The organism is Azospirillum oryzae (assembly GCF_008364795.1).
GTDB lineage: Bacteria > Pseudomonadota > Alphaproteobacteria > Azospirillales > Azospirillaceae > Azospirillum > Azospirillum oryzae.
In genome coordinates, this window is record NZ_VTTM01000017.1 from 54,607 (window position 1) to 108,206 (window position 53,600).

49 protein-coding genes and 2 pseudogenes (1 of these 51 running past the window's edge) are annotated in these 53,600 nt (G+C 62.6%); 6 read left to right on the top strand and 45 right to left on the bottom strand.

Annotation, left to right across the window (positions count from 1 at the left end; genetic code table 11):
* Positions 1-387, bottom strand: the 5' portion of a protein-coding gene (locus FZ938_RS28585) for a hypothetical protein (protein WP_109154760.1). The gene continues 183 nt to the left of window position 1, outside the view; only the first 387 of its 570 coding nucleotides appear in the window; its start codon is at positions 385-387; the stop codon falls past the left edge of the window.
* A gap of 157 nt (positions 388-544) precedes the next feature.
* Between FZ938_RS28585 and FZ938_RS28590 the strand changes: the two genes are divergently transcribed.
* Together FZ938_RS28590 and FZ938_RS28595 are read left to right on the top strand one after the other, a co-directional pair.
* Positions 545-1,486, top strand: coding sequence for a DsbA family protein (locus tag FZ938_RS28590; RefSeq protein ID WP_109154761.1), 942 nt, complete (start codon positions 545-547; stop codon positions 1,484-1,486).
* A gap of 5 nt (positions 1,487-1,491) precedes the next feature.
* Positions 1,492-2,022 (top strand): hypothetical protein, encoded by a 531-nt coding sequence (locus tag FZ938_RS28595; protein WP_109154762.1) that lies wholly within the window; start codon positions 1,492-1,494, stop codon positions 2,020-2,022.
* 58 nt (positions 2,023-2,080) lie between these two features.
* Here the strand turns inward: FZ938_RS28595 and FZ938_RS28600 are convergent, their stop codons facing one another.
* A complete protein-coding gene (locus FZ938_RS28600) occupies positions 2,081-2,347 on the bottom strand; it encodes a hypothetical protein (RefSeq protein ID WP_109154763.1) in 267 nt (88 codons plus the stop codon).
* Positions 2,348-2,608: 261 nt separating this feature from the next.
* On the opposite strand from FZ938_RS28600, the gene FZ938_RS28605 reads away from it, so the two are divergent.
* Positions 2,609-3,547, top strand: a complete 939-nt coding sequence (locus FZ938_RS28605; protein ID WP_158282500.1) for a M48 family metalloprotease — start codon at positions 2,609-2,611, stop codon at positions 3,545-3,547.
* Positions 3,548-3,874: 327 nt separating this feature from the next.
* On the opposite strand, the gene FZ938_RS28610 is transcribed toward FZ938_RS28605, so the two are convergent.
* The 18 genes from FZ938_RS28610 to FZ938_RS28680 form a co-directional block, all read right to left on the bottom strand.
* A complete protein-coding gene (locus FZ938_RS28610) occupies positions 3,875-5,233 on the bottom strand; it encodes a DUF7146 domain-containing protein (protein ID WP_109154765.1) in 1,359 nt (452 codons plus the stop codon).
* Between the two features lie 77 nt (positions 5,234-5,310).
* The gene (locus FZ938_RS28615; RefSeq protein WP_109154766.1) at positions 5,311-5,613 is read right to left on the bottom strand and encodes a hypothetical protein; all 303 of its coding nucleotides are present in this window, start codon (positions 5,611-5,613) and stop codon (positions 5,311-5,313) included.
* 374 nt (positions 5,614-5,987) lie between these two features.
* Complete coding sequence (locus FZ938_RS28620; RefSeq protein ID WP_109154767.1) at positions 5,988-6,383, bottom strand: hypothetical protein; 396 nt, start codon at positions 6,381-6,383, stop codon at positions 5,988-5,990.
* 106 nt (positions 6,384-6,489) lie between these two features.
* Entirely contained in the window at positions 6,490-6,618 is a 129-nt protein-coding gene (locus tag FZ938_RS31440; RefSeq protein WP_281497595.1) for a hypothetical protein, read from the bottom strand.
* Between the two features lie 368 nt (positions 6,619-6,986).
* Positions 6,987-7,697, bottom strand: coding sequence for a ribonuclease HI (locus FZ938_RS31600; protein WP_425529387.1), 711 nt, complete (start codon positions 7,695-7,697; stop codon positions 6,987-6,989).
* The gene (locus FZ938_RS30755) at positions 7,591-7,899 is read right to left on the bottom strand and encodes a hypothetical protein (RefSeq protein ID WP_158282501.1); all 309 of its coding nucleotides are present in this window, start codon (positions 7,897-7,899) and stop codon (positions 7,591-7,593) included. Before FZ938_RS30755 ends, FZ938_RS31600 begins: the two co-directional genes overlap by 107 nt.
* Before the next feature lie 100 nt (positions 7,900-7,999).
* The gene (locus tag FZ938_RS28630) at positions 8,000-8,695 is read right to left on the bottom strand and encodes a hypothetical protein (RefSeq protein ID WP_109154769.1); all 696 of its coding nucleotides are present in this window, start codon (positions 8,693-8,695) and stop codon (positions 8,000-8,002) included.
* Positions 8,696-8,787: 92 nt separating this feature from the next.
* Positions 8,788-10,932, bottom strand: a complete 2,145-nt coding sequence (locus FZ938_RS28635) for a VWA domain-containing protein (protein ID WP_109154770.1) — start codon at positions 10,930-10,932, stop codon at positions 8,788-8,790.
* Positions 10,933-11,005: 73 nt separating this feature from the next.
* Entirely contained in the window at positions 11,006-12,448 is a 1,443-nt protein-coding gene (locus FZ938_RS28640) for a DUF3150 domain-containing protein (protein ID WP_109154771.1), read from the bottom strand.
* A gap of 113 nt (positions 12,449-12,561) precedes the next feature.
* On the bottom strand, positions 12,562-13,359 hold the full coding sequence (locus FZ938_RS28645; protein WP_109154772.1) for a hypothetical protein: 798 nt from the start codon (positions 13,357-13,359) through the stop codon (positions 12,562-12,564).
* Positions 13,359-14,309, bottom strand: a complete 951-nt coding sequence (locus FZ938_RS28650; RefSeq protein ID WP_109154773.1) for a CbbQ/NirQ/NorQ domain-containing protein — start codon at positions 14,307-14,309, stop codon at positions 13,359-13,361. The genes FZ938_RS28645 and FZ938_RS28650 overlap by 1 nt, the downstream gene beginning before the upstream one ends.
* A gap of 90 nt (positions 14,310-14,399) precedes the next feature.
* The gene (locus FZ938_RS28655) at positions 14,400-15,407 is read right to left on the bottom strand and encodes a YqaJ viral recombinase family nuclease (RefSeq protein WP_109154774.1); all 1,008 of its coding nucleotides are present in this window, start codon (positions 15,405-15,407) and stop codon (positions 14,400-14,402) included.
* An 80-nt stretch (positions 15,408-15,487) separates the two neighbouring features.
* A complete protein-coding gene (locus tag FZ938_RS28660) occupies positions 15,488-15,706 on the bottom strand; it encodes a hypothetical protein (RefSeq protein ID WP_136705943.1) in 219 nt (72 codons plus the stop codon).
* Between the two features lie 94 nt (positions 15,707-15,800).
* Positions 15,801-16,955 (bottom strand): phage recombination protein Bet, encoded by a 1,155-nt coding sequence (gene bet, locus FZ938_RS28665; protein WP_109154776.1) that lies wholly within the window; start codon positions 16,953-16,955, stop codon positions 15,801-15,803.
* A gap of 111 nt (positions 16,956-17,066) precedes the next feature.
* Positions 17,067-17,330, bottom strand: a complete 264-nt coding sequence (locus FZ938_RS28670) for a hypothetical protein (RefSeq protein WP_109154777.1) — start codon at positions 17,328-17,330, stop codon at positions 17,067-17,069.
* A gap of 94 nt (positions 17,331-17,424) precedes the next feature.
* Complete coding sequence (locus FZ938_RS30760; RefSeq protein WP_158282502.1) at positions 17,425-17,568, bottom strand: hypothetical protein; 144 nt, start codon at positions 17,566-17,568, stop codon at positions 17,425-17,427.
* 79 nt (positions 17,569-17,647) lie between these two features.
* The gene (locus FZ938_RS28675; RefSeq protein ID WP_109154790.1) at positions 17,648-18,193 is read right to left on the bottom strand and encodes a single-stranded DNA-binding protein; all 546 of its coding nucleotides are present in this window, start codon (positions 18,191-18,193) and stop codon (positions 17,648-17,650) included.
* Positions 18,194-18,278: 85 nt separating this feature from the next.
* The gene (locus FZ938_RS28680) at positions 18,279-18,503 is read right to left on the bottom strand and encodes a hypothetical protein (RefSeq protein ID WP_136705942.1); all 225 of its coding nucleotides are present in this window, start codon (positions 18,501-18,503) and stop codon (positions 18,279-18,281) included.
* Positions 18,504-18,838: 335 nt separating this feature from the next.
* On the opposite strand from FZ938_RS28680, the gene FZ938_RS28685 reads away from it, so the two are divergent.
* Complete coding sequence (locus FZ938_RS28685; protein WP_109154778.1) at positions 18,839-19,759, top strand: DUF1845 domain-containing protein; 921 nt, start codon at positions 18,839-18,841, stop codon at positions 19,757-19,759.
* Positions 19,760-20,200: 441 nt separating this feature from the next.
* On the opposite strand, the gene FZ938_RS28690 is transcribed toward FZ938_RS28685, so the two are convergent.
* The 19 genes and pseudogenes from FZ938_RS28690 to istB (FZ938_RS28780) all read right to left on the bottom strand — a co-directional run.
* Entirely contained in the window at positions 20,201-20,389 is a 189-nt protein-coding gene (locus FZ938_RS28690; protein WP_109154779.1) for a YlcI/YnfO family protein, read from the bottom strand.
* 515 nt (positions 20,390-20,904) lie between these two features.
* Positions 20,905-23,592, bottom strand: coding sequence for a conjugal transfer mating pair stabilization protein TraN (gene traN, locus FZ938_RS28695; RefSeq protein ID WP_109154780.1), 2,688 nt, complete (start codon positions 23,590-23,592; stop codon positions 20,905-20,907).
* A gap of 299 nt (positions 23,593-23,891) precedes the next feature.
* Positions 23,892-24,914: a TraU family protein gene (locus tag FZ938_RS28700; protein ID WP_109154781.1), complete on the bottom strand. Its 1,023-nt coding sequence runs from the start codon at positions 24,912-24,914 to the stop codon at positions 23,892-23,894.
* Complete coding sequence (locus tag FZ938_RS28705; RefSeq protein ID WP_109154782.1) at positions 24,914-26,044, bottom strand: TrbC family F-type conjugative pilus assembly protein; 1,131 nt, start codon at positions 26,042-26,044, stop codon at positions 24,914-24,916. Before FZ938_RS28705 ends, FZ938_RS28700 begins: the two co-directional genes overlap by 1 nt.
* 69 nt (positions 26,045-26,113) lie before the next feature.
* Positions 26,114-26,365, bottom strand: coding sequence for a hypothetical protein (locus FZ938_RS28710; protein ID WP_109154783.1), 252 nt, complete (start codon positions 26,363-26,365; stop codon positions 26,114-26,116).
* A gap of 118 nt (positions 26,366-26,483) precedes the next feature.
* The gene (locus FZ938_RS28715) at positions 26,484-27,071 is read right to left on the bottom strand and encodes a PP2C family serine/threonine-protein phosphatase (protein ID WP_109154784.1); all 588 of its coding nucleotides are present in this window, start codon (positions 27,069-27,071) and stop codon (positions 26,484-26,486) included.
* Between the two features lie 185 nt (positions 27,072-27,256).
* Positions 27,257-27,706 (bottom strand): S26 family signal peptidase, encoded by a 450-nt coding sequence (locus FZ938_RS28720; RefSeq protein ID WP_136705941.1) that lies wholly within the window; start codon positions 27,704-27,706, stop codon positions 27,257-27,259.
* A 65-nt stretch (positions 27,707-27,771) separates the two neighbouring features.
* A complete protein-coding gene (locus FZ938_RS28725) occupies positions 27,772-28,242 on the bottom strand; it encodes a hypothetical protein (protein WP_136705940.1) in 471 nt (156 codons plus the stop codon).
* Positions 28,214-30,664: a type IV secretion system protein TraC gene (gene traC, locus FZ938_RS28730; protein ID WP_109154787.1), complete on the bottom strand. Its 2,451-nt coding sequence runs from the start codon at positions 30,662-30,664 to the stop codon at positions 28,214-28,216. Before traC ends, FZ938_RS28725 begins: the two co-directional genes overlap by 29 nt.
* Positions 30,664-31,389 carry a DsbC family protein gene (locus tag FZ938_RS28735; protein ID WP_136705939.1) on the bottom strand — a complete coding sequence of 242 codons (726 nt, stop codon included), beginning with the start codon at positions 31,387-31,389 and terminating at the stop codon, positions 30,664-30,666. Before FZ938_RS28735 ends, traC begins: the two co-directional genes overlap by 1 nt.
* Before the next feature lie 206 nt (positions 31,390-31,595).
* Positions 31,596-35,174, bottom strand: a complete 3,579-nt coding sequence (locus FZ938_RS28740) for a hypothetical protein (protein ID WP_136705938.1) — start codon at positions 35,172-35,174, stop codon at positions 31,596-31,598.
* 445 nt (positions 35,175-35,619) lie between these two features.
* A complete protein-coding gene (locus FZ938_RS28745; RefSeq protein ID WP_136705937.1) occupies positions 35,620-37,224 on the bottom strand; it encodes a thrombospondin type-1 domain-containing protein in 1,605 nt (534 codons plus the stop codon).
* Between the two features lie 244 nt (positions 37,225-37,468).
* Positions 37,469-37,819: a TraA family conjugative transfer protein gene (traA, locus tag FZ938_RS28750; RefSeq protein WP_246458214.1), complete on the bottom strand. Its 351-nt coding sequence runs from the start codon at positions 37,817-37,819 to the stop codon at positions 37,469-37,471.
* Positions 37,820-37,826: 7 nt separating this feature from the next.
* The gene (gene traV / locus FZ938_RS28755; protein WP_109154407.1) at positions 37,827-38,450 is read right to left on the bottom strand and encodes a type IV conjugative transfer system lipoprotein TraV; all 624 of its coding nucleotides are present in this window, start codon (positions 38,448-38,450) and stop codon (positions 37,827-37,829) included.
* Between the two features lie 91 nt (positions 38,451-38,541).
* On the bottom strand, positions 38,542-40,026 hold the full coding sequence (locus FZ938_RS28760) for a TrbI/VirB10 family protein (protein WP_199231027.1): 1,485 nt from the start codon (positions 40,024-40,026) through the stop codon (positions 38,542-38,544).
* A complete protein-coding gene (locus FZ938_RS28765; protein WP_109154408.1) occupies positions 40,023-41,228 on the bottom strand; it encodes a TraK domain-containing protein in 1,206 nt (401 codons plus the stop codon). The genes FZ938_RS28760 and FZ938_RS28765 overlap by 4 nt, the downstream gene beginning before the upstream one ends.
* Complete coding sequence (locus FZ938_RS28770; RefSeq protein WP_109154409.1) at positions 41,225-41,878, bottom strand: TraE/TraK family type IV conjugative transfer system protein; 654 nt, start codon at positions 41,876-41,878, stop codon at positions 41,225-41,227. Before FZ938_RS28770 ends, FZ938_RS28765 begins: the two co-directional genes overlap by 4 nt.
* A gap of 16 nt (positions 41,879-41,894) precedes the next feature.
* Positions 41,895-42,299 (bottom strand): type IV conjugative transfer system protein TraL, encoded by a 405-nt coding sequence (traL, locus tag FZ938_RS28775; RefSeq protein WP_246799126.1) that lies wholly within the window; start codon positions 42,297-42,299, stop codon positions 41,895-41,897.
* Between the two features lie 104 nt (positions 42,300-42,403).
* Positions 42,404-42,925: pseudogene (gene istB / locus FZ938_RS28780) on the bottom strand (IS21-like element ISAzs30 family helper ATPase IstB); the annotation flags it as partial.
* 303 nt (positions 42,926-43,228) lie between these two features.
* Between istB (FZ938_RS28780) and FZ938_RS30765 the strand changes: the two are divergent.
* Positions 43,229-43,405 (top strand): hypothetical protein, encoded by a 177-nt coding sequence (locus FZ938_RS30765; protein WP_158282483.1) that lies wholly within the window; start codon positions 43,229-43,231, stop codon positions 43,403-43,405.
* A complete protein-coding gene (locus FZ938_RS28785; protein WP_109154411.1) occupies positions 43,386-45,446 on the top strand; it encodes a recombinase family protein in 2,061 nt (686 codons plus the stop codon). Before FZ938_RS30765 ends, FZ938_RS28785 begins: the two co-directional genes overlap by 20 nt.
* 31 nt (positions 45,447-45,477) lie before the next feature.
* Here the strand turns inward: FZ938_RS28785 and istB (FZ938_RS28790) are convergent.
* The 6 genes and pseudogenes from istB (FZ938_RS28790) to mobH all read right to left on the bottom strand — a co-directional run.
* Positions 45,478-45,831: pseudogene (gene istB / locus FZ938_RS28790) on the bottom strand (IS21-like element ISAzs30 family helper ATPase IstB); the annotation flags it as partial.
* A complete protein-coding gene (gene istA / locus FZ938_RS28795) occupies positions 45,831-47,114 on the bottom strand; it encodes an IS21 family transposase (protein WP_149201617.1) in 1,284 nt (427 codons plus the stop codon). The gene istA and the pseudogene istB (FZ938_RS28790), both read right to left, overlap by 1 nt.
* Positions 47,115-47,347: 233 nt before the next feature.
* Positions 47,348-48,007: an IncC plasmid conjugative DNA transfer DtrJ family protein gene (locus FZ938_RS28800; RefSeq protein WP_109154413.1), complete on the bottom strand. Its 660-nt coding sequence runs from the start codon at positions 48,005-48,007 to the stop codon at positions 47,348-47,350.
* On the bottom strand, positions 47,997-48,566 hold the full coding sequence (locus tag FZ938_RS28805; RefSeq protein WP_109154414.1) for a hypothetical protein: 570 nt from the start codon (positions 48,564-48,566) through the stop codon (positions 47,997-47,999). The genes FZ938_RS28800 and FZ938_RS28805 overlap by 11 nt, the downstream gene beginning before the upstream one ends.
* Positions 48,567-48,574: 8 nt before the next feature.
* The gene (traD, locus tag FZ938_RS28810; protein WP_199231028.1) at positions 48,575-50,371 is read right to left on the bottom strand and encodes a conjugative transfer system coupling protein TraD; all 1,797 of its coding nucleotides are present in this window, start codon (positions 50,369-50,371) and stop codon (positions 48,575-48,577) included.
* Positions 50,364-53,216, bottom strand: coding sequence for a MobH family relaxase (gene mobH / locus FZ938_RS28815; RefSeq protein ID WP_149201618.1), 2,853 nt, complete (start codon positions 53,214-53,216; stop codon positions 50,364-50,366). The genes traD and mobH overlap by 8 nt, the downstream gene beginning before the upstream one ends.
* Positions 53,217-53,600: the final 384 nt, after the last annotated feature.

Here is a 53,600-nt window from a genome sequence, read left to right on the forward strand (position 1 = left end):
CTCAACCACCAACTCGACAGAGACCTCCTGAGAGGTATGTGGCGTTACCCGCACAGCAGTGACATGGCCGGTACAGATGATCGCTGGCGGTGCGCCATCCTTCCCGGCCAGCGCAAGTTTCACCTTCTCAATGGAGTGCGCAGACACCTCCGCGTTCGGCCGCGTGACGAATGGCACCTGTTCAATCAAGCGGTTCGCACTGTCGAACAGCGTCACTTCGACGACGAGCGAGGCCGCGGGGTCTGATGCATAATCCTGAATGCCCCCGCCGCTCTCCTCGCCGCACCGGCTCGACAGAGAACCATTCAGAGGAGCCGTACCTGCCGCCTCCGCGAAATGAAGGGTGGCGAGAAGGGCAACGGCCGCGACCGCAAGGGTGCGTATCATCTCGTAAGCTCCCAAGGCAATTCCAATTTCCCCGCCTAGCAGCTTCAGACGCTGTTTCTCTACAGAGAAAGGCGACGGTTTTCGTTGTCTTTCGGTGGCGCGCCGAATTGCCCGATGGCGATAGTCTTCCGGCAGCGTGATTATCCGGAGATGAAGAGTGAAGCGCCCCCTATTGACCCTACCCGTCCTTTTGGCACTCTCCGTCGCCACTCCTGCGGCTGCAGCGGACGTTGACAGCATCGTCGACGCTCTGATGAATCGCGTCGAGCGGCTTACCCAGCAGAATGCAAAGCTCACCATCGAGAATGAGCAACTGCGGCAAACCACTCAGGTCCGAGACCGCAGCGACGCCATGCCCGAGAATATGGGGCAGGCTCTTCGGAAAGCCGCAGAGGCTGTCACGATCTCCCCGCCGGCAGCGGTCTCACCAAACACAGCGCTCGACGCGAAGCAGCTGGACGAGGTGCTGCGCCAGTGGGTGAAAGACAATGCGGGTTATGTGTTCGAGAGCGTCAACAAGCACTTGGCCGAGCAGCAACAGGCCCGCGCTCCCAAATCCGAGAACTTCGCGGCCCGCGCTTCTGACCTGTTCGAGAAGGACGCGATCAAGGCTGGCGCCGTGAGCAGTCCCAAGGTGCGGCTGGTGATGTTTGCGGACTACAACTGCACTTACTGCAAGAAGGCCCAGCCGGTCGTCGAAGAGCTTCTTGCCAACAACCCGGACCTCCAGGTGGTCTATCGCGAACTTCCCATTCTGTCACCGACCTCCCGGCTCGCCGCCCAGGCGGCACGTGCAGCCGCGATGCAGGGCAAGCACGATGCCTTTCATCGTGAACTCTACAAGCTGACCGAGATCAGCGAAGCGAGCATTCTGCAACTGGCCGCCCGTCCGGACGTCGGATTGGACGTGGATCAGCTGCGGAAGGACATGACCTCGGAGAGGGTAGCCTCACTGGTTACCAACGATTTCAACCTCGGCCAGAGCCTGGGGATCCAGGGCACACCGTTCTTCTACTTGGACGGCGGAGCGACCATGCCGGGGTACGCTCCGACCTCCCAGATGCAGGTGATGATCGACCAGGCCCGCAAGAAGAGCTGAGCCAGATGCCCTTCCCCCGCATGCTTGCCATCGGCTTGTTGCTGATGGCGGCTGCGGGCTCCGCCACTGCGGCGCCCCAGCAGAACATATGGAAGAACACTGAGGCGGCGACGCAGGCGGTGGCCGTCGCCAAACGTGATCTGACCATCATCCTCCGCGTCCTCGCCAGCAGCGTCAGTTCCACCGAGTTTGCCGTGGCGATGTCGCCACTCACGTCAGAGGTTCGGTCCCGCTACCGGGGGCAAGAGTGCCTCTTCTACGAAGAGGTGACCAACTCACCGTTCGCCGATAATCCCTACTTCGCGCCGATTGCGGGGCAGATCGTTCAGGCCGCCTTGCCGGCCGAGTTCCACAACAACAAGGTTGTGGGAAAATTGGCCTCCTATCTGGCGTACATGGCGGCCACCAACGACCCGCCTGCCTGTGTCTGCGAGCCGATGCCGGTGGAAGAGGTGATCGACCTCTGCCGAAAGCGGTTCTATCCGGCGTCCCCACAGGATCAAGCCCGCTACGACAAGGCTATGCTGCCCCCGTGAGGCGGGCAGAGTTGAGACATGACGAACGGCCGGGGTGTACTCCCCGGCCGTTCGCATTTCAACGCAGCTTGTAAGCCCCGGTATCCCATCCCGACGCTTGCACGGGCTGCGGAGCGGTGCCCAGCCACCCGGCCAACGGGTTCACGGCATCAAGAGCCCCGCCTAACTCGCCGGTGGCCCAGTGAAGTGCGACGGCGGTCGTGCCCGGCCGCGTGTGTTCGATGTACATGCCGACACCGACACCGATCACCATCATAACCAACGGTGAACGCACGACCTGCAGGAAGAAGGCAAACAAGAAGGTTCGCAGGATCATGTTGACCATCGGGGTAAACTCCAGTGCGTATTGCCGGCATCCTACCGGGACGCGCAGCCGCTTCGCGCCGGGGAAAGGCGACGAATTTCCACGTCTTTCAGTGGCGCGGTTGAACCAGCCGACGCAATACGATCGGCGTAGTTGCCGCAGCTCTGCGACGATTCCCACGGAGTGATCATGCCCCCCCGGATCCCTGGTCGGACCCGATCGACTACAACAGCTCTGGCCCTGCTTGCGCTCACAACCGTCGCCGCAGGTCCCTTCGGCTGGGTGACGATCAACAGCGCCTGCATCATCGTGGAAGAAGGCGCCGCTACGCCCTTTGCATGGGTCGCGTTGGTGCTCATTGGCCTGCCCTTCGCGGGCTGGTGCCAGCGCTTTCTGCGCTGCCTCCTCTTCGCACGCCAGCGCGCCGCGAATGCGCTGGGAGCCAAGGTCATCACCTTGCGTATGGTCGAGCGGAACAAGAGCGTTTCTCCGGCCGAAGTGGCGCTTTACCACTTGGTCAGGAGCATTGCCGAACAAGCGGGCCTCCGGGCCGCGCCCATGGTCGGCGTCGTACCCAGCAACGCCATTAACGCGTTTGCGATTGGCCGGCGCGGCAAGTATTTCATTGCGGTCAACGTCGGCACGGTTAACCGGCTGTCAGTTGACGAGCTGGCGGCAGTCCTAGGGCACGAGGTCGGGCACGTCGCCCACGGGGATTCGTTCGTAAAGACGCTCGCTTTGGCGGTCCAGGACAGCATCGCTACGTTCCTGATCTCGCCTTTGGCCTTCGCCCACAGCCTGGTCCGCGCCTCGCCTGCCCTGCTGCTGCTATTGGGCGCCGGGTTGCTGTTCGGCATCTGGCATGGGCAACGAGACCTTGCCATGGCGTGCGCGGTCGCCCTCTTCCTTCCGCAGTTGGCGTGGCTCGTCCTGCTTGCGTGCCGCGCGCTGATTGCCCAGCTCGACCGCTGGCGCGAGTTTCACGCGGACGCTGCTGGCGCGGCCCTCACCTCACCCCGGAGTATGGCGGCGGCCCTCGCAAAGATCGCCGAAGACGGGTATGGCAAGCGGGTCGTGACCAACCCTCTACACTCCCCCGCCTTGGCTAGTTTCGGGATCAAGGACACGATCCTGTTCACGGGTCTGGCCGGTAAATTGTTCGCCACGCATCCCCCTGTCCAAGATCGCGTGGACGCTCTCATCAGCGGCCGGTTTCTCTAAAGGCTGGAGTTGGGTGCGAGGTCATAAGGCGAAAACAAAAAAAGCCCGTCCGACGTCCGCGATGGACGACAGACGGGCTTTTGGGTTTTAGAATCCCGGCCGAAGAGTGAGCCGGAGAACGCCGGTGGTGGGGACGCGGTAAACCGCGCCACCAACACTCTGCGCTACCAGTGCGGGGAAGACGCACCTTCGAACCACTGGCGCACCAGGGCCAGGTGATCCTCCGATTGACCTTCGGAACCAGCCAGCTGGGCGAAGGGATGTGCATCCCCCCGCCCCCGGCCTGATGCGGACCAAGCTGACGTCTAGGATCATGCTGCCGCCGCGTCAAAATTTGACGAAGTTGCGCAGCCGACCCAAGAGCCCGGTCCGTGGCGCCGCCGATCGCATCGACGGTTCCGCGATGAGGCCACGAATGCCCTCGCTCTGGGGTGTCGAACACGGACCCTGGACATGGATCGGTTGGAGATTTCGCTCAACCCGATCCGTGTACCGCGGCCCCGCGTCGCCGACAGCCATTGGCATGACCGCCCGCTGCTCCGTGCGGAACCGAGGGAAGCCAGCCTGACCGTGCATGACCCAGACATCGTGCCAATCGATTCCCTTCGCATTGTCGGGGATCGATAATGACGGCATGAAAACCAGAGCCTTTCGACCCATGTCCCACGCGCTCGCCTTGAGCCGTTGCGCGGCCTCACGGCCACGGCCGCTGCGATCCAGGTCACCCCAGACCACAATCTGCTCCACACCTTCAGGCGGAATGAACCGCTCCATGAGGTCGGCACAGACGCACGGCCACACTGTCATGCCGGTCGCCAGATGCACTGCAAGGGCCGTTTCAAAGCCCTCGGCAACACCGAGTACGCCGGCTTGCGGTTCACCCATGCGGATGAAGCCACCACCGTCCACCATCATGCCGTCAAAACGCGGATGCTCGACGGGCATGACCAGAGAGCGGTCGTTCGGCAGCGGAAAGACCTTCTTCGGTTCCTCCACCGGAGCCTTCTCGCCGTTCTCGGTGAGATAGGTTCGGTGAATGGTGGCGGGCCGCCCAAGGGCGTCCGACACGCCCATCAGCAAAGCTGGGAACTGACCGACCACGACACCGTCATCGTCGACGTAATCGAGCGACGGATGGAAGCGGAAGTTCTTCAGACCTGCGATGGGTTCGATGGAAAGCTTGCGCCGCATTAGGTAGCGCATCAGTGGCGCCGCCAATGGATCGGTCACCGGAACAGCCTCCGCCCACGCCCGCCGCAACAGGTTGCGGATGAAGGTGTCGTTCGGGGGCTTGGCCTCGACCTTCGGCCGGACACGAGGCGGCGGAGCGTCCTTCCGGACACGACCGCTGCCCACGTCAAGACCGACGACCTTCGCGACCTCCTCCAGCGTCTGCGGGAATGTCCAGCCTTCGATCGCCATCAGCAACCGGAAGCCGTCCGCAAACTTGCCGCAGGTGTTGCATACGCCACCGCCCGAGGTTTCAGCGTCCTTGAAGAACCGGAAACCGTCACCCCTGCCATTGCTCTTGCTGGTGCCGTGGATCGGGCAGACGGACCGCCCTCTTCCCGGCGCCTTCTGAAAGATCCGGCCGTCAAGCCTATTGCCGATCAGTCGCTCGTGAATATCCATCCAGCCATGCTTTTGCGCAGCGTTCCGGACGTCATCAGCTTTCAGCGTGTTCACGATTGTTCTCCTACGACACTCGGCAAAGACGCACCTATCCCCTGGCGGGGAGCAGAGCGTCCCCGCCGGGGTTTCTTTCAGTTGTGGGACGCGATCAGGCCGAGCCTGGTCGCCTGTTCACGGAACATAGCCCGGAGTTCATCCGGGTCCGCACCCAGCGCCTTCGCGCAAATGCGAAAGCCAAAGGCGTTCTCGCCGTCGCTGTCGATCCACTCCCAGGCTTCGGCCCGAGTGCGTTGACAACTACGACCATCCACTGCCGCGGCCATTGTTTCGAGCAGGATCGTCTCGCAAAGCGCGACGAGGTCCTGATCGGTCCAGGCGGTGTCGAGCAGCCAGTCGGCCGGCGCCACAGGTGGCGCACGCTCGTTGGTCAGCATGAGGTCTCTCCTTGCGGTGATCGGGAGAGACCTGTTCCCCTCCGGGGTCAGTCTCCCCGGGTGGGTTGGATCTTATCAGGCACGCCTACTGCAGACGCGGGTAGGACGTGCTGTTCAGGAAAGCTGCCCAGGCATCTGGCCACCTTTCGAAGGTTCCGGGTGCCCGCTGTTCAGCCTCATCGACAAAGCGAACGAAAGCGCGGCGGATCGTGTCGATCCGTTCGTACTGCGTTTGGCTGGTAAGATGGGCGAGCGTGCCGCTCGCCAGCCAGCGGACTTGCGTTGTGACAGGTTCCACGTATGTCCTCCTCGCATTGAGAGGGAGGCATCTCCCGGCGGGGAGATGTACTCCCCATGGGATCGGTGTATCGCTGTCAGGCGGCAGCGGCGATCCGGGAAGACCGAAGCCGAGCTTCCGACGCCGACAGGATCGTATTGACGTCCCCTTCGCGGAGGGTAGCGAGCGCACTCGCCGGATCCTTCACGGACGTTTCGCGAAGGGTTCTAAGAATGGTCAGCAGGCTCTGGGCCGTCTGGATCGCACCATCGTGGCCCATGACGCGGACACACAGATGAAAGCACTCTACGTTGCGCAGGCCAGTTTCCGGGTAGTCGTCCACGTCAAAATACGTGACAACCCGGCTGGAAACGACGCTTCCCTTATCGAAGCGACGGATCAACGAAATGCGCGGAGCATCGCTGCTCAGCACTTCGCTTAGGGACAGACGATTCTCCTGGTCATCCAGGATCTCATAGAACCACTTGCTCATGGGAGTCTCCAAAACTGGTTTCGGTAGGAAAGCCAGGGGGAGAAATCCCGTGTCCCGGGAAGGTTCCCCGGGAGGGTGGTCGTGGCGACTACTGGCCCCTGGCGGCTTACAGCTTGGAAGGCACGGTGAACATGCCTTTGACAGAGGGCGGCGCGGCTGGCGTCATGAGGACGATGGCCGGAGTGCAACCCGCAAGCGTCGCCGCAGCGGCGACCAGTAGGATCAAATTGCGCATGAGAACCTCTCTGCCGAAGGCGGAGGAAGCAGACGTCCCCCGGTGGGAGGCTGTGCTCCCTGCGGGGAATCTGCCGAGGCCGTCAGGCCCGGCGCGAGTGCCGACCAGCAAGGGGCGGCTTGAGTGCTGCTTATTTATCGAGCCCAACTAGCTCGCCAGCGGCGCTGGATCTCACGCAACCGCATCAAGCAGGAAGCGATAAGCGAACTCATAATAGCCAGGGTTAAGGCCAAGCGATAGAGGTAAAAGACGATCTTCTCATTCGTCGTTTAACGCTGCGGCACGTGCCCTCGACGCAATCCCCGGCGCGGAATCAAAAAGGGGGGATGCCGTAGAGCATCCCCCCTTCCCGCTTACCCAAGGACTGGCTACGCCAAGCAGGGCTGACCCTGCTGGACAAGCAGCTCCTCTACCACCGCCGCCGATAATGCGGCACGGGCGGTCGCGTCACACCACCCCTGGATCGCTGCCCGAACGTCAACGTCCCCTTGGTGGCCCTTCACGAACTCGGTCCGGAGCCTGATGCCGCGGTTGCGGACCACCTCCATGACCTCGCCGTGAATTTCCTGATCGGCAGTGCGGTCCTCGCGGACCCGTTGCGAACCGCCAAGCACACCGAGAGCGTGTTGGTTGTCCGACTGCACCGTTACGATGTCGCCGCGACAGAGCCTCAGGTTATGGACGGCGGCGATGACGCCGTTGCCCAGAGCCGTCAGCTCAGCCTCGCAGGAATCGCCGGCGGGTCCGTGGCCGCTGTAGCGGAAGACCCTCCGTCCCGATCGTACCCACACCGCCCAGCCTGCTCGCAGCCGCTTCCCACAGAAGCTGGCGTCGGCAAAGACGGTTACTCGTGTTGCTCGCCTCTCCATAATGCACCTCTTGGCGCAGGGAGACGCCCTCCCCTTGCGGGGAGAGGGCTCCCCGCGAGGGTTCGGGTTGATCGAAGGCCGGCGCCGAAGCGCCGGTCTATGGTCAGTGGCCGCTGACCGCGTTTGCAGAGCCCCAACGAAGCGCGAACTCCGTCGGGGATACTCCTTGGTCAAGCGCATCAGATAAGGCGTCCGGGTCCACCTGGGCATCGAACGTGTCGACCCGCCAGTGCCTGAGCATCGCCCCATCCACGGCTTCCACGTACTCCTGGAAGCCCATCTTCGAAACGTCGGTCTCGCGCTGTGTCCACACCTCGTCCACCGGACCGGTCAGGTCCACCGGGGCCAGATGGCCATAGGCGGGCGTCGCGAGTTGCTCGGCCGGAACTACGTCCTGGGTCGATATCTTCATGGCTTCCATCCTCCTGGGATCGAAGAGGGAGGCCGCCCCTGAGGGGATCGGCTCCCCTCGGGGTCAGGTCGTCAGGCTGCGGCTCGGGTGTGTCCCGTGCTTAGGCCCGCTTGGCGTTGCTCTCACCGCGCTCGCGTTCGGCGAGGTGGGCGGTGAGTGCGCGCTGCGCGTGGTGCTCTGCCAGCGTGCTGGCGCGGAACCGCTTGGTGATGTCGCCTCCGGGGTCGTGGACATGCTTGGCGGTCAGGGAAACGCCCCTTCCGATCAGCATGGCCTTCACGCCCGCCAGTGTGGCGGCTTCATCTTTGCGGTTGTCGCGCAGGGTCTTGTGTCCAGACAGGACATCGACCGCGTGCTCGCTTGCGGACTGCGCCACGATCATGTCACCGCGCTTCAGGTCGAACTCGTCCACCGTCAGGTGGATGCCCAGGGCCAGGGCCTCGACCGAAGCGTGGTCACGCGTGTGGATGTGCTTGTCCCAGACGCCCCGCTTCTGGAGCGTCTTGGTATTGTCCCGCGCGTAGACCGACCAGGCACCGAGTTGGTGGGTGGCGTCGAACGCCGCCTCTCCAAACACCGTAACCAGTCGGCCCCGTTTTGCACGCCGATCCAAATGGGGTTCGGTCGGCGGCTGCGGGACCACATCCTTGTTCCGCCGCTGGAACAGCCTGCGGAAGACCTCCTCCATGGCCCTCGTCGGGTCTTTGTGGTCGCGGAACTCCTTGAAGAAGAGCCGCAAGACCGTGACGCAGACGAAGGCCACAGCGGAGATCAACATCTTCTCGATGATCTCCATGATGCACCTCTCGTTCTTTGAAGAGAGGGGGAGATCGCCCCCGTTGGGGAGCGTTGCTCCCCCTCGGGGTTGCTGGTCAAAGGGCGAGGCTGCTATGCAGCAGCCGCCGTGAGAGCCTTGCGCGTGATCTCGAACAGCGCACTTCTCAGCTCGGTGAGGTCCTGGATGACGACCGCGGTCGGGAATAGTTGCCGAACACGGTCGATCTGGATGCCGATGCCGATCACCTCGATGCCCGAGGCCTGGCAACGCCGAACCATGTCGATGACTTGGTCTGAGTTGTTGGGCTCGCCGTCGGTCACGATGAGGAGCAGCTTACGCTCCTCCTTGGTCGTGTTGACCAGCTGCGCGGCGGCATACCACATGGCTTCCCCCAGAGGGGTGCCGCCGGCCGGGGCCACCGCGAAGTTGCCGACCACCTGACGCACCTTCTGTCCATGCTTCAGAAGAGGCAGAACGCCAATGGCGCGCTGGTGATCTTGATCATAGTCGCTCCGGCTTGCCGGAAAGGCTGTGATCGCCGAGTTGACGCCCGGGATGGCTTCGAGAGCCGTCGCGAGGGCAACCGCGCTGTCGATCGCCACGTCCAGCCGGTTCCGACTGGCCCCTCCGTTGACATGGGCGGCTTGCGCCGCCATGGAACCGGAGCGGTCCACGAGGATGTGGATCGCGGCGTTGGGGGCACGGGTGTCCGTGCGCTGCGTGAAGACCCGCGTGTCACCCGTCAAGATCCGGGTGATCTTTCGGCCGTTCACCGCACGGCCGCGCCGGCGGGTGATCTCGTCCTCCCGTTGGCTGGCTTGCACCAGACCCAGCAGTTGGGCACGTACCCGACCGCTCGTGCCACGGACGCGAGAAACGATCCCCTGTCCGATGAGCGGGTTGGCCTGCACCTCCTGCGGCTGAGCCATGGCCGGAACCCGACTCTGCACAGGTGCTTTGGCGGCGCTGTTGGACAGGTCCTTGGCCGCCTTTTGGAAGAGGTCTTTCGACCCCACATCGTCGGTCGAGGCCGACAGAGCCTTCGCAATCGCGTCGGCGCCGTTGGGATCGTAATCTCCACCCTGATCGGAGCCAGAGCCGCCCGCATCGCCGGCATCACTGCCGGCCGAATTGGGTCCTGAGCTATCGCCACCATCGTCGCCTTCTCCGTCACCGGATTGGTCGTCGTCGGCGCTGTCATCGGTGTCCGAGCCGGACCCCGAGCTATCGCCACCATCGTCGCCCTCTCCGTCACCGGATTGGTCGCCGTCGGCGCTGTCAGAAGCGGCTCCAGGCTTCGCACTGTCGCCCTGCCCTTCATCATCGCCGCCACCGTCGCCGTCGGCATCGCTGCCGGCGTCGTCAGTTGCGTCATCATCCTCGGACGTGCCGTCCTTGGACGTGCCAGAACCGCCTGTGGCATCGTCGGCATCGCTACCGTCGTCATCGCCTTGGGCGTCCTGCTCGTTGTCAGACCCGGACCCGCCCTGCTGTTGCGGGACGCTCTGGTTCTGCTGGTCCTGCTGCTGTTGTTGCGGCGGCTGCGGAGGGGGTTGGCGAGCCTTATCCTCCTCTTGCTTGAGCATGGTGAGGATGAGGTCTACGAGATCGAGGGCATCCGCAGTGCTCTCGAGGTTTTTCACCTCAGAAAGCAACGCGTGAAGCCTGACCATGGCACCGGCCGGGAAGGTCTGTGCCGCTACGGCCTCGCTTTCGTCCGCGAAAGACTCCAAGGCCTTCTGGCCAAGAACATCACATCGCAGGCGTAGCAGGCAGTAGCCGGACAGGATATCAGCCGGATGCGCCTTCTCGTTGACGGCCCTCATTTCGCCGCGGCGGATCAGATAGTCGATCACCTTGGCGATAGTCCTGCGGGTCCCAGGATAGTCGACGGCGAGCGCCGCCTCGATCCGGACATCCTCAATGATATTCAGCAGCTCCCGACGGAGCGGCTGGTAGTACGCGCGATGAACGACATTCCAATCCGTGAACTGGATGTGCCCACCGGCTTCATGCGCGATGACGCCGTAGGCGAGATCGCACAGGTCCGGCTCGTCGGGGTCGAATGCCGGCACGTAGACGCGATTCCCGTCGGTCATCATCTCGTTGCCAGAGACGATGACCTGTACCCCGAATTTCTTGCCCAGCGCCGCTGCCACAATGGGCAGCGAGTCATAGAGCGTGCGAGCTTTACGAGACGTCTTGGCCGGCTTGGCAGCCAGCCCTGTCCCTTGCATGGTCTGATTGACCGTCATTCTCGTGCCTTTCGCCTGGGGGGCGAAGGAGCCCCCCTCGACGGGGGAGAAGTACTCCCCCGCCTTGGGTTGCTTAGAAGAAGAAGGATTCGACAACCTCGACCGGTGCGGCCGTCGGCGGGATCATGTCAGGGAGCTTCCCGTCGTCTTCCGCCTCGTCCAGGTCGTCGGTGTCGTCCACCTCGGTTTCGACCGCCGCCTCAACAGCAGCCGGCTCCGCGTTGGGCGCGATCTCCGGTTCCTCCGGAGTTGCACTAGCCGGCGACGCAGCTTCCGCCCCCAGAGATGCCGGCTCGGCACCCGGGCGGGCATCCTGCTCTACCGGCTTCTGGTCGGCTTCCTGCGCGAGTTCAACCGTCTCCGTGACTGCCTCAACCGGTGCGGTCGGGACAGCCTCAGCGGCGACGGGTGTAACCTGACCCGCATCCTCTGCCTGTGCTGGCGTCGCAGTGTCGGAGTTGGACTCCTCGACCACTACGCCATCCGTGGCAGGAGAGGCGGCGTCATCACCATCACCGAACAAGCCGTCGAAGATGGAGAGGTCTGACGGCCCTTCAGCCATCGTTGCCTCGACCTGCGCAGGCGTGACGTGGACGACAGCCTCTGGCTCGTCCGCATCTTCCTCTTCCGGGAAGGCAGCATCAGGATCGACGATGTCCCCATCCTCGACAGATGCAAAGAGGTCGCCGAAGCCACCCGTCGCCGGGCGGCTCGCCGCGTAGGACCGGATCTTGTCGGGGTCCGACAGGATCAGGATCTTCGCGACGACCTCGTGGTAGACACCGTTCTCGATGTTGCCTTTCTCCGGAAAGCTGGCGATCAACTCGTCAATGCCAGCCACCATTGGAGCCACAGCGCCATCCAGGAAAGAAAGTCCGTCGAGCTTATCGCGCATCCGCTTGAGCGGCCCTGCGATACGCCGTGACAGGCTCTTCTCCGTCCGGGAAGCCACCGACTTCTCGTAGAGTTCATTGGCCTCCTGTGCGACCTCAGCCAAAAGCTGATTGCCCATGCGCGCAACCTCGCGGTCCAGCGAGCCGCTCTTGTCGGCCGGCGAGATCCGGAAGGTGCTGTAATCGGCCCAAAGTCGATGACTGACCGCCGAGGCGGGCTCAATGGCCCGGCGCAGCGCGTCCTCGAAGTTGGGGTGTTTGGCGATCCACTCTTCCACCTCCTTATCGTATTCGGCCAGGAAGGTGCTCTTCTCGCCGAGAAACTCCCGAACGATCTTGTCCAGAGCTTCGGTGACCGCTTCGGTCTTCTCGCGTGGGATCGCGTAGCCGCTTAGGAAGCGGATGCCAACGCTCTCCAAGAGGCGTTCCATCTGCTTCTTCAGCTTGTGGAAGACGTTGAGCCGATCAGGGTCCATGACTTTCTTGGAGCCCAGACTGGCAACGTCTTCAGAAGGCAGTTCACCACCCACGCCGAGGTTCAAATCTTCGGCCCGGAGCTTCTTGCGTCCGGTCCAGATCGTCACGCCCAGCGAGAGAATGTCAACCTTATCAAGGGTCTTCATGATGCAGCCTCGTTGTGAAACGAGGCGCGAACCCACTCCTCCCCTGGGGGCGAAGTGAACCGCGCCCCATTGGGGAAGGATGTTCTGGGTGGCAGAGCGGGCTGTAAGCCCGCTCAGAACCAATAGTCGGCTTGGCCGGTGTCGATTTGTGAGAGCTTGATCCGTTTCGGGATCAGCCCGGCATCTTCGGCAGCCGGCGTGATGAGGTCGACAGAGGATTCGAAGGTGGCGAGCAGAGCCGCCTCCTTGCGCAGGTCCTTGTCGATGGTGCCACCGTCCGCCTTGACCACGTTGACCGTCACGTCCGCAGACGCGACCATACGCATGGTCAGGAGAAACAGGAGGGCGCCGACGCCGTTGGCCCGCCGCAGCGACCCCGCGTGCCGCACCCTCCCGATGCCGGTGTGGCCGTCGAATGCCGGCGTCCAGCCCTCAATCACCGGAACCCCGGTCGGGATACCCTCACGGGTGCTCCACCGGCATTCATAGTGATCGGAGAGCCTGCCCACGGCCACCTCCATCACCTCAAAAAGCCGCTGCCAGGAGACAGCGGTGATTTCGAAGAAGATGTCGGCGTCCTTCATGGTGGCCGGTCTCGACGTAACCTCCTCAGCCGCGGGGATTTCCGCAGCCGGGTTGCTTTGCAGATCGGTGGCCTTACCGTCGGCGCCGAAGGTGCAAGTGCCCAGGATCTCATAACCCTGTTCAGTCTGCTCCCACAGTCGCCGACGACCCTCCGCCGCCGCGCCGCTGGATTTCCAGGACGACTTGGCGATGGGCTTTTTCTGCATGGCCTGTCCGGTCTTGCCGAAGCGCACGAACAAGTCTCCGCCGATCACGGCAACAGCCCAATCCTTGGAGGTGCCGTCGGAGCGGTTATACCGCGCCAACAGCCAGCGCTCGCCCGCCATCAATTAGCCTCCCAGAGATCGCCGAAGACATCGGCTGCGATCTGGTGGATCGCCTGCCGCTGCTCAGGTTCCGCCCGGTTGCTGAAGGCTCGCTCGAGAGCAAAGCCGACCGCGTTGGGAGCCCCCTTGAAGGCGACCGTCAGCCGTGCCCACCGCACGAGAGAGCGGGTGGACATGGTGAGGGAAAGCTCGGAGCCACCGTCCTCGCCGCCCAGGAACAGGCGACGGATGTCGTTAGCGACCTTGATCATGTTTTCCCGGATAGCCTGCGGCACCTTCGGCGCCACGCGCTCCAAGATTGATTCCTCGATGTCCGGCTCCAGATAGCCCACGCTGATGAAGCGGAAGCGATCCAGAAAGGCGGGATCGAGAACCTGGATGCTGGTGGCGTAAAGGCCCGAAGCATCACCCGACCCCATGCTGTTCGCCGTGACGAACAGCCGGAACTTCGGGTGGGCATGGATCACCTCGTTGGTCTCGGGGATCACCAGTGGCGATCCTTCCAAGATATCGTTGAGACCGACCAGCTCGCCGGCATCGCCGCGGTCAGCCTCGTTGATGACGAGAGCGTAGCCGTGGGTCATGCAGACGGGCAGCGGCCCGTGAACAAATTTCGTCTGCCCGCCGACGATGGCCTGATGACCAACGAGATCGGCGAACTCGCGACGCTTATGCCAGGAAAAGCACATGGTCGGCCAGTTCAGGCGCGAGAGCGTCTGGGTGACGATGGACGTCTTGCCAGCTCCGTACGGGCCACCGATCCACATGGCATCTCCCATAGGATCGGCAGCAAAGGCAAGGATGTCCCGCAGCTTGATGCGATCGAAAACGTAGAGATCGTCCCGCTTCGGGATGAGAGGGTTCGTATCGTCGGCAAAGCCCTCGACCGTAAACTGCGGCGGGGCCTTCGGCTGATCGAACGTGTCGCGAACGCTGAAGTTCTTAAACATGATGCACCTTTTCTTGGGGAAGTCGGGGCGCACCATGCCCCGGAGGGGAGCATGTCTGCGCCCCAGGTGGGGATGAACTTGTGTTGCGAACTACGCAGCCGCGGCTACGACCGGGCCCACGCTTTGGGTGCCTGTTGGCTTCGCCTTCTTGACACTCACCTTGACGCTCTCTGAGGAGGCGCTACGGAATTTGTCCAAATCGGCGTCGCTGACGGCAACCTTGTGATGCTCCAGGAGGGCCGTATAATCGACCCGCCCCTTGGAGATGTAACGGGTGATAAGGATGCCCGATGCTTCAGCTTGGGCGAACTGCCCCATCTGCTTGATCAGCCGCTCCTTAGCGTTGTCCTGCTTCAGGGTCAGTGTCGCGATCTCAGCCTTGAGGGCGTCGATCTTCGCAGCAGCATCTCGGTACTCCATCGCTGCAACTTCCCACTCCTGCTTTTCCTCATCGGACGCTGGGGAGTAGGTGTCGCGGGAAGGATCCTTCTTCGGCTCCTTGCCGGCGTTCACCGCCCCCATGAAGGCCTCTGCCCTCTGAAGCATGTCGGCGATGAATGCCTCGTCCCGGTCGACACGAAATTCGACGGCTTCGTCAACGACGAGGCTGCCATCTTCCTTCTCGATCACGCGACCAAACACCAGATAGCCGTGGTCCGTGCCGGACACGAAAATCTGAGCCTGCACTTGGCAGGAATAGAGGCGAAAAGCAGTCGCGTCCTCGCGGAGCGCCACCACCTCATCGAACACCGAGTCCGACGGGGCCTTGAGTTCGACGGGGATTCCGTCATCGGTCAGGCCGTCGAAGCTGGCGCGGATGATCGGATGGTCCGCTTCGGCGCAGGCGGGAAAAAGCATGGTGTCATGCTTCGCCTCGAACCACGCGCGAACAGCGGGCTCGCACCGCTTGCCATGAGCGACGAACATGTTGCCGCTCAAATCCTCCGGAGGAACCTTGCCTGCCTTCTCCGCCCACAGGCGCCAAGGCGTCTTGTAGGGGCTAATGCCGAGGACCACGGCAATGTCGGAAGCCGACACGCCTTGATCGCGCCATGCCAGCCATTCGGCCGAGCCCTGGCGAAGGTTGACGATCTTCATGATGCACCTCTGCAAGGGCGGAGGCGCACGTCTCCCCGGTCGGGGGCGTCGTGCGCCCCAGCGGGGATTTTCGTCGTGAATTACGCTAGCCGGTCTGGCCCCATGTCCCGGTTCCGGAACGGGGGCGAATAGCGAGCTAAGTGCTCGTCCGGCAGCGAACGGATCGCGGTCACGCCGGCCGATCGCAACGCCGCGGTAGCCATCGCGGTGATATCCTCGAAGGTGAAGACTTGCGTCGTGGCCTTCCAGCCCAACGCCCTGCCCTTCACTGCCTCCGGCTTTCTGATCTTGCTGAGCATGCTGCTCTCCTCCGGGGCAAGCCCCGGCCAGGGTGTCATCTTTCCCGCGCTGGGCGCTTGCGCACCCCGGAACAGGAATGGACGTGGACAGCGCCTACACGGCCTCTTTCATGGCGGCGGCAGTCGCGACCGCTTCCGCCTGGGCCAGATCGACTTCGGCCTGAGCGTACTCGAAGTCGAGGTCGCTCAGCTTTCCGTCGTTGCGGAGCTTCGACAGGTAGTCCTTCGCTCCTGTCCAGGCGCCGGCGGCACCGGCACGCTGGATCAGCTCCGTCGTGGAAGCTCGCACCTTGTCAGACACGGACTGGGAGCGCTCGGCCTGCCGTAGGACATACTTGGCATAAGCCAAGTCGTTGTCCTTCAGGCGCTCTGCGGCATACCCGATGGCCGTTTCCCAGGCACCATTGGGAAGCGCACGGCGCACCAGCTTTCCGATCAGCTCCTTCACCTCGACGCCGACCTGAAGCAGATCGGGCTTCGGTTCCGGAACCGGCTGACCGCCAAGGACCTCTCCCGTTTTCGGGTCGATGTCCATGACGGTCGCGGACTGCGGCACGCCACGCTTGGAGCGGCGTGGGATGTCAGCCTCGTCGGCCTCGATCACCTTGCCATCCATCTCCTCTGCACTGTAGCCGCCGCATTCCTCGGGGAAGGCGGCGCGTAGCGCATCGGCTTTGGCGCACTTGGCGAGTTGGCCCTTTGGCCGCTTCACCCACATGTCCGTGGGGAGGACGCCCCGAGCACCTTTCCGGGAGTAGGTCTCCATCCAGTAAACCTTCCCGGTGAAAGGGCACCGGACACCGCCAACAAGGCGGTACACGGTGACCGTGCACCATTCAGGGAACTTGAGGGTAACCGTCACAGTCTTTTTCGAGCCACGTGGACCGTCTTCATCGTTCACCTCCGCGGTGAACGTCTCCGTGATCTCCGGCCCGTAGATCGGGGCGTCGACACCGGCGAACTCGCCCGTTCGGGCAGCCGTGGTCTGCACCTCGTTGATGCCCGGCCAAACCGTCTCCACGTACTTCCGCAATGCGGAGCTCCACATGGGCACGATCGACACGGGGCGCTTCATGATGTCGAGCTTGCGGGCTTGGCAGTAGGCCACCGCGAGCAAGATGCCCTCAGCGGTCTTGGCGGACGGGAAGGTGGATTCCACCAGTACCCGCCAAGTCTGCTCATTGACCCCGTAGCTCTTTGCTTCCACCGGATACGCGATCCGCGGTTGCAGCGAAATGACTTCGCCCATCTTTCTGTCCCTCTCAGATGAATGAGAAGGCGCCACTTCCCCCTGAGGGGCGAGCGGCGCCCCCTATTGGGTTGTGACGGTCAGTTCAGGTCAGCGCGAGACGTCGTTGTCCTAATTGGACGAAGACGGAGCCTCGGCGGCCGGCTTTGGCCGGAACGGCTCGCACGGATCGGGTTCCCCCGGCTTGCGAGCCACGTAGCCGACGCCCATCGCTTCGGCATCGCATTTGGTCCTGAGCAGCAGGTTTTCCTGTGCCTTCCGGAGTGTGTCCGCCTCCCCCAGCGCAAACAGGAAGCCTGCGACAAGGTAGATCGCGTAGAGCGCGATCATGGCGAGCACGAAAGCCTTCAGGACGGGTTTGAAGATCTCGGTCATGGTTTTGCGCCTCCTAGCGCAATGCTGCAGAGGCACACTCCACGCCCCACGTTGGGACGAGCAAGTGCGCCCCAGTGGGAAGGAGTAGAGCGGATCAGCGGTTGTCGCTGAGCCGCGCAGTCATCGTCATCTGCTCCTGTTCGGCGGTCTTAATGATCGCGTACAGGCCTTGGTGGACAGTCACCCCAGCCATAGCGGCCACGATAACGCCGAAGACGATGTTCTGGAGAACCCGCATGTGCACCTCCACATCGGAGGGCACGGCATTCCCCTCAGGGACGCTAGGCCGCGCCCTTAACTTAGAACCGCGGGCAAAATTAGAACGGGATTTGGTCCCATCCATCATCCCCAGCGGCACTGCCTTGGCTGCGGTTTGCCGAGCTCTGGGATCGCGAACGATCCTGTCTGCCCTTCCGGTCGGAACCACCTGGACGACCGGCGGCACCTTGGCGATCAGAACCACCCTGGTGGTCGGGCTCGCCGGCGGCACGCGCGCCATTGACCGAGCCGTTGCTACGACTGTTGCCAGCGCTGTTGTCGGATTCCCGACCCTGACCCTGACCGCCGTGCAGGTCGAGCTCACTCACGCGAACGGTGAGGGCCTTGTCCTTGCTGCCGTCGCGCCGCTCGAATTCACGAAGCGTGACTTCGCCAGCAATGGACACTTCCCTGCCCTTCTTGAGGAGGGCGGCGAGTTTCTCAGCTCGCGTCCCCCACATTGAGCAATCGACCCATTGTGTCGTCTTGTTCTCTCCGTAGCCAATATCGTTGGCGACCGGAAAGCTGAGGACTTTTTCGCCGCCCTGCGTGGTGCGCAGTTCGGCGTCGCGGCCCAAACGACCATTGAAATGCCAGATGTTCATGATGCACCTCATCCTATTCAGGTTGCGATGCACGGAACTCCTCCCCTGCCCAGGGTGGAGACTTGTCCGTGCTGGTTGGGGAAGGTCAGGCTTCGAGATAAGGGCGGATCACCGCCGGTACCGCATGAACGGTCTCGGTGTGCAGCCCCGTGTTGATCGCATCCGAAGGCACGGCCAATCGGCGAAGAGCGGAGTGGGCAGTGCGCCATGGATAGCGACCCGCTCGGTAGCCGGCGTAAACGTCGGCCGCCAGGCTAAGTTTGAGCTCGGAGGACTGGACGCCCTCAAAAGCACAGAGATCAAGGGACATGATGCGCCCTCATTCCATGAGGATGAAGGAGGCGCGTCCCGACCCCACGCGGGGAGGGAGAAGCCTCCCTCTTGGTGGGAACACGCTCGGCGGCAAACCGGCGAGCTACATGCTGGTTGTTTTAGGACCCCAACTAGGTCCCCAGCTGAAGCCGGACACTTTGGCATCGCTGCATCAAGCAAGCGGCGCTAAGTGTAGCCAATGTAACGCTCCGACGCTGGGAGCGATAGGGCAGAAAGACGCCGATTTTGCGCGTCTTTCAAAGGCGCGAAAAAGCTCATTGGTTGATTAGGGTGTGGAGCACAGGTCCACCACTCCCCGGAGTATTCATCACCATGGAAAACGCCGACCAGCAGCCGGCACAGTCGGTTGCGTCGATCCAGTCCCATCCGGCCCGAAACTCGGAGGACACCTCGAACGGTAAGGCCCCGCGCCGTCCCGCCGGGGCCGGCCGGCAGCCCGGGAAGGGCCGCGTCTCCACCCGCGCACCGCGGACACACGCCGACTACTCCACGCCGGTCCTGCACAAGACGCTAGTGCTGAAGAGCCACCAGGCGCAGCAGGTGGAATCCCGAATCCTCGCGACCACGATGTCTTCGATGTACATCACCGAGGTCGTGCTGCGCATCATCGGCGATTCCAAGGAAGCCGAAGCGGTATCAGAGATCATCAACAGCAACCTGAAGGACGAGGAGGAAGCGCTCCGCGCCACCCTCGCCCAGCTTGAGCAGGTGCGCACGTCGAACATGATCGACGTCGTGCCGGAGTACTCGAAGCCGATCTCCAAGCCTCTCGAGGTCAGCTCGCCGCAGGCCATGCGCTTCCTCATGCTCCTGGAAGGCTACGACAAGCTCATCGGGGTGGTGGATAGCCTGTGGTTCGCCGGCGTGATGGATGGCAAGCAGAAGGCCACGGCAACTTGGGAGTGGCAGCGCCGCCTCGTCCGTCTCGGCAACAGCGTCATCGCCTTGGAGCGCCGCGCTCGCGCCGCCGCTGTTCGCAAGAACAAGGGCGAGGAGGTCAGCAAGGTTGTCGGCGACACGGAAACGGCCACGGTGTCTGACAACGACGCGGGGGAGAGCCGGCAGAAACGCGCCCCCAAGAGCACGGGCACGGCGCCGGCCCTACAGTCGGAGGACAACGCGGCATCTGGTCCCGCTCCGGTGGCGGCCGCCATGGCGGCAGTTGCGGCGACGGAACCAACGGGCGCCGGTGTGATCTCCGCCGCGAAGATCGCCGCAGCTCCCGCCGAGTGATTGCGTCGATCGCGACGCACCAGTCCGACGATCCGAAAAGAGGGAGCCACCGAGTTGGCTCCCTCTTTTCATGGGCGCTGCCCAGACATAGCGTTCGCTCATAATCAGGTTCAGCGTCTTGCGTGGACGTTAAGCGAGAACTCTCTGACAGCCTCGCTCCTGACGCGGTTGGGCCTTGCGCTGCTGGTCGGGCGCCAATATGGTTTGAATGCCCTCTCGCAGGGTAGTGTGTTGGGGAACACACTTTTTATGATGCACCTTGGGAGGGCGTGGTCTTCGGACCACGCCTTTCTCGATTCCAGGCGCGGCATCCCAGCAGACTAAACGCCGCAGCTGGATGAGCGGCGGCTCCAAGCGAACAAGGAACGTGCCGCCGCTCCCGCAGGTCCAGTCGCTAAGCAGCTGCCGTGCCCGCCGCGAGGGTAACGGGAAAGCGGACGTCTAAGCATCGGCCGCGCTGGAGGCAGGCGCGGAGCGTTTCCGTTCTCGGCGAGACAGCTCTTTTTCGACCGCATCCCGCACAAAGTCGGCCCGATCCTCACCTTCGGTGAGGACACGCTTAATCCGCTCGAAGGTCCCTTCGGCGAAACGGGCAACCATGTCCTCGATGTACTTTTTGGGGCGGGCCATGCCACGCCTTTTCGGGGATATCTCTGATTTCGTCAAGGCGATATCTCTTTCGTCCAGTTAATGAGATATCTTTCAAGTCGGTTAACAGATATCTCTTAAAGACGGATAACAGATATCTGTTATTTTGGCAAGAACGTTGGGCTGCCGAACCGCGGCAGGTAGTCACGAACAAATGGCACCGCCGATCTGAGGCTGTTGCTAACATCGCCGTCTGCGACGGCTTCCCAGGCCAGGATTGGCGCCATTCCCGCAGCGGGGCCGCCGATAAGGCGCTGATTGCCACGACCAGCAGCACCCATGTCTGGCGTCGGCCGGCGCCGGCCTGGAGCGGTATTGCGGCATTCGGGCCGCCTGCAGCTCAGAGCCGCATGCTGGGGATGGCGGCTTTCATAACCGCCATCCCCATGGCACTTACCAAGAGGGGTGAACCCGACCAGGATCACGCCGAGTTTGGTTCTCTGGTGAGGAGATGGCAGCTCGGTGACCGATGCGGACTGGAGCTGTACGCCTCCTGTTTAATTCCCGGGGAGAGGCCTAGACTTTAGTTCGGTCGTCGCGTCCTTGCGCGCCTTGTCCACGTTGATGCCACCGATCCGTTCCTTTGCCCGCTGACTGGAATCCATCCGTGTACCAACATTCAAGCTGCTCCCAGCACCAGTGAGCTTTTCAACGCTCACGTTTGAGTCCGTCGGTAGATGCCCAGTTTCGGCAAGCAATCCCAGCCACTCGTCTAGATTGACCTTTGACCAGTCGACGAGCTGAATTTCATCAGTCGTGATGCCACGGCAATCCGGATCCTTTGGAGTGCCCCAGGACAAACCGATCTGCGGTCGCACCTGTTCCTGAATGATCCTTGACAATGGCGAGTTAAAGCAGCAGTAAGACTCCCTCTTCTCAATACAGACGCCCGCCACCTTACTATTACAGTAGCTACCGACTTGGTGGCAGTTTTTGAGTTGCTTCTGCGCATTAAGCTCGAATTCTTCCTTCTCGCACGCCCAGATGATCTTTATCAGGATCATTACGATCTGGTAGACGGTATAGGCAATCATTACCCAGCCGAGTACCGACCCGATAATCGCTTGGCCGCCGCCCAACTGCAGGGGCCCCTGCGCAGTGCCACCTACGAACGCTGACCCGCCAGTTTCTGCGACCGAAAAGAGGCTGTTGGCTGCCGCGTCACCGAACACCTGAGCGGTCCAGTCGCCGACCTTGTTTAATAAGGTCTGTTGGATGGAGCCGATGAGCGTCTTCGACGCAGCGTCCGATGCGACGCTTTCCGTGCCACCCCATATGTTCTCCCAACCCTGGACGAAGGGCTTGTTAAGCTCAGTCCAGGCGCTATCAATTGGCCCGGTTAGCGTCTCGTAAGCTCCACGTATGGCATTGCTCTTGTCCAGGGCGGATACCGCGCTGTCCAGCTTGCCGACAGCCAGAATCAGCGAAATATAATCGCCGAGAGACACGGTAGACGTTGATGCGCAGCAATCGACGATGCCGCCGACCGCTTTTTTGCAAGACTGCGCCTTCCCTTTGAAGACCGTACAATTGCGGTTGGCCTCAATTGTATCCTCGTTGCACTCAGCATCCATAGCCATGAAGCGGGCGGCCGACAATGTGGCCGCAGCTCGCGCGAAGTCGTCGCTCAGTTCGGCCTGCGGGTTCACGCAGTCGGTGCCCATGCATCGGATTGGTCCAGGGCAACTTGTTTCGGTGCTGCGGGTCACGGTTGGAACCGTTGCCGAGTGCCCACAATCCCACTGCTCCTCCATCACGTAGCAGGCGCCGGACGTTCCTTGCGCCCCCTGCACGCAACTCGACTTGATAAAGCCGCAAGCTGGATTCGCCTCATAGCTCGCGCATGAGGCCATGTTTTCGCCGCTGGTTTTCGGACATTGCTGCTGGCCTTGCGCATCAACCCAACAGTCCATCTGGCCCTTGTAAAAGTCGCATGTGGCATTGATGCTCGCCTTGCGACACATCGGGGATAAGCCCGGATGGATGGGTACCATGTCGGATTCGCACAGCTTGATCCCGTCAATGACCGCGCATCCATCGGCGTCCAAAGTTGGCATGTCCAAGCACTGATAGGTGCCCTTGCAGAATTTGTCGGCTAGGCCCTTGGTCGACCGTTCGCAATCCGGCGGGGAATATTCGTCCACAGCTAGCACCTTCTTGGGGTCATAAATGACCTTGAGACGAGCATAGCCTTCCCCTTTGCCCGTGACAGATGTCCGAGTACGAAATTCCAATGGCCCCTTGGTCTTGAAATAGCTGGTCACATCGACGCTAAGGTTTCTCTGCCAACTTACCCCGTTTTCGCAGTTACCGACAGTTTCCGGCGGGAAATTACTATCGGGACCGGACCACACTTTCTGACCCTTCATGAGGATCTGCATGTAATCGTCCCACTTGGCGTAGTCGACAGTCGCCGAGATCACCGCATCGGGATTGAAAACGTCAACCTCAATTGCCTCCTCGAAGATCGTGCAGTTTCCCTGCCAGTAGTTGTCACCAACAGTGCCGATCCAGATGTAGAGGCAACCGTCGCCGCATGAGGCTAGATTAAGAGGACCAGATTTGTGATTGATGATGCCTGCTTTATAGGTATGCTGAAGAGTGCAGTTCCGGCTCTCGTCCGTTATGCGCTCGCAAGTCTTATAGTCCGGGATATGAGCCGCAAAGGACCCCTTGCTGAAAGTTGTCGAGGATTTGCAGTCCTGGAAATCGGCTGGCAGATTATTCCAAGTGAAGTCGGATTTAGCCCAGAGTGGGTCATTATCGAGGTTCGGTCTTGTCACGTTGGCCGAGCCCACCAGGGTCCGGTAGGCTTCGCCGGTGCGGCTCTCCTCAGTCTTCAGACGCTTGTGGGCCTCTGTGCCAGCGTCCCGCATGGCATTGTCGTTGCCATATAGCGCTTGGGTGGTGTCGGCATTCTGGCCGCTTGAGCCAGGGAACATATCGCCCGATGAGAGCGACAGCGGCTTCGAGGAGTTGGGCCAAAGGGTGACCTGCCCATTCGGCTGGGCAGAAAAAAGGTCATTCACGTTCGGAATGGAGCCGCCTACCGCCCGTCCGGCAGCAGCGCCGCTGGCGATGGGGTCCGCGGCCAGAGCAATCGCGCCAGTCTGCACGGTCACCAGCGCGGATACGACTATGGCCGCGATCGGCTGGGCGAGCCAAGACGTGCGTAGCAGTTTCATGGGGGTCTCACGCAGACGAAGAACGAGGCGGAAGCGGCGAAATGCCACGGGAATTTCCGCCTTCAGTTATCGCCTATCGCAAACGTCCCTCGCGCCGCTGAAAGACGCGCGTTTTCAGCGTCTTTCGTCGCCTCATGATCGAACTGAACGCTCAGGTCTGCGTTACCTTTGGCGCACCTTTGCTTGAGGCGGCCAACTCAGCCACATACCAATCGACTGGGCATCCCAGAATAGGTTCTGAAGCAGTAGAACTGCCACTTACCAATCAGAGAAACATGCATTTCATCGGTTGCATCCGCCTACATAAAAGAAGAACAGCAGTCGACCCAGCGCCAAAGTATAAACATTGAGTCCTCTCCTATTGCCGGGATTTGCTTTCCCATTCCCCAACGCCAATCGGACTCACCGGTAACATGATCACTTCGTGCCTCGGGCAACGGGAAGAACATACTCCAGCGATATTGAGATTTTGGGAACATGGGGTCGATACGTCCGCCGCACAGGGCGTCGTCCCCCATGGTCCGCCAGGAGAGCCCCCGGCGATGCGCCACCGCAATAGACCGAGCGGCCAGGAGGTTAGTGTTCTCCGCCAACGAGCCAAGGGCGTCATCCCAGCCCGAAAAGGGATAGATCGACGTGCTCCAAGCTCCCGCACACCAGAACATCTTCGTGATCGGCCGCCCAGCTGTTGCGGCGGCAGCGTCCGCCACGCACGCGGACTGCGTGATGGGATCGGCAACGGCCGCCGCCTCCGGCTGAGTGAAGAACGCTAGCTCCGAGTTGTTCCAGGTCGGGTCTAGCTCGGAGATCATCATGAGATCGAAGTCGAAGAAGCCATCGCTGACGCAGTTGTTGTCAACGAACAGGTCAAGCATGATGAGCAATGGAAAGGCGTATGTGTGATAGTGATAAAAAGCGCTGTCCCCATAGTCGAGCTCCGAGTTCCCCTTTGTGCCCTGCATGCGCCGTGAGATGGGCAACGTGATGCCCCCGAGCGCCATCGAACATCCAGGCTTGCGCACCAGCTCCACAATTCTCGCCGGCTGCCACATGGAGATCGTCAGGCCCGGCTTCGGCAATCCAGCCCGGTCGCTGCACAGGCACAGCGCCTTCTTCGTGGCTCCTTCCGGCACACGACTGCTCCCACCGCCCAAGGGGATGCCCGCCACCTTGATGGGGAAGATGCAGCCCCAGCAAATGTCGGTGAGCAACTTCCCCGAGAACAGTTCGGAGTTTTGGCAAGCAGGGTCGGCCACGGCAGACGACAAGGGGCTTGCAATGAGCCCGAGGGCCAAAGCGGCAGCGGCGAAAAGGCGGCGCATCAGGGCTTGCCCTTCTCTGGAGGAATTTCGGTGACGACGAACGCGCGCCCATCGGACTCGATGAGCGATGGCACGCGCTCCAACTTGAAGCGGGATTTGATGTCGGGGGTCAGCAGATAGACCGGACCATCAACACGCTGCTCCAGCTTGTCGAGACCCTCCCAACTACCGTCTCGGTCCATGGCCGTCATGACCAACGTGACGCGCCGCCTACCCTGCACCTCGGCAGCGAGCTTGGCAGCTATTCCCACTTGGCCAGGAGAGCGGGCGTCGAAGACGACCAGCCGCTGTGTGAAGGGTAGTTTATCGAGTGGGTTGATCCGGCGTCCAACTTCAACGAGGACGCGCCCCTGAGCATCGGTGATCGGCTTCGTGACCACGACCGTCGGATCGATAGAGCGCACCCGCCTTTCGGTTGCCTCCGGCAGCTCGTCGAACCGCGCCTTCTTCCAGAATTCATCGCGGGCGCGGCGCTTGTAGCCCTCAAGGTCGAAGTCTTTGGCCTTTGCCTGCAGCACCTCGATCAGATCGGGCTCTACCACCTCAACTGTGGGGCCGAGAACGCCAAGATCACCAGTTGCGCCCTCCCTTACCTTGTCGACGATGAACTCCGGAGAAGTAAGGCCGGTGGCATGGGCGAGCACATTCGCGCCGTCCATGTAGGCGACCACTGGTGCCGCTGTAACGGACAGGTCCCGGAAGACCGTAGGATCGATGATCACGTTCGGCAGCGGGTCCATGTCCCGCAGCATGGCGTGAAGCCGCCGGACGCCCTGCCCGAATGTCTCACCTGGCAGAACGCCCCTGAAGAGCACCTGCACGTCTTCGCGACCGGCGACGCTTTGGAAGAGTTCCTTCAGCGCTGCATCTCCCAGCGCCCAAGATGCGAGGACCTTCACCCGCAGGCCATCGTCGCGCGGAGGTTGCCCGGCGGCGGGCCCAGCGTCTGGCATGGACATCTGGCGTTCGGCGGCATCCTTGCCATAGAGCCACGCCGGTGGCGGCTGCGTGACTGCCTGCTGCTTGATACGCTGCGCCCTCTCCACGATGGCTCGGATCTCATCGTTGCTCGCGACTGCTGGCGTGGCCAGGACGGTCGCGCCAAGGAGCAACAGGGCGAAGCTGCGCATGGATGGTCCTGAATGTGTGGGGATGTTGAAACGGCCGCCGCGGTCAGGTGGGGCGGCGGCACCAGCAGGTCACTGCTTGCGCATGCTGGTCGGCGTGCTACCGCTCAGTCCCAGATAAACCAGAACTCCAACCGCGGCGATCACGGCTACGATGGCGGGCGGCGCCACAGCCCCAAAGGCGACTGGAAGCTCGGTGCTCTCTGTTCCCGTCCAGATCAGGTCTGCCCAAAAAAACAGGCCGGCCACGACCATGGCGGCAACGACAAAGGAGCCGACAAGTGTGAAGGCGAAGCCAAGCAAGGTAATGGTTTTTGCGAGCATCGGACTCTCGAGAGCATCGGGAAAGGGTTCCCGTCCAAGGCCCCCAAGACTACCGCTATCCGCGATCGATCCGCGCCACCGAAAGACGCTGGAAATCGTCGCCTTTCGGCAGCGCCCGCTATGGCGATGGCAGGATGACGATAACCGACAGATCGTCGGTGAGCTGGCCCCACCGGCTCTGAACCGCAGATGCCAGCGCGGCTGCAGGGCTCCGGCCCTGTGACAGCTTCAGGAGCGCCAAAGCGTTTTCCGGCCAGAGGTAGCGCCAGAGCCCATCCGAGCCGATCACAATCGGATCGGTGCTGGCACCAATCACGCAAGGAGAGGGATCGGTTATTCCGGCGCCTACCCTCTGGTTCCGCTCGCCCCCTGAAATCTCAACCGGGCCGTCCTCATCTCTCGACCACGCTTCGGAATCCCCTACCCTCACAAAGGTCAGCCGACCTCCGCCAAGGTAGCCGAGAATGGCCGTCGTGCTCCCATCGTCAGCCTTGTGCAGGGCAGCGTCAGCGGCGACGAGAATTGCCGCAAGGTCATGCCCGGTAGGAGGCGTCTCCATGGCTTTCACCGCTCTCTGGACCGTCCCCAGCAGAAGGCGCGGAGCCCGGCACCCACGAGCACCGGCGCCATCAGCCAGAAGCAGCACAAGGCCATCTGGCGCCGGTAAGCAGGCCGCGATGTCGTCAGCAAAGGCAGCGCCGGTCATCGGACGGACACACACGGTCACGGCGCATCGATCGGTTCGATGCTGCGCATCCGTTGGCGGATCGGCGGGAAAAGGAGCACTTGGGCCGTGAGTAGGGCTCGCCAGCGGTTCTCCGCGCACCGGAGCCGCCGTCGGGGTAAGACGCCGAAGAAGCGCGAGCATATGGGACCTCTTTGGACGGCGGGTCAGAAGAGGCGGTAAGCCCGTCCCACGATCTGGGCGACAGGCAGCTCACCCCAATACCGGCTATCGAAAGAGTCGATAGTCCGGCCCATCACCCAGATTGCTCCAGGCGACACCACCAGCTCACGAGCGAAGTCACCTGCCTGCCGGCCTAGGGTGCGTGCAAGGGCCAGCCCCTCGCCCACTTTGGCTCCATTAACGGTGACGGCCGCCTCGCCGACGGCGACGTGATCGCCAGGCACACCGTCAGCCACTTTGACCATCGTCGTGCCGTTCTTGAAGTAGGGCGTGAGCCCATTCGCCGCGAAGGCCACGAGTTGTCCGCGCTCAATGTTCTTGTCCCAGCGATCGATCAGCACCACCCGGGTGTCCGGCAGGCACCGGGAGATTTGCGGGTCGATTCCGATACGGTACCGGTCGGTCACATAGGCGCCGGCGGCGTAGAGCGCCACCAGCAACGCTCCTGCCTTCAAGGCGAAGCGGCCCCACGGCTCCCGCCGGCGTGCGGCGGCGCCTGTCACTTCCTCTTCTCCTGGCCGCCTGCTTGCGGTGCTGGTGGCGAGTCCGACTTGGCGGCAGCTGGCATCATCATCGCCCCGTCCGGGGCCGCGAGCACCGACTGGCCGTCCAGCACGATGTAGCCATCTTCCTGAAGGCGGCGAATGTCACCGCGGACCCGCCCCATCGCCATTTCTATAGCTTCGGCCGGCTGCCCCTTCAGGGCCGTCGCCATTTTCGTGAAGTCGACAACGATGACAGGGGGACGGGCTGCGACCTCCGCTTCTAGAAGCGCCACTCGATGCCCCATCCCGAGGTAGGCGACACCGACGCTCACCACCACGGTAAGCACGAAGCGGAGCACACCGTCGAGAATGTCCGGCTTGCGGTAGGCGCTCTGGCGCTCCACTGGAGACGGAGAAGACACTCCCTCAGTTCCGGTGCTGGAGGCGGCCTGTGCGTCAGGCGGCGGAACGGCGGTTTCCACCATTTCTCTCCTCGATAAGCATGTAAACTGCATCCCGAACCGGTACGCCCTGCGCACTCAGACGCTTAATGGCGTTTACTTCCTCGGCCTTTGTCGAGTAGATCAGCTGGCGGAACGGATCGACGATGAGCCGCCCTATGCCGCAGCCGTACGACGTGATGGCAAAGATCTCCGAGTACTCGCCCGGGACTGTGTGGACGGTTTTCAGCAGTTCATAGCCACCCTCGGTGAGCGGCAACCGGCTCTCTTTCTTCAGCGCGTCAATCGCCTCTGGCTTCTGACCCAGTAGGTACATATTCGCGCTGTTCTCAACGATGGCCCGGCCGGTCGGCGCTGCGTAGAGGTCACCGACACCTTGCGTGATGGTTACGGCCGCGCCACCGTATTTCCGGAAACGGCGGTAGCCATGCTCAATGAACTTGGCAACGTCACCCTGCATGAGCAGGTCCCATGCCTCGTCGATAATCACGAGCTTCGGACGATCGCGTTCGCCGAGGTACATTTCCTGCTGAATTTGGTAAATCAGCTGCAGAAGGACGACCTGCTGGAGGTGCTTGCGCCCCTTCAACTCTTCGAGTTCCAGCACGGTAAACCGATTGTTGAACGCAACGTTGTTCTTGCCGTTGAAGTATTTCCCGTACTGACCGCTTCTGGAAAAACTGTAGAGCTGATGCCCGAGATCACTGATGCGATTGTCTTCGCGTGCCTCCCCTTCTCGCAGAAACCACTCGATCATGTCGTCCACGACCATCTGGTTCCCTTTGGCCTCCCATGTTTCGTGCAGCGCCCGTTTCATTTCCTGGGTCTGCAGATCACTGAGGCCTTCGGTCGGAGCAGCCATAGCGGCGAGAAGACCAACGAGAACATCCTCCTGATCCTCGAAGTCTTCACCATCTTCGATCGCTTGAATCAACTCGAAAGGATTCAAGCAGATCGGGGTGCCTTTGCCAAAGTGTATGAAGTCACCATCAAGCAGTTCACACAATTTTTCATAGGATCGGCCAACGTCAATCACCCATACGCGCCCGCCCATCGAGAGCGTTGACGAAATTAGCTCGTTGGTCAGAAACGACTTACCGGAGCCACTCTGCGCCGCAATAGTCGTGTTGTAGTTTGATGTGCTGTCGTACAAGGACAGTGACATCAGCTGGCCGTTGCGGCTGATGAGATTGAGGACCGGCGTGCCCGTGCCTCGCCAATCACCGAACACTGGCAAAAGCGGCACCGCCTGACGCGTGGCCATGGTTTTGTAGCGGAATAGCTCTTTGATTGCCTTCTTCTCCGCACCAAACGGCAGAGCGTTCAGAAAGATCGGGAGGCAGAAGAACTTGTCGGGCAGCAGGTTGTAGCCCATCTCGCCCCAATAGGCCTGAGCGGTCGATACAGCGCCCGTGGCGGCGTCGTCATCGTCAGCAAACAGGGTCATGGAGAGGCTGAGACGGCAGGTTCGGTCACCGTCGTCCAGCGCCTCGAACAGGACATCGAAGTCGTCCTTCCTGTGCGCCAGCTTCGGCACGAAGATGCGCATACGGCCGATGGCCTGGTTGGTCGCCCATTGACGCTTCGTTGAAAGACCCGCCTTAGCTTTCTGCGGGTCCGGATAATGGAGGCTGGCGCTGATCATAAAGGGAACGCGAATGCCACGAATCCCTTCCCACATATCTCCGATGAAGTTTGCCGCCTGCCCGAAATAGATGCGCTGCGGAAAGCGCTTAATCGACAGCGTGCGAACGCGGGTTTCGCCGAGCGACAAGCCCTTTGCGTTCACCTTCAGGTCGGTCTGGTAGTCGAACACCTGATCGCGCAGCAGCTTGTCGGTTTCGATTTCGCTGGTTCCATCCAGGCGCCAGGAGGCATCCTTGCCCTGGTTGATGAGCGGCACCATCACGTCGAGCCATGCCTGCGACGTAAGGGGAGTTGGCGAGAGGCCCACCGTCTCGAGGCTCTTCTGCACCGTCACCTTCTGCTCGCTGGCCCGGTCCAGCTCAGCCTGGGTGGGTTCATTGCCGGACAGCGGAAGTTTGACCGTGACGAGAAGCTGGATGTCACGGACGCGTAGCCCGCTGCGCTTCTCCACAGGGTCATTGACGCCGGCCGTCAGGAACTTTGCGCGTTGCTCAACCGTCTCCAGCAGCAGCGGGTCTTCTTGTCCGGCCCGGAGTTGGCGCATGTGGAACAGGGGCGGCTGAATGTTCTGCGAACCGAGCAGAATGAACTGGAGGATGGTGTCGGTCGGCCACGCATCCTTTAGCATCACGTTGAGGCGTTCGGCCGCCTTAGGATCGCCAGCGGTGAGCGGCCGGCACATGAACCCGAAGCCGATGGTTTGGTCCGCGCAGTAGAAGATCTCGCTTTCAGGCTCGTAGGCGAGCGGCATCAACAGCTCGCCGCATCGATCGGACTTGTAGCGTTGGTTCAGGGGCATCAGATGCGGCCCTCCAGCCAGCTGTCGAGGTCCTGGGGAAGCCCACCCTTGGTGCGGCCGTCCGGCGCGATCATGAAGGGAACCCCCTTCACACCGACAAGCTGCGCCGTCACCAGTCGCTTCTGGATGGGCAGCAGGTTGCAGTTTTCGTTCTGCGGCAGGCTGTCGCGGATTGGCCCGGCCATGAGCGCTGCAAGCGCCGCGGCCGGATCGGTCGCGCAGGACACCATCCGCGTCAGCCGCTCGCTTTCCTGGCCGAGGACGGGAACGACGATGACCTGGAATGTGTACTTGCCTGCCAGCGCGGGCATTTGCTGCAAGATGCCGTGGCAGTAGGGGCACTTGGGGTCGACAAAGATCGTCACTTCCTTCGAGCCGGTACCGTAGCGGAATGCGCCCAACTCGGCCGGCGTCACACCCAGTTTGGAGAGCTGGACGCGGCTCGCGTTGTCGCGGAGGTCGGCCAGGTTGTTCACCCGCTTTCCAGTCCAAGTGTCGTAAAGGTCGCCGCGCAGCACATAGCGGCCATTGTCGGAGATAAAGGCCATCCCGGGAAAGCCTTCGCCTTCAACGGCAGTAAAGCCTCCGGAGGGGAGCTTTTCCATTGCCGTGATCCCGGCCGTCAAGGCGTTGCGGTTGATCTGCGCCTCGGTCTCGGCCGAGGCCGGGCCCAAGCTGCAGGACAGGGCCAGAAGAGCGACCAAAAGTCCGAGTGCGACGCGCACGGTAATCCTCCAAGTGCAGAGAAATTCTGGCTCGGAGGCTACTCATTTCGGCGGTTTCTTCGCGCCGTCGAAAGACGCCTGAAATCAGCGTCTTTCTCAGGCGTGACCAGACTTGACAACATGCGCAGATGATTGCGCGAGAGGCCACAAGGTCCGGCGCCATAAGCCGGACCTTTGCCTTACATCCTTACCGCTTGGGGGCGGCGCTATGGTGTTGCCGGGGGAACCTCCGCCGGTTCGGCCTCGGTCCCAGCCGTCACCTCAGGTGACTCCGCACCGGAGTCATCAACTCCCCGCAGCGTTACAACCGGGGTATCGCTGCGGGACAGCTTCGATACCGAGATCCGGTTCGAGTTGAAGGCAACCGGTTCGCCATCGAGCGTCCAGCGGTAGCCTACAACACGCCCATCGTCGTCGCGGCAATCGGCGTAGTAAATCCAGCCACTCGTCCACTCCCGCAGGGTGGCGGTGCAGCGAGGGGGCGTATTGGCCGCCACGGTGACGGTCTGCGAAGCCCCAAAGCTCCATCCCATCAGCGTCTTCGCTCGCGCCTCCACCGTGTGTGTGCCCTCGCCCAGGGTCATCTTCGAATAGGACCCTGTGGTCCCGGTCGGCGCTCCGTTCAGATAGTATGCGAGTGATGTGATGCGGTCGCTTGGATGGCCCCCCGTGATCGAAGGCTTGACCGTTAGATCCAGAGGGGCTCGGTAGTACGGGTTGGACGGGGACACGGCGAGCGTCATGTTGTAGTTCGGTGCGGCAAGCATGTTCACCGTCGTGTTCACCGTCGACGAATGGCCGCGAGCGTCGGAAACGGACGCGGAGAACGGATAGGCCCCTGGCGTCTCGGTTCGGACAACGCGCATCGTCTGGTTGGCGTCCTCGAGCAATGTGGCGGCCGGTGGCAGGGACCAGTTGTAGGTCGGGTTGTCGAGCTGCATGGGCCGCCCGATCTGGCGCAGGCGCACCGTCACATCCGCCGGCGCATACTGCGAGCTTCTGGTCGGCTCCAGGCTGAACTCCGGCCAGACGTATTCCCAAACCCGCACGCGCTTGTCTTCGCTGCCCAAGGTACCGTCGAACCCCACAATCTCAGCGTGGTAGGTGAGGGTCACCGTGTCGGCCGCCAAATTCTCCGATGTAGGCCCCCAGGTCAGCATCGGACCATCGACACGCGTCCCGTCGGGGAGCGTCCACCACCCACGCAGTTCCACATCCATGTTCCGGTAGGGCAGGCCCATCACGCCGCGGAACGTGCCGGTCTGCGGGTACTCGACACGGGCTGGTCCGACGATGCGGATCATCGGCGGGCGAACCGGCACGAAGTTGACGCGCCGCCGCAGTTCACGCCACGCAAACGGGTCGTCGGGAGGTGCATCCAGCATGCGGGCGCGGGCGACCAGAACCATGCGCTCCGGTGCCTCGCGGGTCACATTGAATTCGAGCTTGCCCGGGGTGAAGGATTTCCCGGCATCCAGCGACCACTCGACTGAGACTTGTTCGTCAGTCACCGGCTCGCCCTTGTGCGTGAGCAGCAGCTTGTAATGACCGTTGCCGCCGAGGAAAACGTGCTCTGGGCCATCCAACTTACCCTGCGGCACGTCATAAGCGATGACATGGATCGGGTCTGTCGTGTGTTCCGCGCCGGAGAACTTGTTCTGGAGGACCGCACGCACATCGTACTCACCTTTCGGGAAGGTGTACGACAGGCGCATCTTGTTGTTCCGCATCGGGGGGACCACGCTCCACGTCGCTCCGCCGTCGGCACTCACCTGCCACGTCACGGCGCCCAGCGCAGTTGCGTCCAGGCGGTGATCGAGGGCGAGACTAAAGATGGAGGTGAGCGGCGCTTCACCGGTGATCCGACGCGCCGTTAGGCCGGCGCCGATCGCACCGCCCTTGACGACGGTGAGATTCAGCGGCCGGATCGCAAATTCGGTGCGCGAGTATTCCGGAACCGGCGACTTGACGCGCGCCTCCGCGGTAAGGCGGACGTAGCCGGTGTCGAAGGTGCCTTCCGGCAGCGTGAACGAAACGTCGCCGTTGTCGGCCGAGACGAATTCGGTCAGCGGCTCGGTCGTCCGATAATCGATGTACTTGACGAGGCGGACCTCCCACTCTCCCATCGTGGCGGCATTGTAGCCGGCCTCCTGTTTGTAAACGTCCCGAATGCCGACCGCGACCGGCAGGTCTTGAGTGTCCAACATGAACGTTGTCGGCACTGTAACGACGGGCTTGATGTTGGCATTCGGAACAGCGAGCAGTTCGAACGTGCGCTCGGACTTGTTATTGGGCATTTGGGAGTAGCGGGCCCTCACGGTCCAGGGCGTGCGGCTCCATAGCTCCGCCTCTACCGCGTTCAGGCGCCGCTGTATCTCCCTCGTCTCTCCCCAGGGGGAGGCGTCGAACTCACCATCCTCGATCACCTCGCCTCCGCGTTCGACCGAGATACGGTAGACTGCGTTAGCGCCTTTGATCACAGAGTTGCCCGCATAGCCCCCGTCACGGGAGACCGCGTAGAGACCGTCTTTCAGAACGGTCAGCATGTCCTCGGTGATTGCCGGCACCGGGGGCTCAATCACGTTGTACGTAAACGCTCCTTCTCCAGCCGGGATCTTAGAGCCGAGCGGGGTGACGACGTCGACCTTCCATCGCACTTCCTGAGTGCCGGCCTGCTCGAGCGAACCTTTCAGATAGGGGCGCACCCAATACTGATCCTGGGACAGCGTGTTGGGCAACGCCGTCCATGTGAGTGCGCAGCGCACCACCGCATCGGAGGAACGATACTCCGCCTCCTCATAGCTCCAATATGTGTCGCAGGCCGGGCCATCGGACTGCTTCATCATCACTTCCAGGGGCTGGACCAGCCGGTAGGCGCGATCTGACGAACGCTGCGGCTCGTAGGCGAGAAGGTTGCCGATGGGCGTGACTGTGAGTGTCGCCGTACCGGACGCTACGCGCACCTGCACATCGTTGGGATCGACCAAGCTGATCTTGTAGCCGACGTCGTACGCTCCGTGGACCCACATGCGTCCCTCCGCCATGGGTGTCATTGCGGTTACGGGCTTGAGGTCGGTCGGCAGTGGATCCCACTCAACGAGGCACTTCGGAGCGGTGAGCACGTCACTGGATCGTGCGGTCGAACGGCTTGACGTCAGTTCGCATCGGTTTCCAATGATCGCCTCGACCTTGAGCTTCGCCATGTCAAATGCTTGGCGCACGGACCAAGACTCAGCCTTCATGGCAACGTGCGGCACCCAGGTGTTCACCCGGAGATCAACACCAGGGCTGTTCGGAGCGACGCTGGTAATCCAGAGCCGCGCCTGCCCCTCCCGCCCGTCCTCCGCAGCCATCATAGGCAGCGAGAGCTTTCCCGACGCGGTGGTGAAATCGTAAGAGCCGATCGGAACACCCACATCGCCGGGATTGACCCTCACGCCGGCTATCACTACCGAGACATTTGAATCCTTGTGCATTGAAACACGCATCTCGTGCGTGCCGCCAAGCGTGACCCCATTTGGGAGTTTCCAGGCGTCGGTGGTCAGCGGATTCAGGCGAGCGCCGTTACGAAAGCTGTGCTGAACCCCCGGGATCCAGATTTCATTGGCGGTGGCGGTCACGACAGGAACAGTGGGTGGCGCATATGTGATCGTCCACTCCCGGGTGGCCGACGCCCCATTCCCATCTTTGGTCGTCGCAGATAGCTTGTAATCACCCACCCAGGATGACGGGAGAGGATTATCGGTGATGATCTTGTAGCCCTCAGCGCGGTTCGCGAGGGTCAAGATCACAGGGTCGCCGGTTACATTGGTCCCCGGTCCGGTCACTCTGAACGACGTCGCATCGCCTGCACGATGATCGATGTGAGGAGCTGTGCCGCCATAGCTCTCCGCTATTGCAACCCCACTCGTAGTCGGCAGAGCCACTCCAAGCGCCCATACTGCGGCAAGGACGGCGCTTCTTAGTCGCTTACCGCTTCCAAAGTTAGGACCACCGTTATTAAGGCCCTGCGCTATGCACCGTCGCCAGCGCCGGGTCCAGTTCCCCTTAGTAGCGGAAGTCAACGGTTGCACAGTTTTGAATCTCCTCAGCATTCGGTCTACGAGCCCAACAGCAATAGCGACCGGCCAAACCCCGGCGCAGGGTGTTGCTGCCACCCGGATGAAGGCGCCGCAAATGCTGGCGCAGCGCCACCAGAGGAGCGTGCGCCAGTTCTCCGCTCGGCAGCAGTCATTGGCAGCTGCCATCGCACTGGACATGCCCATCGTTGAATCCACAGCAGATTTTATCTCCGTCGGAGCAGGAGGTTATCCATCCGCCGCGGTACATCTCGCACGTAGTCGGCGTGGCAATCCAATCACTGCACGAAGCCGCGTAAGTGGGTTGGCACCAATATCGTGAGCAGCTCTGACCCATGTTTCCAACACAGCAATTCTGAGTGTTGCAGCTCTGGGAGTCGTTTGGCCGGCCGCCCCAGCCGCAGTTGCTGCCATCGACCGACGCGCCATCGGAGCGACGGCACCAGACGGACCGCGATTGGCTGCCGCCGCCGCATGAGGCAGAGCACCCGCCCCAGCCCTCTGCTACCCAGGAGTACGAACAGCCTGAGTAGCTGGTACACCCCTGAGTATCGCTCGGCCGCCCACCCCCGCAGTTGCCACCATCGACCGAGGCACCGTCAGAGCGTTCGCACCAGACCGAGCGGCTTTGGCTGGAACCGCCGCAAGCATTTGCACACGCTCCCCAATCGTTGCTACGCCAGGAATAGGTGCAATTGGCGTAACTGGTGCATGCTTCCACCGTCTCCGGCTTCCCGGCCCCGCAGAAGCTGTCGGCAACGGTCACTCCATCAGAGCGCTCACACCATACCGACCGCGACCGGCTGGACGCGCCGCAGGCATTTTCACAGGCCCCCCATGCAGCGGTCTTCCACGCCACCGGCAAGAAGCCTGTAGCTGTGCCTGCGAGCGCAACACTGGGCTGGTTGTGGTTCGCGAGAAGGAGCGTGCCGGCGTAGCTGCCATTGCGATCGGCGCGTGCTCGGACCGTGATATCGCAGGACGCGCCTGCCCCAAGAGACTGTCCCGAGCACGCGTTGCTCACGAATTCGAAGCTGCCCGGATTGTTTCCGCCGAGCAAAGCCACGAGCATGTCCGTGGCCTCCTCGGTGGATGTGTTGGTGATCCGGAACGTGGCTGGGGCGGACACGCGCCATTCGCCTTGGGTCTGGCCGGCAACGTTCAGCGAGGTGGGCGTGCCGGCGACAGCCGTGATCGTCAGGTTGGGCAGATCGAAATGCCGCGCCGTGCCCGACAGCGGCACGTCCATCGTGTAGCCGCCAGTACCCAGACGCAGCGTCCCCGACAACGGTCCAAACCAACTGGCCCGCGGCTGCACAGTCACCTGGCAGGTGCTTCCCGTTTCCCCCGGCGGGCCGAGCAGGGCGCCGGAGCAATTGTCGCCGGTGATCGTGAAGTGCTCCGCCCCGGCGCTGATCGTGGCGGCGAGAGGCTTGTCCATATAGAGGCCCAGCGCCTCGGCCCGCCCGGCGCTGCGCCCACCGTTCTGCAGCGTGACGCTGGTCGCCGCCGCCGGCGCGCCATTGACCGAGAGCACCAGATCACGAAAGTCCGTGATGGTGACAGCGCTGCCGCTCACCACCGCGTCCGGCCGTGGCGCGCCGGGGCTGACAACGCTCGGATATGTCGCTCCTTCCGGCCCCGTCGCCTCCCCGGCATTCTTCACCCGAAGCTCAAGCGATGGGCCACTCTGCGCCCAGGAGGCGAGCGGCACGGCGATGATTGAGAGCAGCAGGGCCGCGGTGACTCTTCTCATAGACCCTCTCCGGCACGGCGCGAACTCGCCAGCCCGAGCCGGTTACGCGCAGCCGGGAGAGTTCCACAATGCCGCGTCTCTTCGCGCCCTCGAAAGGCACACAAAATCATCTTCTTTCGGCAGAGTCGCCGTGCGTCGCGTGAGCGTACGACTGCAACGGTGGGGCTCTGACAGAGCATAGCAAAAGGGCGCTTCCACACCGGAAGCGCCCTTATTGTCCGTGCAGATCTTCGTGCCAGATGTTTCAGATGGGAAGCGCCGGAATGGTCGCGACCACTTCCGGGACTTGCACTGGCAAGGTACCGGTCATGATCGAATCGATCACGGTAGGGGTGTTGTAAAGACCCATACCCGAGCCAACTCCGAGGCCCAGCGGCATCAGGCTCTGGCGAGCGACGCCGCCGACCAAGCCGACGACGACCATGGAGCCCGCGATGATGCGGCCGAGCGTTCCTTGGGTCCAGTCGGTCAGCGTCAGCCAAATGTCGTCGAACGCCGTGCCGCCGGTGCCAGCGAACACATCGCCTGCGGTAAAGGCAACGATCAGCGCGAGCGCCAGCGCGACCTGTGTGTTGGGGTGAATGCGGTGCTTCATGATCTTGCTACTTCCCTTGCTTTACGGGGATTGTGGAAACGTGCTCCGACTTGTCCGCAGCTTTTACCGGCCGGGCCGGGGCGCTATCGTTGGCCAGCGGCTTCGCCTTGGGAGCAGTCGCTTCAAGGGGCCGGAAGGCTGACGGGGAACCAGATGCCGCGTCGGGCAGACCGACCTGCCACTTGCGCGGCTCAACCTCGCTGAAGACGAGGCCCGGCATATGCAGATCACCCTTGGTGTCCTGATACGGGGCAATCCAAACACGCATGACGACAGCGGGTGTGCGGATCGGAACACGGCCATCGTCTGTGTAAGCCACGGGCGTCGCGCCGTAGCCGACGGGGGATCCGCCGAGTGCCGCGGGGTCGGACGCTGCCGCTTTACGCATGGTTTGGACCAACCCAGTCTCCGCCTCACCTTCGGTGCTGCGCTGGGCCTCCTGGCTCAGCGTCAAACCGCTCACCGCGTCGCGGGTATTTGTCAGCTCATAGACCTCGCGGGCGCTTTTGCAGGAAACCCCTTGCGGCATTCCCGAGCAGCTGTACTCGCCAGCCCCGATCCCGAGGTTGGAGCACGCGCCGAGGAGGAGCGGCGCCAGACAGGCCATGATTTTCGAGGAACTTAGGCTCATTTCTCGCAACCTTGTGTCGGGGGCAGTTTGCCGCGTTCGGATTTTTTTCGCGCCGCCGAAAGACAGCGGCTTTCAACGTCTTTCTCAAACATCAGCGTTGCCCATTACCGGCCATGGGGCCGGCACCGTTGCCCCCAAAGCCGAACATCGACCCCAGGAGCCCGGAAGTCCCTCCCCCGGCGCTGGAGCCTTGTTGCCCTTGGCCCGGCAGACGCATGTCGTGGAGCGCCTGCTCCTTCCCTTTTTTCCTGAAGGTCAAGCTGATGCCGCGAGTAGCAATGAGATCGATCTTGCGACCTGCATCCACCTCGATGATGGGAAAGATGTTGGACGCCATGTCGAGGTAGAACTGCGCGATCTTGTCGAGCGCAGACGATGCGCCGCCGAAAGCAGCAGACCGCAGCGACTGCTCACCCGCGAACACGTCGGCATACTGGGTCTTGCCCGTGTTGCTGGTAGCCAGAACTGGGACCGGCTTCACATCGAACGCTTTGCTTATCCCATCAAGAAAGCCAGCCATCAGCGCGCGGCCGATCACCTGTCCCTGCTTGCTCACCAACCGCCCTCGGATGCCCGCCTTGCCGTCTTCGCCAACTGCATAGGCCGGGAAGTTCGCTTCAAGCACCTTCCCTTGCTTGGTGACGCAGCTGATGGTTTCTCCCCGCAGGTACGCGCGCTCCGATGACAGATCGCCGAAGCCTGCAGCGAGCAGGAAGCACTCCTTCACGTCCGCCTTCCAGCGGTTCGGCAGGATAGCGTCATGCTTGATGCGCAACAGGGCGGGAAACGGCTCCTTCCGCGCACTGTTGCCCGTAGGGGCATCCATGCCGGTGATGAGGGTGCCGGAGAAAATGGAGCCAGCGGGAAGGTAATTCTGCGCGGTTTCCTCCTGCATTTCGTCCACCGGCGTCTCTGGTACCTCCTCAACCACCACACGAATGTCTGCGGCGGCCTGTGATCCGGATGCAGCGGCGTTGGCACGCTCGACCTTGCCACCGTCCGCTTGCCCCTGCCCTGAGGGCTGGCCGCTCTTTTCATACATCTCCGCTGAGCTCGGCGGCGCGGTGGGCGGGCGAATGGCGGCCGGCGTCGGCCCTGGACGCTGCGCCATTTCGGTAGGCGCACGGCCAATGGGCGAACGGCCGCCCTGTGCCGGCGGCGGGCCTTTCTCCTGATCCGCAAGCTTTTGCTGAAGGTCGCCCACACGCTTCTGCAGTTCCTGAAGCTGCATTTCCGACGCGGACCGATCCGGATCGCTGGGAGGCGCTGGCTCGCGTTGCTTGCGTTTCAGGTCCTCCTCAAGGCGCTCGATCTTCTGTTCCTTCTTTTCGAGGCTAACTTCCAAGTTCTCAATTCGCGCTGCCATGCTGTCGAGCGTCACCTGCCGCGTGTTCTTGTCGAGCAGGACATTCTCTTGGATCGCGTTCGGATCCTTGCGCGACGCGCGGACCCGATCGCCTGGCTGGAAAATTGCGACAAGCGTGATTAAGCACGCCGCGATCGCACCGACGGTCACCGCTCGGCGCAGAGTCGGGTTCGCGTTCCGCCAATGCTCATTGATATTCAATAGGCTCACCGGACCGCTCCCGCTCGTGTCAGCAGCGACGGCCGACGCGCGTCGGTCTCCGACGGGAGCGCTGGGCGGCGGATTACAAAAACCTCAGTAGACTGTCCCGCGGCGAGAACGTTGTTCGGCCAATATGCGACCGCCGCAACATTCGGTCCGGCGCACCAGGGCTCGGCCAACTCAACGGAGGCTCCTGACTGGTTGGAGACGACGCCGATGACGACCTGCAGATGTGACCCTTCCATCACCTGACCGCCACCGAATTGGAACGTGACACCGGCCGGCCCGGTGCACTCGACGGCCCTGTCGCCACGCTCCATGTCGCGCATCTGATATCCGCTGGGTACGGTACCGAGTGCAATATCGCGCATGATCGACCGGATCGTTTCGATGTACGGCTGGCTTTCTTCCCAGGTCTGCGCCTTTTTGTTGCCGGCCACGGCTGCGCCAGCTCCGCCGGCGGTAAACGAGGCATTCCAGACTCCACCGCGAGGCAACTGAAGCTGGATTTCACGCGGGGGAACGCGCCTGGGCACAAGGGCGAGCGGAATCGCTACGGACTCATCGCCCTTCGGCGTGATGAAGATCGTCGCAGGCGAGGTGGTGGACACGTAGACAACGTTTCCAGAAATCTTGAACTTGGCATCACTTGTGGTCATGACCGCCGGTTCGGCAAACGGCGTTACGATGCGGTTGGCGTGCCCCTCTGCCACCGCCAACAGTTCCGTGGTGCCAGGGCGGATGGTGATGACGGCTGGCTGGGTCATCGCAGCCAAATCCTCGGACGCTGGAGCCGGGCCTGGAGCGACGACACTGGACGGCACGGCCGGAAGCTCCACCGTGCTTTCGATTTTTGGAGCCGCCGCGGTGCCGTTCCTAACCACTGCCTGCGTCGCGGCGGGAGCGGTCGGAGTTGCGGATCGCGGCGGGGTCGTCGCGACCGGCGTTGCCGGTACAGTACCCTTGGGCGATTGAGAGGGGAGCGCTACGTTGGGCTTCCCACCCCGCGCGTCAATCTCCTCCTGGATAGCCTTTTGCAGGGTGTCCAAATCGGAGGCCGGAGCGGCGGCCTTGGAGCTGTTGTAGGCTGCCTCAATCTCGCTCAGCGGCGCCACCGGAAGCTCCGGAGTTTGCGCCTGCGCGATCTGTTGTCCGACGAGAACGGCGAAGGCGCTCACGCTGGCCAGGATGATGGGCTGGACCCGCTTCACGGCTTGTTCTCCTGGTTCTTGCGAGCCTTTAGATCTTCGATCCGCTGGGCACGCTCCTGTATTTGCTGCCGGCGCTCCCTCTCTGCGGAGGTCTGCGCGGCTCCCTCGTAGTTCGTGACCGAGGTGATCTGCGGCCGGAAGTTCCGTACGGTCCAAGTGTACTCGTAGGTCGCCTCCTCGCGCTTCTCATCGGCAGAGGGCCCCGTCACGACACGATACCCGGTGACGAAATATTTGCTCGTCTCCCGCTCATAGATGATCTTGCGGGGATCGAATCTTGCGGTGATACGGTTGTGCTTGATTTCGGCGATGGTGTTCTCGACGGACTTCATAACTCCGTGGAAGATGTCCGGGGCCAGCAGCGGCTCCAGCCCCTTGCGCACGAAGTCCGCGTTCGCTGGTGTGATGTTGCCGAGCAACATGGACGTCGACCACGACCAAGCCTCCAGATAGTCCTGATTGGCGGACGATCGCGAGACCTCGACCGCCTTGGCCAGTTCCGGCGGCGCAATCACCACTGTCTTGTCTTTGGCAATGGCGTTGATGGCCAGCAGGAGGGCGACGCCGAGAAGGCCGAGGTTGGCTGCCCTCTGGAACCTGTTCTCAGCTCTGGCCCCCTGCCAGGAAGCCAGAAAATCCTTCAAGTGCATCTGTGCGTGTCCCGGCTCAAGGCTTATAGTGATCGGCGAACGGATTGCGGATTGTCCGTGCGCTCGTGGGCATCAGCCCGATCCAATAGAGCAGGTGCTGCAAGTAACCGTCCGGATGGCCGTCCCGGAATCTTTTGTAGAGAGACGAGGCGGCAAAGCCGAGGGCGGTCATGATCAACACGTTTCCAGTGAAAATACCGATGACGTGGAGGAGCACGATGGGCGCCAGCTCATCGGTGTTCCACAGGAGAACCGTTGGTGGTTCGTCGATTTGTCTCGGAAGCTGTACCGGATCCATGTGCCAATCCCCTTGCACGTCTGGCACATTTATGCCCGTTTTCAGCCCGGCTTCGCGCCGTTGAAAGACGCTGGAAAACGTCGCTTTTCTCGGTTGCGCGGGCCAATCAGACGTGCTGCGCACGGGCGCGTTCTTACCTCGCCCATCTCCGTCGACGGCCTGCTGTAAAGGCCGAATGAAGTTTCCCCAGAAGGGTCGGTCGAAAAGTCCCCAGATGGTTTGAAGGGCTATGGATTGGCTTCGGTGTCGGTGCTCCTCGCTTTTGGTGGCCGGCCTCGGCGCCGTGGAGCCGGCGGTGGGGCAGTGATCGGCCGGCTTCGGTTGTTGTCCGGCATCAGTTCGGCATGACGGCGTAGGCGGTAGCTGGCGCCTTCGATCTGCACCACCACGGCATGGTGCAGCAGGCGGTCCAGCAGGGCGGAAGCGACGACGGTGCCGCCGAAGACATCGCCCCATTCGGAAAAGCCGCGGTTGGAGGTCAGGATCATGGCGCCGCGTTCATAGCGGGCGTTGACCAACTGGAAGAACAGGTTGCCGCCGCCGGGGATGACCGGCAGGTAGCCGATCTCGTCGACGATCAGCAGCTGTGGCCGACACAGGAAGCGCAGGCGTTCCCGCAAGGTCCCTTCACGCTCGGCCTTGGCCAGCGAGCTCACGATGTCGGCCAGGGTGGCGAAGTAGACCGAGCGGCCGGCCTTGACGGCCTCCACCCCCAGAGCAAGCGCCAGGTGCGTTTTGCCGCAGCCAGGCGAGGCAGCGACATACTGCCCGATATCAGGGCCAGGACGTAACGATCCACTACCCTTTCCATCCCCGGTGCGGCGAACGCGTCGGCGTCGTCCGGCGTCACCGCTTGCGCGGCACCGTCATGCTGGTAGTCGAACAGCCGGACGGCACGCTGACCCACGTGCCGGAATGGATGACCGCGCCGGCGGCCGCGAGCACCAGCCTTTGTGACGCCCCCCGGTTCCCTTTGGGGGTTCTCCAGGAGCTGTATTTGGCCACCGACGCTGCCTTGTCGTTGCTCCGCGAGCGAGACAACGGAGGGCGGCATGAGACACCCCAAAGCGACCGTGCAACCGGACTTGTTTGCGCCGACGCGGCCGGAGGCCGCCCTTCCGCTGGAGGTGGCGCAACGGCTCCTGCCGCTTCTGGAACAGCTCCTGCTGGAGGTGCTGGCGAGCGAAACCCTGGTGACGGAGGCGGGCGATGAGCAAGATCACCCCTGACCACCTCGCGCGTCATGCCTACGTCTACGTCCGCCAGTCCAGCCCGGACCAGCTCCTGCACAACCACGAGAGCCGGCGCCGGCAGTACGGACTGGCCGACCGCGCCCGCCAGCTCGGCTGGGCGGAGGTGGTCGTCATCGACGACGACCTCGGCCGCTCCGGCGGCGGGATCGCCCGCCCCGGGTTCGAGCGACTGCTGGGGGCGATCTGCGAAGGGCGGGTCGGCATCGTGCTGGCCATCGAGGCGTCGCGGCTCGCCCGCAACGGCCGGGACTGGCACACGCTGCTGGAATTCTGCGGCTTGGTGGGGTGCTTGCTGGCCGATGAGGACGGGGTTTACGACGCGAAACTGCCCAACGACCGGCTTCTCCTGGGCATGAAGGGCACGATGAGCGAGATGGAACTGTCCATCCTGCGTCAACGCTCCCTGGAAGCCCTGCGCCAGAAGGCGCGCCGCGGCGAACTGTTCCTCACCGTGGCGGTCGGCTACATCAAGACCCACCACGACCGCATCGCCATGGACCCGGATTTGCGGGTGCGCGAGGCGCTCGGCCTGGTGTTCCGCAAGTTCGCCGAGTTCCAGAGCATCCGCCAGGTTCACCTCTGGCTGCGTCAGGAGCGGATCCGGCTGCCGGCCGTCGAGCGGACCGCCGAGGGGCCGCGCATCGTGTGGAAGCTGCCGGTCTACAACACGCTTCACCACCTGCTGACCAACCCGATCTACGGCGGGGCCTACGCGTTCGGCCGCACCGGCAGCCGCGTGAGCGTGCAGGACGGACGCAAACGGGTGGTTCGCGGCTTCCGCCGCACGCAGGCGGAGTGGGAGGTGTTGATCCCCGACCACCACGAGGGCTACATCTCGTGGGCGGAGTTCGGGAGGAACCAGGCCCTGATCGCCGACAACGCCAACAGCAAGGGCATGATGGCCCGCGGCTCGGTGCGCCGCGGCGACGCGCTGCTGGCCGGACTGCTGCGCTGCGGACACTGCGGCCGACGGCTGCACGTTGCCTACAGCGGCACGGATGGCTACTGCGTGCGCTACGACTGCCGTGGCGCGCATCTCAATCACGGAACCGAGCGCTGCATCTCGTTCGGCGGGCTGCGGGTCGATGCCGCCGTGGCGGAGGAAGCCCTGCGGTTCCTGGCGCCGCTGGGGATCGAAGCGGCGCTACGGGCGATCGACGCGCGCGAGGCCGACGGCTCCGAGACGCGGCGGCAGGCGGAACTCGCCCTCGCCCAGGCGTGCTACGAGGCCGAGCTGGCGCGCCGCCAGTACGATGCCGTTGATCCCGATTACCGCCTCGTGGCGGCTGAACTGGAGCGTCGTTGGAATGACCGGTTGGTGGAGGTCCATCGCCTGGAGGAGCGCGTGGCGGCCTTGCGGACCGGCCAGACCGCCGCGCTCACGGCCGAGGAGCGGGCTCGCCTGATGGCGCTAGGCGCCGATGTCGCGGCGCTCTGGCATCATCCCGGCGCGACGGCGGAGACGCGCAAACGCATTCTGCGCACCGTCATCGCCGAGATCGTGGCCAAGGTCGTCGATGACACGATCGAACTGGTGATTCACTGGCAGGGCGGCGACCACACCCACTTGAGCGTGCCGAAGAACCGGAGCGGCAAACACCGCTGGCGAACTGACGCCGACACCGGCGATCTCATTCGGGCTCTGGCCCGACAACAGCCCGATCGGGGAATCGCCGCGATCCTGAACCGGGCCGGCAAGCGCACCGGCAAGGGCAACACTTGGACCGAGGCACGGGTGCGCAGCTTCCGCAACGCCCATGGCATCGCAGTGTACCGGGAGGGTGAAATGACCGAGCGGGGCGAAGTGACCTTGGAGCAGGCGGCCGACCGGCTGAAGGTCAGCACGATGACGGTGCTGCGGCTGATCGCCGGCGGGACCATCCAGGCCAGCCAAGCGTGCAAAGGGGCGCCATGGGCGATCCTCGAGGCCCAACTATCTGGGCTCGAACCGCTCCGCCCGTCGGTACGCCGTCCGGTAACAGACGATCCGGATCAGCAGACCTTTGATTTTCAATGACGTAGCGAGGTGGGCATCATGACGCGGGAACGGGCTGGCCGAGGAAATGGACCACCTCGTGCCGGTCGACGAAGTCGAGCTGCGCCAAGGTCATGATCCTGTCGCGGTCGAGCGAAGGCTGGAAGGAGAAGTCGAAGCCGGTGAGCGTCTTGATGGAGAGAAGCCGGCCCATCTTCAGGGCTGCCTTGATGCGGCGCCCCTCGCGCAACGTCAGTTCCTCGCCCAGCAGGGCGTCGATGGCCTCCAGAGCGGAGAGTTCGCCACGTTCCAGCCGGCGCAGGATGTGCTCCAGCGCTTCCAGAGCACGCGGCATCTTCAGCCCAACCAGATATTGGCGAATGCGGTCGAGGGTGGCGGGGCCGGCTTCCAACGGCGTGGTGCTCATCACGGGCTCCCCGGCTGGTTGGCCAAGTGGCGGCCGATGGTGTCGTAGATGGCCAGCGAGCGGGGCGTGACGGTGCCGCCCTGCAGCGGAGGTGCCGGGGGCGTGGCGACCTCCCTGGGCGTCTGGCTGTTGGGCGGTGGAGGCTGGGTCCGGTGTCCGGTGGCAATGCGCCGCTGGCCTCGTCCTTCCAGCGCCGGGTGGGATGCGACGGCGATGCCGTCCTCCAGGATGGTGACGGTGCCGGCGGTGACCTGCACCTCCACCGTCCGCCGGGGGGTGCAATCCGGCACGGAGTAGAGGTTGCCGCCGACCGACACCATGCCGTCTCGGGTGACACGGCGCTCCAGGGCCAGCACGCTGTTGAAGGGGCCGGCCGGCAGCGGCTTGAGGTGGGAGCGCTCCTCGGCGAAATGCTCGGCGACGATGCGCTGGGTGGTGGCGTGCCGACGGCGGTTTGCGAGCTGATCCAGCCACTGGGTGAACTGGATGTTCAGGTCCTCGAGATTGCGGAAGCTGCGGGCCAGGAAGAAGTCCTCGCGCACGTAGCGGAAGGGCCGTTCGACTTTGCCCTTGGTCTTGGCGCCGTACGGCTTGCAGGCCTTCGGCAGGAAGCCGTAGTGGCTGGCCAGGGAGAGGAGCTTGGGATTGTAGGCGATGCCTTGGGCCGGTTGATCGGGGTCCTCGATCTCGCCCAGCACGGCGGTTTTCATGCGGTCGTAGAGGATTTGTTCCGGCACACCGCCGAAGCTGTCGAAGGCGGCGATGTGGCAGCGGAGCACGGTTTGCAGGTCCTGGCGGGCGACGAAGCGGGCCCACATCATGCGGCTGTGGCCGAGCACCATGGAGAACAGCCAGACGATCCGCTCCACCTCGGGCTCGTCGGTGAAGGTCGTCTTGAAGAAGGCGAAATCGACCTGGGCCTGCTTGCCGGGCGGCGTCTCGAAACGACGCTCGAAGGACGGTGATGGGGCGGGACGAATGGCGCGAACCACGGCTTTCAGGATGGTATAGCCGCCGGTGTAACCGCGCTCCTTGAGTTCCCGCAGCAGGCGGCGGGCGCTGAGATCAGGAAAGGCCTGCAGGCGCTCCCGCAGATAGGGCTCGAAGGGTGTGAGCAGCGTCGGCCGAGCTGGCCGAGGGGTGTAGGCGGGCGCCTCCAATCCGCGGGCGATGTATTTGCGGATGGTCTTGCGATCCAGGCCGGTGCGGCGTGCGATCGCCGACACCGACAGGCCCTCGCGGGCGAGATCGAGAATCATGACGAGTTCCCCAAGTCTGACCACCTGCGCCCTCCCTCCGCCTCGGAGGGTGATCATGGGCGACGGGCGGCCGCAGGGCTCCGGGGCGTACGCCCCGGAGCCCTGCCGTTGCGTTAGCCTGGGGAATTTTCAGCCGCCCTTTCCGGGGAGTATCCAACCGGCACTGACACCTGCGGCTCCGCCAATGACAATGGGCCGGAGACAAGCTCCGGCCCAGCCACTCAACCCATCGCGCCAGCTGCGAAGCTCGGACGCGGTCAGATGCGCTTCATCGTGTGTGACGCCACCAACATCAGCAATAGACTTACAGCGATGAAGAAGAACGGCGCCAGCAGGGGCGGGATCGGCACCGGTAGGAGGAGCGCCATAGGCAAGCCGACCAGCAGCCACTTTGCCGTCGCCGCCGCATAGCCGTGCACCAGCGGCGAGGGGTAATCGAACGTGAACTGCTTGCGCCGCCAGCTCATCATGCCGTCTAGGACCGCCGGAACCAGGAACAGCGGCACCACGGGGAGCCACAGCATCACGGCCGCAAGCCGGACGAACAGCCGCTGCAGCGATCCGAACACAGCATCCAACCCGGCCTTGATCATCGGGAAGTAGAGGTTCGCCCCAAGCGCTTCCAAGCCCCGGCTCTCCACAATCTTGTCCTGCGTCGGCAGGAAGAATTCGTAGACATTTCGCTCGACCCCGGTGTCACGGAAGATAGTCGCATAGGCATCGAAGCCGCTCTTCTCGATCCACAGCGTCGCATTGAGGCCAAGTTCAGCGAGGGACCACTGCCGCTCCACACGCGTTAGCCAGTCCAGAGCGTCCCGTCCCAGCATCGGTGTCAGCACGGCGATCATCACGAACTCGCCAAGGATAAGCCAGAGCAGCCAGCGTGCCCAGGTGGTGTTCTGTGATTCAGCCGCCATGGCTGGCCTCCTTGAGGATGTCGCGGTGCGTCGCCGTCAGGGCGAAGTCGGCAACGGCCGCGGTGATCTTTGCCGCCGTTTGGGTGCGTTCGCCGGAGCGTAGGGTATAACGCGCCACGTCCCGCTGGGCTGAGCCTAGCCAGAGCAGCAATGGAGCCCCCCGACTAGGAGCCCACGTCCGGTCGCCGCTGTCCGTCACAGTGATCCCAGCGAGCACCCGCCCAACTTCTGAAAATGCGGCGTCGGTGAATGCGAGAAGGCGCAGGTCATCACGCTGAAGCATGGCCGCGTCGTAGGCATCGTAGGCCCTGTCCAGAGCACGGTGCAGCAACGGAAGCGGCGCGCCGCCCCGCTTGAGCGGGGGCGCCGTAAAGGCGTCCGTGATGTACTCGGCCATCCGCCGCTGTATCTCCGCGCTGCAAGGCCAATCCATCTCAAGCCGCCGAATGACGGCCATGATCCGCTTGCGGTCAGCGCGAAAGGTACGAAGCATCTCGCATGGATCATCGGATGACGGGCATGTCAGCCCGATCGTCATGGCGCTTTCCATGGCAATCATCGCGCCAGCTACTCCTTGAGAATCGGTAGGCGGCCCTTGAGCAGGCGCCCGCCTGAGACCTTGGCGACGAACTCCAGGTTCGGGAGCTGCCCCAGCAGAGCCGGGGTGAACAACTCCGCTTCCTCCTCCATAAGGCGTTCGCCAGCGTTGCCGCCAAACTGCATGGTTTCGTGACCGCCGGTTCCGATCGATGACCCTTGTGTGGTCATGACGTATTTCACCCGGACAGTCGGCAGACCATCGGTGATGTAGGTCTGGGTTTCGTTATCGGTGACGCGCAGGGAGATCAGGTTGTTCACGTTGCCGAGCACCTGGCGGGCCTTGGGTTCGGAGCCCAGCCGTGTCACAAAGTCAGCAAAGGTCTGCGTGGCGATGAGTAGCCGGAGCTCGGCACCGCGGCCTTTGTTCAGGATCTGGATGAGCGGGTCGTTCACCACCTCGGCCGCTTCATCGACGAAGATGTTCACCGGAGTGTTGTTGACACCGTAGTTGTAGCGGTCGCCGGCGACACTGGCGAGGTCGGCGAGCAAGATCGACCCGATTGCCGAGCCCACCATCGCATCGGTCAAGCTATCCAAGCCGATGTAGCAGACTTGTCCCAGGTTGATGACGCTCGCCATATCTACGATCGGACGCTCATCAAAATCATTGTTCCGATTTGGCGACAGCAACCCGCCCATGTGACCGGATGTGAGTTGCCCGAGCAAAGGAAGGAGAGAGGCAATCATTTTGCCGAAGTGCGTTCTATCGTGCTCAAACATGCTGAGCAGGCCTTCGAGGTCTGTATTCGGCGCACGGTGGTGGACCTTCTCGCGATAATATCTGATTAGGGCGAGGGCCTTACCGTCCTTGCCCTTCGCGTTGTTCAGGAACGGCTTTGCCTCATCCTCCCACATTTCGACCTGCTTCTCGCACCAGATCGAAACGGATCTGATGACCAGATCATCCAGACCACCTTCCAGGTGAGACCGTATATTAACAAGGTTCGGCTGGCGCCCGGTAAGCACCAGCCCCTGGACGACATTGTTCAGCGCCATTTGCGCATAGGACTTGAAGGGATCGGCCGGCCCCTCGCCGGGGAGCAGGTTGGCGATGCGGCTCGCCAGCTCGGTGGCGCGCGAGAAGTTCTTCATCGGGTCGATGCGAGCGCTTTTTTCGGGAAAGCCCGGATGGAACCAGACAAATTTCTCCGGTTTCCCCAATGCCGCGCAGGCGCGCTGCGCGTTCTCGCGCAGTTCCCGATCACCCTTGGGATCGATGATAATGACCGATTCACCGCGCAAGATTGCTTGTGTGACGAGCAAGTCGAACAGCCGGGTTTTGCCCGAGCCTGTCGTTCCAACGACCAGAAGGTGTCCCTTCGTATCGTTGATCGGAAGCTGCAGGTCTTCCTCGGACATGGAGACGCCGTGGATCCACGGCGCCCCCATCTGCTCGACCTTCGGCAAGATCTTCGATTTGTCGCGCTTGAGGATCTCGTAGCACAGCTGCGTGTGCGGCTGATCCCATTCAAAACCGTTGCCCAGCCAGATGGCTCCGGGCTTCATGCGCGCCTGCAGTTCCTTGATCGACGCGAACTTGAGACGCTTTCCAGCAAGACGGGCCTTCCTTTGGTGATGGCGCCACGCTTGGTAAGCACGGTGCACGCCCATTCCTCCACCGAGTGCTGCCATCCAGGCAAAGGGGGAGAGCGGAAGACCGGAAGCAGCCCCAATGGTCATGCATAGGGCCGCGCTTGTTCCCCACCCAGCAGCCGCAGCCAATTCGAAGTTTGGGCGCCACGGCATTTCATAGGTCTCAACCACCGTTCGGCTCCTGAGTTGTAATCATGTAGTCATTGTCGGTGCGCTGTACCCCCGCTAGGCTTTCGAAAGCGGGCCGGAAGTTGCCAATACCAACCTTCCGCTTTTTAGCAGCAGCCTCAAGCACCGGAAACGGCACTATTCGCCAATCTCCATGATCAATTATCTGATCCGGCGATGGCGTTGATCGGCACCACGAAAGGAACTCGGCGGCAATCTTTGCAATTCTGTCCTCACCCCTTGCTGATGACTTCTTATGTTCTTCGACTTTATGGGAGAGCGATGGATTGGCTTGACTACGCGCGACGACGGGTTCGCTGCTAGCTTCAATGTCTGGCGATCCGCGCGTCGTCTGCATTGGACGCAGAGCGCTCCGTTCGGGCTTATTACCGTGCAGGGATGATTGAGCCGCCGTTTGAGGCTGTTGCTTGATGACAGGACGGCGCCCATCGCCGGCGACGGCCTCCGCCAGTGCAACGGTGCCCTGCTGGATGGCCACGCCCGCGGTTCCAGCAAGTTCACGGTTTGACGACCTGCCCGTCGTCTGCGTTGGACGCGGAGTGCTCTGTTCGGGCTTGGTGCTCTGCCGTGAGGGTCCAACCTCTAGTTCAGCCTGTTGCTGAGGGTCAGGACGGCTCCCATCGCCAGCAACGGCCTCCACCAGTGCAGCAATGTCCCTCCGGATCACCACGCCTCGGATGCCGGCGATCACCCGCATCGACGTAACGGCATCCCGATGTTCTTTGACGATCCATCCCGCGTCTCTTAGCAGGGTTGCCAATTCGATAGGCTGGGCATCAGGCTCGCCATCCGTTCGTGCAAATCGTCGATAGGGGACAAACCCTTCAGGCATCTTCGCCATCAGGTGCTCATCAAGCTGCACGAGGCATTCTCCCCAGTTTGATCGGCCGCCGGCGATATCCTCGGCCATCGCGACCAGAAGTCGACCAGCTTGGCCCATGCCGAGCAGCTCGCTACGCGCAGCAGACGCCACGGCCGCGGTTTTGGCGTTCGTCGCGGGGGGCGTAGCAGGTGGAGAGGGAGGCTCGGCATCGTTCACCGCCTCCGCTGTACCGGCTCTCGGTCTAAGCGAAGCCTCTTCGTGCTCGGTCGTGTGCCAGAACCCATCGTCCTGAGGCGACCTGCGAATGCCGGGCTGGAGTGGTGCCTTGCCGGTTGTCACCTTGGGCGCACTTTTTGGGAGCACACCTCCCTCAGGCTTTTTGACCGTCACGCTAGGGACGTTAACCTTCCCGCCTTGCGCCTGCACATTGGGTTTGCTCACCGTGATGTTCGAGGCGACAGGTCCTTGGGCTGGTTGGATTACAGAGGCGGCGGGCACAGCTGCTTGGGCAGTTGATGCGGGAGGCGCGTTGTGGACGCCCCCACAGTCTGCGCAGGTCCAGGCGGTACCCACAGGAACGGGGTGAGGTTGCACAACACCACATGTGGCGCAGTGGACGCCCGATGCGGACGGAGCCTTCGGTGCTGCCGGCGAAACCTGAGCTGGAGAGCGCGGGACTGGAGCCTGCGCGGCCGTGGCAGGCATACTTGGAGGCAATCCTGCCGTCCCCGCCGGTTGGGATGGTGCTGGCGCCGGGTCAATCTGAGCGCCGACGTAAGGTGGGGGTTCGGCGAATAGGAGCGAAGGAGCTTGAAGGCGCAGCATCAGCAACCTCACCGGGCTGCCGTTGTTGGTCAGCACGTCCGGACAAACCGGCCAGTACCGGTACACCTGGTTCCCAAGCTTCTTTGACACCGCCAGATCACGCTCGATCATTACGTCGGCAAGCGTATCAGGATTTCGCGGAATTCCCTGGATACGGTCGGTTTGCAGCAGCTCGATGATGTCTTCGACCGCCTTCTTCCAGACCACGAACACGCCGTCCGTCACGCCATCGGAAACCACCCAGACCCGCGCGCCCGGTTCGTTGATCTTCCATGTGCCGTCGGCTAGAAGGCGCCGCATGGCATCGAGCACAAATTGCTCGACGGGAACACCGAACCCCGGATCGCGGATCTTCCCATGGCCGGTGGCGACGAGGTCGCGCTCGACACTGGCGGAGTCCGCCTTGGTGACAAGATCTACGAGGAGGTGCTTGAGCTTTTCCGAACCCGACAGATAGAGGTTCAGAGTCTGGTTTATGTCAGAGCCCCCTTCGTTAAGCCAGTGAACCACATGCTTGGGAATCAGACTTTGGGCGATGGAGCCCCCCAGGATGCGGTGTTCATTGCCCCGGTTGCGCTTCCAACGCAGGAAGTAGCGTTCAATGCCATGCTTATTGGCCCACTCGCTGATCGTCTCCGAGTAAGGGCTCCACATGAGCGAGCCGTCGGCATTGACCACCTCGACATCCGTGACCGGCTTGCCGACGTCGTGGAGGAGGCCGGCAAAGAAGATCGCTGCCTGCCAGCGGATTTCCACGCCCTTGCGTTCGAGGGGGGTGCCCTCCGGCATGAAAATGTGTGCGCCGCTGGAGCGGCCTGCGGAGAACGCCACCTCGAGCCCATGCCGGAACGCACCACCAGCCCCTTTGTGATGATGGTGCTCCGAGGATGGCAGAAGGTGAATATACGAGGCGAAGCGCTCAATTACCGGCAGGATTATTCGGTTGTAGTCCTCGTCCGGAAATGAAAACGTCTGCCGGATCTTGATGAGCATCTCCGGTTGCCGGCGCATGAGGCGCTCGGTGCTGTAGACGGGGAGTCCCTTCTCGTAAGGAGGATAGCGTGGCACTTCCTCGTCGACGTCGATTTCCGGCTTCGACGCGAGCGGTGCATTGGCGTAGTAGCCGGGAAAGGCCCAGCGAAGCGCTCTGTCGGAGAGGTCTGAAATCAACTTCTTCATGGGGATCTCTCTACCAAAGTCGCCCCCGGTCTCTCGCCACCGAAAGACGCCGAAAAACAGCGCCTTTCGGCAGCGCGCGCAGCTGCCGATCCCCGCTACTCTTCGGGGCGCTCCCGAGGCGATTCAATACTGAGAGGTTCCCTTGCGCCTAACCATCTACGCATCCGTCCTGCTTGCGGGGACGGTACTCGCAGGTTGTGTGGAGACAACCGTGCAAACCCCCTTGGTAACGCCCACCGCGCATCAGGTGGCCGACACCACGCCCCCACGGTATGAGGCCCGCGTTGGCTGGGTCGGAGCCCGACGGTGCAGATTCCGACTGAAAGCGGCCACGGTTTCCGACGCCAAAGCGGCCAGTGTTCCGATCGCAAGCCGGCCGGCATT

Bases quoted from the DNA above. Each gene is read 5' to 3' on its own strand.
- FZ938_RS28595 (WP_109154762.1), top strand. From the start codon at position 1,492: ATGCCCTTCCCCCGCATGCTTGCCATCGGCTTGTTGCTGATGGCGGCT.
- FZ938_RS28600 (WP_109154763.1), bottom strand. From the start codon at position 2,347: ATGGTCAACATGATCCTGCGAACCTTCTTGTTTGCCTTCTTCCTGCAG.
- FZ938_RS28615 (WP_109154766.1), bottom strand. From the start codon at position 5,613: ATGCTGACCAACGAGCGTGCGCCACCTGTGGCGCCGGCCGACTGGCTG.
- FZ938_RS28620 (WP_109154767.1), bottom strand. From the start codon at position 6,383: ATGAGCAAGTGGTTCTATGAGATCCTGGATGACCAGGAGAATCGTCTG.
- FZ938_RS31440 (WP_281497595.1), bottom strand. From the start codon at position 6,618: ATGCGCAATTTGATCCTACTGGTCGCCGCTGCGGCGACGCTTGCGGGT.
- FZ938_RS31600 (WP_425529387.1), bottom strand. From the start codon at position 7,697: ATGCCCAGGTGGACCCGGACGCCTTATCTGATGCGCTTGACCAAGGAG.
- FZ938_RS30755 (WP_158282501.1), bottom strand. From the start codon at position 7,899: ATGAAGATATCGACCCAGGACGTAGTTCCGGCCGAGCAACTCGCGACG.
- FZ938_RS28630 (WP_109154769.1), bottom strand. From the start codon at position 8,695: ATGGAGATCATCGAGAAGATGTTGATCTCCGCTGTGGCCTTCGTCTGC.
- FZ938_RS28635 (WP_109154770.1), bottom strand. From the start codon at position 10,932: ATGACGGTCAATCAGACCATGCAAGGGACAGGGCTGGCTGCCAAGCCG.
- FZ938_RS28640 (WP_109154771.1), bottom strand. From the start codon at position 12,448: ATGAAGACCCTTGATAAGGTTGACATTCTCTCGCTGGGCGTGACGATC.
- FZ938_RS28645 (WP_109154772.1), bottom strand. From the start codon at position 13,359: ATGGCGGGCGAGCGCTGGCTGTTGGCGCGGTATAACCGCTCCGACGGC.
- FZ938_RS28650 (WP_109154773.1), bottom strand. From the start codon at position 14,309: ATGTTTAAGAACTTCAGCGTTCGCGACACGTTCGATCAGCCGAAGGCC.
- FZ938_RS28655 (WP_109154774.1), bottom strand. From the start codon at position 15,407: ATGAAGATCGTCAACCTTCGCCAGGGCTCGGCCGAATGGCTGGCATGG.
- FZ938_RS28660 (WP_136705943.1), bottom strand. From the start codon at position 15,706: ATGCTCAGCAAGATCAGAAAGCCGGAGGCAGTGAAGGGCAGGGCGTTG.
- bet (WP_109154776.1), bottom strand. From the start codon at position 16,955: ATGGGCGAAGTCATTTCGCTGCAACCGCGGATCGCGTATCCGGTGGAA.
- FZ938_RS28670 (WP_109154777.1), bottom strand. From the start codon at position 17,330: ATGACCGAGATCTTCAAACCCGTCCTGAAGGCTTTCGTGCTCGCCATG.
- FZ938_RS30760 (WP_158282502.1), bottom strand. From the start codon at position 17,568: ATGCGGGTTCTCCAGAACATCGTCTTCGGCGTTATCGTGGCCGCTATG.
- FZ938_RS28675 (WP_109154790.1), bottom strand. From the start codon at position 18,193: ATGAACATCTGGCATTTCAATGGTCGTTTGGGCCGCGACGCCGAACTG.
- FZ938_RS28680 (WP_136705942.1), bottom strand. From the start codon at position 18,503: ATGTCCCTTGATCTCTGTGCTTTTGAGGGCGTCCAGTCCTCCGAGCTC.
- FZ938_RS28685 (WP_109154778.1), top strand. From the start codon at position 18,839: ATGGAAAACGCCGACCAGCAGCCGGCACAGTCGGTTGCGTCGATCCAG.
- FZ938_RS28690 (WP_109154779.1), bottom strand. From the start codon at position 20,389: ATGGCCCGCCCCAAAAAGTACATCGAGGACATGGTTGCCCGTTTCGCC.
- traN (WP_109154780.1), bottom strand. From the start codon at position 23,592: ATGAAACTGCTACGCACGTCTTGGCTCGCCCAGCCGATCGCGGCCATA.
- FZ938_RS28700 (WP_109154781.1), bottom strand. From the start codon at position 24,914: ATGCGCCGCCTTTTCGCCGCTGCCGCTTTGGCCCTCGGGCTCATTGCA.
- FZ938_RS28705 (WP_109154782.1), bottom strand. From the start codon at position 26,044: ATGCGCAGCTTCGCCCTGTTGCTCCTTGGCGCGACCGTCCTGGCCACG.
- FZ938_RS28710 (WP_109154783.1), bottom strand. From the start codon at position 26,365: ATGCTCGCAAAAACCATTACCTTGCTTGGCTTCGCCTTCACACTTGTC.
- FZ938_RS28715 (WP_109154784.1), bottom strand. From the start codon at position 27,071: ATGACCGGCGCTGCCTTTGCTGACGACATCGCGGCCTGCTTACCGGCG.
- FZ938_RS28725 (WP_136705940.1), bottom strand. From the start codon at position 28,242: ATGGTGGAAACCGCCGTTCCGCCGCCTGACGCACAGGCCGCCTCCAGC.
- traC (WP_109154787.1), bottom strand. From the start codon at position 30,664: ATGCCCCTGAACCAACGCTACAAGTCCGATCGATGCGGCGAGCTGTTG.
- FZ938_RS28745 (WP_136705937.1), bottom strand. From the start codon at position 37,224: ATGAGAAGAGTCACCGCGGCCCTGCTGCTCTCAATCATCGCCGTGCCG.
- traA (WP_246458214.1), bottom strand. From the start codon at position 37,819: ATGAAGCACCGCATTCACCCCAACACACAGGTCGCGCTGGCGCTCGCG.
- traV (WP_109154407.1), bottom strand. From the start codon at position 38,450: ATGAGCCTAAGTTCCTCGAAAATCATGGCCTGTCTGGCGCCGCTCCTC.
- FZ938_RS28770 (WP_109154409.1), bottom strand. From the start codon at position 41,878: ATGCACTTGAAGGATTTTCTGGCTTCCTGGCAGGGGGCCAGAGCTGAG.
- FZ938_RS30765 (WP_158282483.1), top strand. From the start codon at position 43,229: ATGAGACACCCCAAAGCGACCGTGCAACCGGACTTGTTTGCGCCGACG.
- FZ938_RS28785 (WP_109154411.1), top strand. From the start codon at position 43,386: ATGAGCAAGATCACCCCTGACCACCTCGCGCGTCATGCCTACGTCTAC.
- FZ938_RS28800 (WP_109154413.1), bottom strand. From the start codon at position 48,007: ATGGCGGCTGAATCACAGAACACCACCTGGGCACGCTGGCTGCTCTGG.
- FZ938_RS28805 (WP_109154414.1), bottom strand. From the start codon at position 48,566: ATGATTGCCATGGAAAGCGCCATGACGATCGGGCTGACATGCCCGTCA.
- mobH (WP_149201618.1), bottom strand. From the start codon at position 53,216: ATGAAGAAGTTGATTTCAGACCTCTCCGACAGAGCGCTTCGCTGGGCC.